Source organism: Nitrosococcus wardiae (genome assembly GCF_004421105.1).
GTDB lineage: Bacteria > Pseudomonadota > Gammaproteobacteria > Nitrosococcales > Nitrosococcaceae > Nitrosococcus > Nitrosococcus wardiae.
Genome location: NZ_CP038033.1, coordinates 342711 through 399126, shown reverse-complemented (window position 1 = coordinate 399126; position 56416 = coordinate 342711). Strand labels below are relative to the sequence as shown.

Below are 56416 nucleotides of genomic sequence, written 5' to 3'. Positions count from 1 at the left end.
TGAGGCCGCAGTGCCTATACTTTTCACAAGTCCTTTAACAGCAATTTAAATTAGAAGCTCTCAAGGATTAGTGCGACGGGACAAGCGCAAAAAAGCCGATTTGAGGTGAGGATCTTTCATTCCGCTGGCTATATTGCGGAGCAAAGCCCCATTGGCGGGGGAGAGGACGGGACGCTGTGCTTGGGAGGAAGTGGTAAGAAGGTGGGGGGGACGCACCTTTACCGTCACCTTGCGAAGGTTGCGCAATTCCTGGTGTTGTTGTAGATGTTTAATAATACTTGGCGTGTAATAGCGCAGGAGGTTGGCTCGAGCTGCGGTATCAGTATGGATAATGAGGCGGTGATCTCGAATATTGGCGACGAGACAGTGAGGGGAGAGGGCTTTTGGGAGGCACTGCCGTACCTCAACAGTGAGTTGTTGTAATGCTTTGGCTCGGGCAAGCAAGCGCTGCAAGTTCCCTTCGGTGGTGTCAAGTAATTTGCCAATTGATTGGGTAACTTGCATAGTGAGGATTCCTAGATTGATACTAAAGGTAAGGTAATGGAGATTATCATTCTTCCCAAAGCCTCGAAAAGCCGCAATTGTATCCATCTGGGAGGGGGTGCCCTCTCTATATATTTATGTTTAATGTTGATATGTATATTGCTGATAGTCTATGGGGCCTACTGCCTAGGCGTAAAGATGCAATTTGTCGCACAGCAACAATCTCTGGCTCAGATGAAGACCTTGGCTGAAGATTGGCAAGCGACATTGGAGCAGCAACAGGTAGTATTATCGACCACCCTGCATCAGGCTGAAGAGGGTCTTGGTACGCTTGCTCAACGGGTTGGACACCTCCAAGCAGATTTGGTCCGCCTAAATGCGCTGGGACAACGTCTCATCGTACATGCGGACCTGGAGGAAGGAGAGTTTGATTTTACTAATCCACCTGCCATGGGGGGGCCAGAATTGCCCCAGATAGAAGAAAGCTTGAAGTTGAACGATTTTCTAGCGACTTTGGGACAATTAGAGCAAGAGATGGCTGATCGTCGGCAGCAATTGAGTCTATTAGAGACGGTCTTGGTGGAACGGGGGATGCGACAAGCGGCGCTGCCAGCGGGTCGCCCCGTGCGCCAGGGGTGGCTTTCTTCTAAATATGGGTATCGTACCGATCCCTTTAATGGTCGGAGGGAATTCCATAATGGCGTTGATTTTGCTAGTAAAGCCGGCACGGAGATTATGGCGGTAGCAGCGGGTATTGTGACCTGGGTGGGGGAACGCTCCGGGTACGGAAAGATGGTCGAAGTCGATCACGGCAATGGCTACGTGACTCGCTATGCCCACAATCAGAAGAATCTAGTGCAGGTGGGGGAAAGTATCGTCAAAGGGCAACCTATCGCCGTCATGGGTTCTAGTGGCCGCTCAACGGGCCCTCATGTCCATCTTGAAGTTTTGCACGAGGGGCGCACTGTTGATCCCCTCCGATTTGTCGGGACAGCCAAGGGGAGTTAGACATTGGCCCCCCGCCCTCTCACTTGTGTCTGTTATAATTAAATATTTTATGATGAGGGTAACAGGGCAGTTTCTCGGCCAATCTTCTGCCCGGTGTTGGTGTTAAGCCCCATTGCCGCTTAATATCGAAATTCAATACCCATCTTCAATCCTAGGACCAACTCCACTCAACAGCTATGGTAACGAATTTACTCAGCAAGGTATTTGGCAGCCGCAATGATCGCTTGTTGCGGAGCATGAACAAAGTTGTGGCGCAGATTAATGCCTTAGAGCAGGATATCGCGGCCCTAAGCGATGGACAGTTGCAGGCTAAAACCGACGAGTTCCGGAACCGGCTTGCTGCAGGTGAAGATTTGGATGACCTCCTTCCTGAGGCTTTTGCTGTAGTCCGAGAAGCAGGCAAGCGAGTCCTCAGCATGCGTCACTTTGATGTCCAGCTTTTGGGAGGCATCGTACTCCACGAGGGCAAAATTGCCGAGATGCGTACCGGTGAGGGCAAGACTCTCGTTGCCACCCTGGCTGCCTACCTTAATGCCCTGCCCGGCAAAGGAGTCCATGTGGTGACTGTGAATGACTACCTGGCCCAGCGCGATGCCCAATGGATGGGGCCGTTATATCAGTTTCTGGGGATTTCCACGGGGGCTATTGTTGCCAACATGGATCCCATCGCCCGAAGAGCCGCCTACGCTGCAGATATCACTTATGGGACCAATAACGAATTTGGCTTTGACTACCTACGCGACAATATGGCCTTTAGTTTGGAGGAAAAGGTGCAGCGGGAGATGTACTATGCCATTGTCGATGAGGTGGACTCTATCTTGATTGATGAAGCGCGCACACCGCTGATTATCTCCGGCGCTGCCGAGCAGAGTTCTGAGCTTTATCGGCGAATCGACGCCTTTATCCCCCAACTCAGCAAACAAGAAAGGGAAGAGGGGCCGGGGGATTACACGGTGGATGAAAAGGTGCGCCAAGTCTATCTCACTGAGGCGGGGCATGAGCATGTGGAACAGATCATGTTCGAATCAGGCTTAATGAAAGAAGGAGAAAGCCTCTACGATGCCTCCAATATTGGCTTGATGCATCATCTAAACGCAGCCTTGCGGGCCCATGTGCTCTTTCACAGGGATGTCGATTATATCGTTAAGGATAATCAAGTGGTGATTGTGGATGAGTTTACGGGCCGCACCATGCCTGGTCGGCGGTGGTCGGAAGGACTCCATCAAGCGGTAGAGGCCAAAGAAGAGGTGGCGATCCAAAGCGAGAACCAGACCTTGGCCTCGATTACCTTCCAAAATTATTTCCGCCTCTATGACAAATTGGCCGGGATGACGGGGACGGCGGATACCGAGGCTTACGAATTTCAGCAGATTTATGGCCTAGAAGTGGTGGTCGTCCCCACCCATCTTCCCATGGTGCGGGTTGACCATGGGGATAAGGTTTATTTGACTACAGCAGAAAAATTCCAGGCGATTACTGAAGATATTAAGGACTGCCGCTCCCGGGGCCAGCCGGTACTGGTCGGGACCACCTCCATTGAGGCTTCCGAACATCTTTCAAAATTACTCAAAAAAGAGAATATCGAGCACCAAGTGCTCAATGCTAAATTTCATGAGAAAGAGGCGCAAATTATTGCCCAGGCCGGTCGGCCTGGTACGGTTACCATTGCCACGAACATGGCGGGTCGCGGTACCGATATAGTGCTTGGTGGTAGCTTGGAAGCGGAGTTAGCGGCGCTAGATGAGGGTGCAGATAAAGCAAAGAAAGAAGAGCTGCGGCGGATTTGGCAGGAACGCCACGAGGAGGTCGTAGCGGCTGGGGGACTACATATCATTGGCACTGAACGCCATGAATCCCGCCGTATTGATAATCAGCTTCGAGGGCGTTCCGGGCGCCAAGGGGACCCGGGTTCTAGCCGCTTTTACCTATCACTAGAAGATAATTTGATGCGTATTTTCGCCTCAGAACGGATCTCTGGCTTGATGCAAAAGCTAGGCATGGAAGAAGGCGAGGCTATTGAGCATCCATGGGTCACCCGTGCTATCGAAAATGCGCAACGTAAGGTTGAGGGCCATAACTTCGATATCCGTAAGCAATTGCTAGAGTTCGATGATGTGGCCAATGACCAACGTAAAGTGGTCTATGAGCAACGCAACGAGTTGATGGCGACGGACGATATTTCGGAGATGGTCCAAAGTATTCGCCAGAGCGTGATCGACTCGGTATTCAGCCAGCACATCCCCCCGGGAAGCATTGACGAGCAGTGGGATGTCCATGGATTGCAGGAAGCCTTGGCAAGTGAATTTGGTCTTCAGCTTGATATTGAGGGTTGGCTGGAAGCTGATGAAGACCTCCATGAGGAGACTTTGCGGGAACGCATCCTTGAAGCAATGGAAACCGCCTATAAGGAAAAGGAGAAATTAGTCAGCCCTGAAGTGCTGCGTCACTTTGAAAAGGCCGCCATGCTGCAGGTGCTGGATTCCCAGTGGAAGGAGCACCTTGCCATGATGGACCACCTGCGCCAGGGCATTCATTTGCGCGGTTATGCCCAAAAGAACCCCAAGCAGGAGTTCAAGCGTGAAGCCTTTGAATTGTTTCAAGAAATGTTGGAGCGGATCAAATATGATGTGATTACGCTCCTATCCAAAGTACAGGTGCGTACCGAGTCCGATGTGGAAGCTGTAGAACATCAGCGTCGTGCCACTAGCGCGGTAGAATACCAGCATGCGGCTGCCAGTGCGATGGCAGGTGGCGCTGGCGAAGCGGAGGCCCCAAGGGCGGGATCCGAGACATCCGAGTCCAAAGCTCCCTATGTTAGAGAAGGTCGGAAAGTTGGTCGTAACGAGCCTTGCCCTTGCGGCTCAGGGAAGAAATACAAACATTGCCACGGCAAACTGAATTAATAAAGAAAGCTTATGGTTGTTGGTCTTGAGCATTTGCCGGAACTATTGCCGGTAGCGGGAGTTAAGCTGGGAACGGTGGCTGCTGGCATTCGCTATCGGGATCGTCTCGACTTGGCGGTGATCGAGGCCATTGAGGGCAGTACCTGTGCCGCTGTTTTTACTCGCAATGCTTTTTGCGCTGCACCTGTAGTTGTAGCCCGTCGCCATTTGGCCAAGAACTCTCCACGCCTGCTGCTGATTAATGCGGGTAATGCCAATGCAGGTACCGGTGCTCAAGGTATCATGGATGCTGAAGCTTGCTGCACTACCCTGGCCGAGCTGGCTGGGGTAGCACCAAGGGCTGTCCTACCCTTTTCCACCGGGGTAATTGGTGAACCGCTGCCGGTGCCTCTTGTCCGGGGGGCACTACCCCAAGCTTGGGAGGCGCGCTCGTCGACCGGGTGGGAGGAGGCGGCTCGGGCCATAATGACCACGGATACCGTGCCTAAAGGCCTCTCTGTGAGCTTTACGTGCCAGGGGCACCCAGTGACGGTCACGGGAATTGCCAAGGGGTCGGGTATGATCCGGCCAGATATGGCCACCATGCTAGTTTTCCTGGCGACCGATGCCCAGGTTCCCCAGGAGGTCTTGCAGCTTTGCTTGACTAAGGCGGTGGCGGAGAGTTTTAACCGCATTACGGTTGATGGTGATACCTCTACCAATGATGCTTGCGTCCTGCTGGCTACCGGGAAAAGTGGGGTTTCCATAAGAGCAGCCGAGGACTCAGATTTTGCTGCCTTGCAGCAGGCGGTCAGTGAGGTTTGCTTGCACTTGGCCCAGGCCATTATTCGCGATGGGGAAGGCGCTACCAAGTTTATTGCCGTTAAGGTGGCCGGTGGGGGTAATATCCAAGAATGTGAGCAGGTGGCGTATGCCATTGCCCAGTCTCCCTTGGTCAAGACGGCCTGCTTTGCCAGTGATCCCAATTGGGGTCGGATTCTAGCCGCCATCGGGCGTAGTGGGGTGCCTGATCTTGAAATAACGGGAGTGTCTCTTTATTTAAGCGAAGTTGGTGTGGTGGATAAGGGAATTCCTCATCCTGATTACACCGAGGAACAAGGCCGAGCCGTCATGGAGCGGGATGAAATCACCATAGGGGTGGAATTGGGCCGGGGAGATTCCTGCGCGCAAATATGGACCTGCGATCTGTCCTTTGATTATGTGAAGATTAACGCCGAATATCGCAGTTGATGGGAAAAATATACCTAGGACCGTATTTTTCCGGGATTGGTAAGATAGATTTTATTGTCTATTAGGTTAAGGGGCACCGGTTCTAAATGAGTTCCAGGGCAGGGACCGGCAAGACAAAGGCCATCCTCAAATCGGAATAAAGCTCCATGGGTGGCACATTGGACGTATCGGCCTTCCCAATCGAGGAATTGATCGGGCACCCAATTGAGGGTCACTCCAGTATGGGGGCAGCGGTTCATGTAGGCCCAGATTTGGGTGGCTTGGCGGATGACGAATATTTCCTGCTGGCCGATAGTAAAGCCGCGGGTGCCGTATTCTGGCAGTTCTTCCAGATGGCATAAAAACATAGCGGAAGCCCCGGTCATGGTCCCGATTCCCGTGAGCCTAGGCCATCGAACCCCTGCTGGCCACATTTGCGGCCGGCCAGTTGACAACCGAAGGTCAGGCTTTCAGAGAGGGAGCGGTGGCGAAGACGGGCGTCAAGGAAGCCAGCGTTAAAAGTATCTCCCGCCCCCAGAGTATCTACCACTTGTGGGGGAAAAAAAGCCGGTGCGTGATGTATTTTCCCCCCCTCGTCGATGGCATAGGCTCCTGCTTCCCCCCAAACACAAATTTTTTCGGTGTCAGGTAAAGTGGTGTGCCATTTCTGAAGGAAAGCTTGGGCCTTTGAGTAGCCATGATAGGTCACATAATGGCGGGAAAACAATAAAACAGCGGCTTCCTCAAAAAGGCTTTCAATCCCGGGTCTTGGCTTTTCAATCTCTACCGACCAGGGGAGGGAGGGAAATCGTTCCCGGACAAGAGCGAGCATCCGGGCGGTTTCTGCCACATTACGGCCCTCCAAGTGGAGCCAGTCGAAGGGAGAGAGATCTATGTTGGCAAAATCAGCAAAGCTAAATTCTGGGAGATCCCGATAGTGGACGATAGTTCGACTGCCGGTGGCACGGCTCAAGATGACATAGGAAGTGGGGGTTTTTCCTGTCACGGTACGGCAATAATCCATATTAATGCCCTGTTGTTTTAACTCTTGAGTAATGAATTGCCCAGCGGGTTCCTCTGCCAAGATCCCCGCAAACGTACACTCATGGCCTAGTTGTTGGAGGACGGTGAGGGTATTGGCACAATTTCCACCGCGGCAGCGGCGTTGTGAGAAAGCCCTGATTTCATCATTTTCCGCTGGATAATCCTCCACGGTATTAATGATGTCCACAGTGGCGATCCCAATGCCCAGTATTTTGGCCATAGGGCAATAATTACATCGCAGTTTCTAGGATTTGGCCAATGTGCTTGGCGACTTCTGTGACCTCGTCTGTTCCATTGACCTTATGGAGTTTGCCTTGAGCCTCATAATAATCCACCAACGGCGCGGTCTGGGACTGGTAAACTTGTAAGCGATTGGCAATAGTCTCTTCGTTATCATCGGAGCGTTGAATAAGTTGGTCGCTGCCGCATTTATCGCAACGCTGGTCCTCCTGGGGTGGTGAAAAATAAATATTATAGATGGCCCCACAAACCTGGCAGGTGCGACGTCCCGTCAGCCGTTTTATGAGTACCTCGAAGTCCACATCAAGCAGGATCACTGCTTCTAAGGGCTGTCCAAGCGCAGCGAGCATCTCATCAAGGGCCTGGGCCTGGGCCAAATTCCGAGGGAACCCGTCGAGGATATAGCCCTTGGCAGCGTCAGGCTGGGTGAGCCGTTCACGGATAATGCCGATAACGATTTCATCAGAGACTAATTTTCCCGCATCCATAGCCGCTTTGGCTTTTTTTCCTAACTCGCTACCGGCAGCCACAGCAGCACGCAATAAATCTCCGGTAGAGATTTGAGGAATCCCATATTTCTGGGATAGAAGTTCACCTTGGGTGCCTTTTCCAGAACCTGGGGCGCCAAGTAACACTGTTCTCATAATGATTTTGCCTCAAAATGACCTATATCGAGTGTATACCGAAGTGATCCGTTGCTATTCTATCCCGACGATGCTGTACTCGGGCTAGGACTCAAAAGGCTGTTACGCTACCTTGCTAGGCTAAGGGAGTCAATTAGCCCTGGCGTTACGGCAGCCCGATGGGGGTCAAGGGCTCATTGGGTCTAATAGGGGTGTCCTTGGTGGTGAATGTTTGCCACTCCCTTAATCTTGTAAAAAATTTTCTTTAGTTAAGCAATAATGGAGAATAGTATGGCCAAAAAAAATGCATTTTATGCCCAATCTGGTGGGGTTACCGCTGTTATCAACGCTTCTGCCTGCGGTGTCATTGAGACCGCGCGACAGCATTCAGAGGTTATTGGGAAAGTCTATGCAGGGCGTAACGGCATTATTGGCGCTTTAACCGAAGATCTTATCGACACCAGCCAGGAGAGTGATAGCGCTATTGCTGCTTTACGGCATACTCCAGGGGGCGCTTTTGGCTCTTGTCGCTATAAGCTCAAAGGGCTTGAAGAGAACAAAGCCGAATATGAACGTTTGATTGAAGTGTTCAAGGCCCACGATATCGGTTATTTCTTCTATAATGGCGGCGGCGACTCTCAGGATACAGCCCATAAGGTATCGCAACTTGGCGATCAGCTGGGATATCACATCACTTGTATTGGGGTTCCCAAGACAGTAGATAATGACTTGCCTATCACTGATAACTGTCCGGGGTTTGGGTCCGTGGCAAAATACGTGGCAGTCTCGGTGCGGGAAGCGGCTCTGGATGTGGTGTCCATGGCGCGGACTTCGACCAAAGTTTTCATCCTTGAAGTGATGGGACGCCATGCGGGTTGGATCGCCGCTGCGGGAGGCTTGGCGGCGGAGCAGGAAGGGGATGCGCCCCATATCATTCTGTTTCCTGAGATCCCCTTTGAGCAGGAGCGATTCCTTCAAAAGGTGGATGCCAGCGTCAAAGACTACGGTTACTGTGTGATTGTCGCCTCGGAAGGAGTACGCAATAAGGAAGGTCAATTTCTGTCTGAAACAGGGACTCGGGATGCCTTTGGTCATGCCCAACTTGGCGGTTTAGCTCCTTTGATTGCGCAAATAGTGCGAGAAAAATTGGGTTACAAGTATCATTGGGCTGTTGCCGACTATCTCCAGCGGGCAGCGCGACATATTGCTTCCCAGGTGGATGTAGAGCAAGCCTATGCAGTGGGTAAGGCGGCGGTAGAATTTGCTGTCAGGGGTGAAAATGCGGTGATGCCGACTATTATCCGAAAGTCCTCTGATCCCTATCGGTGGGAGATTGGCTCAGCGCCCCTTAAGGATGTGGCCAATGTGGAGAAAGATCTCCCTCGAAACTTTATTACCCAGGAGGGGTTTGGGATTACAGAAGAGGCTCGAAGCTATCTTACCCCCTTGATCCAGGGTGAAGATTATCCCCCCTATAAGAATGGGTTACCCGTCTACGTCCAGCTTAAAAATGCTCCCGTTGAGAAGAAACTCAAGGAGTCCTTTACCTTGCGCTGAGGAGCTAAGGTGACCCCCAGTCTACATCGGGGCTTAGGAGTCGCTTCCGGGTAGACTGGGATAGCCTGCATATCACTATTCTTCTTTCTTCTCCCTGGGGGCTATCTCATATTAGCAGCGAGGTTGAAGCCGGAGAGCATCTCAGTTAAGGTGGCTCCAAGCTGGGCAGAAAAGCGCTCTAGGAATCCAGGCGTGGGGGTGTAATTAACGATTTTTTCCGCGCCTACAATCTCTCTAGCCACATAATCGCTACTTCCCAAGCCATCGATCAGACCAAGGTCAAGGGCCTGTTCACCCGTCCATACCAGACCGCTGAACAGGGAGGGATCGTCCTTGAGGCGGTCTCCGCGGCCGTCTTTTACAATTTGAATGAATTGCTTATGGATGCTTTCTAGCATTTTTTGGATATGCTGGGCTTCGGACTCCTTGATAGGTGAAAAGGGATCAAGGAAGCCTTTATAGTCACCTGCTGTGAATAGGCGCCGCTCTATCCCCAGTTTTTCCATAGCGTCAACAAAGCCGAAGCCATTGATCAAGGCGCCGATAGAACCCACGATACTTGCTTTGTCCGCGTAAATTTGATTGGCCGCTACGGCAATGTAATATCCTCCGGAGGCACAAACGTCGGTGATAACAGCGTAGATAGGAATATTGGGGTGTTCCTGACGCAACCGGTGAATTTCATCATTGATGTAGCCTGCTTGGACCGGGCTGCCGCCAGGGCTATTGATGCGCAGAATTAATCCAGTGATATGTTCGTTCTCAAAGGCGGCTTGTAGTCCCTTTTTAATGTTTTCGGCGCTAGCGAAAGAATCGGCACTAATGAGTCCATCCACCTCTACTAAGGCCGTATGTGCTGTGGTCATTCCTGGCGCACTGAGGCCATTGGGTAAATAGAGTAATAGGAAAATCAGTAAATAACCGGCAAACAGTATCTTAAAAAAGATATTCCAACGACGCGCCCGCCGCTGCTCTTTGAGAGCGCTAAAAGCCAGACGTTCTAGAACCTCTCGTTCCCAGCCGAGCTGCGTTTCCTGTTTTTTGTCGAGATCGGTAGTAGAAGGATCTTGTTCTGACATTGGGCCTCCATAAGCAAAGTCTGGCTAATAATAACGGATTAACGCTACCAAAGGGCAGGTTATGCGAGCTGCTACCTTTTAGTTTAAAATTTTGTGGGCACATGCTGTGAGTACAGTGCTTAATTCCTCGGGCAGTGGCGCGGCTATCTTGAGTAATTTTTCTCCTTTGGGTAACGTAAAGCTTAGCTGGTCAGCGTGGAGAAACAATCGGCGCAGTCCTAAGTTTCGTAGCCACTTGTTGAATGCAGGATCACCATATTTTTCATCGCCCCCAAGGGGATGACCGAGATGGGCGGCATGTACCCGGATCTGATGGGTGCGGCCGGTTTCCAAGGTGATCTCCATGAGCGTCGCTTCCTTATGGGGCTGTTTGGGGTGGAAATGGCTGGAAGCCGGTTTTCCGGTGGCGCTCACCTTAACAACTCGTTCTCCAGACTGTAAGATATTCTTTAACAGGGGCAAGTTTACTTGGCGGATATTCTTTGGCCAGCTCCCTTTGACAAGGGCAAGGTAGTGCTTATGGATAAGCTGTTCCCGTTGCATCGACTGTAGTGCCAACAGGGTGCTTCGGGTTTTGGCGACCATGAGGCAACCTGAGGTTTCCCGGTCTAAACGATGGACTAGCTCCAGAAAAGGGGCCTCTGGGCGCAAGCGCCGCAATACCTCAATGACCCCATAGCTTACACTGCTACCACTGTGGACCGCGATTCCAGCCGGTTTGTTGAGAATGAGCAAATGTCTATCCTCATATAACAAGCTATTCCCAATGAGATGCAAGAGGGAAGGGGCCACGGGTTCCTTAACGGCGGGATGAGACACCCGTAGTGGAGGAATTCTGACTTGGTCCCCCTGCTTTAGGCGGTAACTGCTAGCGACGCGGGATTTATTGACTCGAACTTCTCCTCGGCGCAGGCAACGATAGATCCGACTCTTGGGAACGCCCTTGAGTTGGGAAAGTAAAAAGTTGTCGATCCGTTGACCCGCCTGCTCCAGTTGTATTTCCACTAGGCGGACGCGGGGCGCCAATGATTGTTCCTTGCTGTTCATATCCCAGTTTATCGCAGATTTGCTAAGTTGCCCCTAAATGCTGATAGGTGAGGGGAGAACCTAATTCAGCTATTCGCATTCGCGTTAGGAAAGAAAAGTTGCTTGCCGCCGATCTGGTACGCGCCGATGGCCTTCTGGCCCTGGGGCGATACCAGCCAGTCGATGAACGCCTGCCCCAGGTCCTTTTTCACGTTGGGGCATTTCGTTGGGTTCACCAGGATGACGCTGTAGGGATTGAATAGGCGCTCATCGCCCTCGACCAGAATGGTCAAATCCGCAGGGTTTTTGAACGAAAGCCAAGTTCCCCGATCGGTGAGGACATAGGCATTCATCTGTGCTGCGGTGTTGAGTGTCGCGCCCATTCCGGAGCCCATCTCCCGGTACCAGGGACCCTGGGCGTTTTCTAGGTCCACTTTGGCCGCCTGCCACAGGCGCCGCTCCGCTTTGTGGGTGCCGCTGTTGTCACCGCGGGAGGCAAACGGTGCCTTAGCCTTGGCGATCTTTTTCAATGCTGCGGTGATGTTCTTGCCGTCGGCAACACCGGCCGGATCGGATTTCGGCCCCACCAAGACGAAATCATTGTACATTACCCTGTGGCGTTTGACGCCATGGTCTTCGGTAACGAATTTCTCTTCCGAAGCCGGATCGTGGACAAATACCACGTCGGCGTCACAGCGCCGGCCGGTGTCCAGTGCTGTCCCGTCCCTTGGGCCACCACCCGCACAGTGATGCCGGTCTTCTGCTTGAACTTGGGAAGGATTTCCTTGAACAGTCCCGAATTCTCGGTGGAGGTGGTCGAGGCCACCGTGATGAACTTGCCCGCAGCTATTGCATGGGTCGTTAGAAAGAGGGTCAGCGCCGCCGCAAAGAGAAGTTTTCCAGTCAGTGCCATAGCAGTTCTCCGCAAAGGAAGGCCTGGGCCTTGGCCGAAGCTGGTTGGGTGAAAAAGCGCTCGGCCGACGCCTGCTCTAGCAGCTGGCCTTCGTTCAAGAACAATATCTCGTCGGCGAAATATTTCGCCAGACTCAGATTGTGGGTTGTCATGACGATTTTGGTGCCGGCGTCGTGAATCGCCTGGATGATCCGATGCACTTCGCCGGTCGCCGTCGGATCGAGGCCCGCCGTCGGTTCGTCTAGAAACAGCACTTCCGGTTGCATTGCCCATGCCCGCGCTAGCGCCAGCCGCTGCTGCTCGCCGACGGAAAGCACCCGCGCCTGACTTTGGGCCAGACGGCTCAGCCCGACCCGCTCCAGCGCTGCCTGGGCACGCCGCTTCCGGTCTTTTCTTGCTACCCCCGCAAGCTTTAGTGCATAGATGATATTTCCCCAGGCGGAGCGCCGTAGCATCACTGGACGCTGGAATACCATCGCCTGACGGCGCCTGCCCGGTCGGTCGGGAGCGTTCCATTTTACCGCCCCTGCCGTCGGCGCCAGGAGCCCGTGGCACACTCGCATGAGCACGCTTTTTCCCGCGCCATTAGGGCCTAAGATGACCGTTCGCGGCCCAGCTTCAATGCGTGCGGTGATGCCTTCGAGGATGGTTCGGCCACCGGCAGTGAAGGCCACGCCGTCGAGCTGCAAGGGCAGTAGCGTTCCGGGGTACCTCATGACTATCCGTACCGCTGCTGGGCGATTCGCTTCACGCCATAGGCGGCGGCGTTGAGCAGCACCACCAGGGACATCAGCACGATGCCTAAACCCAGTGCCAGAGGCAAATTGCCCTTGTTGGTTTCCAGAGCGATGGCCGTGGTCATGACCCGGGTCACACCGGCGATATTTCCGCCGACAATCATCACTGCCCCCACTTCAGCCGCTGCCCGCCCAAAGCCCGCCAGCACGACGGTCACCAGTGAGAAGCGGGTGTCCCACAGCAGCGTGAGTGCAGATCGGGCAAGGCCCACGCCGAGGGAACGTAGTTGCTCCGAGTATTCGCTCCAGGCATCCTCAATCATTTGGCGCGACAGGGCCGCGACAATGGGCACGATAAGCATGGTCTGGGCAATGATCATCGCCGTAGGCGTGAACAACAGGCCGTAGTTGCCGAGCGGCCCGGCGCGTGACAGCAGCAAGTAGACTAATAATCCGATCACCACCGGCGGTAATCCCATCAGCGCATTAAATATCACAATCAGCACCTGTCGACCGGGAAATTTGGCCACTGCAGTCGCTGCACCGATGGGAAGCGCGATCATGCTAGCGATCAAGGTGGCTGTTAGGCTTACCCGCAGGCTCAGTAAGACGATTTTCACCAGTTCCGGGTCGCCGCGGCTAATCATGTCGATCGCCTGCTGGAAGGCGAGACCAAGGGTGTTCATCACTGAATGGGCGAGCGCGGTTATACCCAAAGATCCGCTAAGTAAACGACCGACCTGCTAAAGCAGGTGGCTTTTTCAGACCTAACCCCAAAAGAAGCGGTCATTTATGGTAATCAAGAGACCCCACATACGGACGGCTTATCCCACAGGGGCGCCCATTGCCAAGCTGATAAGCAAAGAATCCCTCGTTATTTATTTACGCCTGTCTGGCAGGCTGGACATCGACGTGGGATACGCGCGCCAAGCCCCAAGTATACACCGCTTATTCTCGTAGTTAAAACTGGCCGTCTAAAGAGGTTGCGTACGCAGTCATATGATAATTGTACCATAGAGCATCAAATATCATATCCTACGCCCAGGTAATCCAGGAGCTGATTGCCTTGGCGAAGGCTATTCGCGCCGCCCGCCAACAAGGGGACAAGGGCTATCACCGGAAGAAATCGCTTTCTACGATGCCCTGGCGGAGAACGAGAGTGCCGTTACAGTAATGGGAGACAAGCAGCTTCGCCTCATTGCCCATGAGCTTCTGAAGCAGGTCAAAAGCAACGTCAGTATTGACTGGATGCACCGCGAAATGGCCCGTGCCCGCATACGGGTCTTGGTAAAAGTATCCTGCGTGAATATGGTTATCCCCCGGACCTAGAAGCTGCTGCTGTGCAGACGGTATTGCAGCAGGCGGAGGTGCTCTCGGAAAAGTGGGCGGCATAATTACAATGACCCTTTATTAACCGCAGGATTATTTTCATGGCGCTTAATCTGGCAAAAACGGTCGTTAATTTTCTGGCTCAGAAGCCAGAAGAAAAATTTACTGCGCGCCAAATTGCGGAATGGGTAATAGAAACCTATCCGACAGAATGCCGCGAGAAGCAGAAACGATCGAGAGCCACTGCTATCCCCCTGGATACTCAGGCAGCCCTTCTTAACCAAATTGTTGCCGAAATCGGCTCCCAACGTCCCCGCCTGCAAAAGAAATACCCGCAAATCAAAACCACTGAAGGGCGTCCCCGGAAATATTATTTCACGGAGAAAAGTGATTCGGACGAAATCGAGAACGCTGAAATACCCGAGCGGATTGATACCGTTGCTTCAGAAAAAAACACACCGATTAAAGAGCAAGATCTCTACCCCCTGCTGTCTGAATTTTTGTGGTCAGAGCTGGAGATATACAGTAAGCGCATTGATGAAAAACGGTCGTCGAATGCCCGTGGACCCGGGGGTAACAAGTGGCTTTATCCCGATCTGGTGGGGATGGAGGATTTAAGCGCCGACTGGAATCGTGAAATCAGGGACTGCGTGCAGCAATATGCCGATAAGAAGACCAAGCTTTGGTCTTTCGAGGTCAAAATCTTGATTAACCGCTCCAATGTCCGCGAGGTTTTCTTTCAAACGGTCAGTAATTCTTCCTGGGCGAATTTAGGGTATCTCGTAGCCAGCGAAATTGAGGGGGCCGAGACCCTAAAAGAACTGCGCATGCTCTCCAGTTTGCATGGAATCGGTTTTATTCGACTGGATGCCGATAATCCCGCCGAAAGCCAAGTCATGATCCCGGCCAACGAAAGATCAGAAGTGGACTGGCATACCGCCAATAGATTGGCGGCAGAGAACAAGGACTTTATGGCGTACATCAAACTGATCCGCCAATTTTATCAAACGGGGGATGTGCGCGTTTCTGACTGGGATGTGCCGTAGAATTAACTGTAGAAATATGTGATCTAAAGTTTTACATCTAAAGGCATACGCTCATCGCCTTCTCGACGCGGACTCGCATGCCGGATGGTGTGGGAACTGGAGAGTTATGTAAAACTTAGACTTAATCTGACAGACACTCGTCTGTGGATGCCGTGCCTTGGTTTTGCTGTGGTCGATGTTTTCCACTGCCAGATAAAGCGGGTAGGCGTGGCTTTCCACCTTCCCGCAATATTCCGTTCCCCGGTCAGTGAGTACCCGCAACAGAGGAATATCCTGTTCGTCTTTGGTTTCGGTCAGCACCAGCCCCTCCTGGACCGAGGCACGTCGCTGGCCCAGCGCCGGGTTTTCGATGGCCAAATTCACCACTGCTTGTTTCACATACTCCAGCACACGGTTTAAGTGGCCGAGCGTCAGCGAGATCCACTTGAACGCTGGGTTATGCGCTCTACGCATAGATAAGCCGACGGCCTTTGGGTTCTGGAATCGAATCTCCGAATTCCCGAGCCGTATCAAGCCAAAGTTGCATAGCTTCCTGTGCATTTGCCAACGCCTGGTCGGGCGAGTCTCCATGCGCCTTGCAACCAGGCAACTCTGGCACTTCCGCAAGAAATGCCTGATCTTCGTCGCTCCAATAAATAATTATCTCATATTTATACATTACTATTTACCTGCCAAGTGATATTTTAGGATGACCTCACGAACCTGCTTTACCTGATAGGATTTCGCCTTATTGCCCGCTCGCTGAAGGTTTATTTTTTCTTCAATTCCTTTTCTCCGATAGAGATGATGGCTCCCACGAATTCGCTCCTCAAATCCAAGATAAAGTAGCATGCTCCGAATATCATCGAATCCGATATTCGAATCCGACGCACCTTGGAGGATTTTCTCCATCACCTTTTCATGTTTGCCCATGCCGTGTCTTTAATTTCTTACAGGCGCATAACGTTGCGCTTCACCGGACCAATAAAGTATAGCGACGAAGAAGCGGTGCTTTATTGGGTCTGAGTGCAAGCGCCTTGTTAGGCTCAAGATCGTATTCCTTTGCACATGAAGCATTGATTTGTGAACTGCGCCGGGGAAAACCTTACCAAGATCAATGCGGTCGCGGCCACGAATTTGTGGCTTCGACCGCAAATACGCGGAAAGGGTTTCCCATGAGCGATCATACGGTTGGGTTCGCTGATTGTTACACCGAGCGCAAAGGAGAGCACCGGACTTCAATATGTCCACGTTATACCAATTTAATCAAAGAGTGCAATCTATTAAGGCTTCAAGTGATTGTTTAGACTGAACTTATACAATGCAAAATTACATGAAATTGGTATTAATTCCTTTGACCGGGACGTTCCGCCGGGATACCGAATGCCTATAAACTGGCTGGCTTTGGCGAACATGGCCTTGAGCGCATGTCAGACGCCTTAATCAGGTGCTCACCGGTTTGAGCGTTGTCACCACAGATCCAGCACTTCATCTTTGACCTTAAACATAATATGAAATAGACTGACTAAGCTGTGTCTTGTTACACGCAATCGGCTACTGGCCAACACCTATTTCTACCCTTACATCAAATAATTACCCATTCTGATAGTCCATATTATTTTGGGCAAATATGCACATCAGTTCATTTTTTCAACAGCTTTCTTTGTGGTTTTTTAGAACCGTACTAATATCCAACTTTAGGGGGCATTCTTGCCGTGCTGAACCGGCAGGTTGGCAACGATGTTCGCCTCACGCTCCAGCATGCCGAATGATGTGGCAAGGGGCCGGGTTTAACCGGGCAGTGAAGGGTCATGAGTATCGTTCGGACTAAGCGCAGTAGATATATCCACCAAGAGACGCCGGCCAAAAAACAGACCTTCCCCCCAGATAGAAATCGTGTAAAAGCCCAATCAATGGATTCCGTCTGATACCAATTTAATTAAAGAATGCAATTTATTAAGGCCTCAAATGGTTGTTTAAGTTGAATCTATACAATGCAAAATCACATAAAATTGGTATGACCGAAAAGCTCTTGGCTTGGGGAGAGGAAAAGGACCCGAACATCGATCTGGCGCAGGAGTGCGAGAAATTCCGCGATTACCACCAGGCCAAGGAGTCGCTGTTCAGCGATTGGGAGGCGGCGTTCAGGAACTGGATTCGGAAGGCGGCTGAGTTCAAGGCAGACAAAAACCCGCCAGCAGGCGCGCCACGATCTGGTCACGCTGTTGGTGAAAGAGAAGTTTCAGAAGGAGGGAGAGTATGTAAGTTATTGATTTCACGGATTAAAATTGGCGCCCCGGATACGATTCGAACGTATGACCTTCCCCTTAGGAGGGGGTAGTCCATAAAAATACCCAACATTAATAAACCTTAATCAAGGTTTACATAACAAACACTTATAGGCATGCTTATCTTATCCAAACTTAATGGAAATTATTAAAACCGTATCCATAAGGTAGCCCTGGGGTAGCCCCGGAAAGAGTAAGAATATGCCTAATAAGATTAGCTTCACTAAACGTAAGCTTGAAACGCTCCCTTTGCCACCGCTTGGAAAGAGAACCACCTATTTCGACGTTAAGGCACCAGGGCTTGCGGTGCGCATTACGGCTACAGGCACCAAGACTTTTGTCGTTTACCGCAAGGTGAATGGCAGACCCGAGCGTATTGCTCTAGGTAGATTCCCGGCGGTGACTGTGGAGCAGGCCCGGAAGATGGCGGCTGAGGTGAATGCTGTTATCGCCAAGGGTGGCAATCCCAATGATAAGCGGCGAACCCAACGAGCAGAGATAACCTTAGGTGATTTGTATCAAGAATACCTAGAGCACCATATCAAAGCTCGTGGTAAGCGAATCAAGAATCCTGAATCGTATTTCAAGCTATATCTATCTCAATGGCAACATCGTAAGTTGTCGGCTCTCAAGAGGTCAGATGTACGAACTCTTCATAACCGTTTGGGCAGGGAGAAAGGCCATACTACGGCGAATAAGACGCTAGTGCTTCTAAAGGCCATGTATAACAAAGCCATCGAGTGGGAGCTATTCAAAGGGGAAACCCCTTGTGATGGTATCCAGAAGCTGCCGGAGAAATCCCGTGACCGCTTCTTACAGGCGGACGAACTGCCTCGCTTCTTCCAAGCCTTGGCCGAGGAGCCTAATGAAACCGCGCGAGATTTTTTCTTGATGTGTTTGCTGACTGGTGCCCGGCGCGCCAATGTACTGGCCATGCGCTGGGAAGAGATCAATTTCGAGCGGGCCACCTGGACCATACCAACGACCAAAAACGGTGAAGCCCATACGGTACCGTTGATGCCTGAAGCGCTGACCCTTCTGGAGTCCCGTCGATACGCCAACGGTGAGAGCGACTGGGTTTTTCCAGGCACTGGCGCCTCCGGTCATCTGGTGGAGCCTAAAAAAGCATGGGCACGTATCCTGAAGCGGGCAGGCATCCAGGACCTCCGTATTCATGATCTACGCCGCTCCTTAGGGAGCTGGCAGGCTGCTACGGGGGCCAATCTCTCTATTATTGGCAAAACCCTGGCCCACAAGAATGTGAGTACGACCGCGATCTATGCTCGCTTGAACTTGGACCCGGTACGGGACTCGATGCAACTCGCTACCCGGGCTATGTTGGAGGCGGCGGGTGTGTTGCCTAAGGCAGAAATAGCGGAGATCAGCAAAAAGAAGCTCGGTTGATGTGTAACTGCCTTTTTTATAAGGAATATCCGGATGGAAACAGAGTGTGAGGCTGCTTAGTGGATAAAGATTGGAGGAGGATAAGCAGCATTTTTACTGTTGCTGAAATTGCGGCCTTTCTGATTGGAGAGGAATTTTTAAGGATAAGAGAAACTTACCACATCGAAGACGAAAAGCTGAAACAAGGCGAACAGATTGACAAGTACTGGCAAGAACAACATGACAAATTTAACAGAGCAGTAGATGTCATTATTCGGGCAATAGAAGCTGGAGATTTAAAGGCGGTTAACGTTAAAAATGAGGCTATCCGTGAATATGCGGATCCGCAGACTGCCTTAGAGTTGCCTATTCATCGCCAGTCCTATGAACAGTGGGCTATCGAACATGACCTTCTAATTCCCTATCTATCTCCAGAAGAGAGAGCAGCGCTAGCAGAAGGGAAAGGTAACGGGAACTCTCATCAGATTCATGGCAATACCCAGCATAATGCACGTAAAAATTTTGAGATATTGCAGGCTGCCCTATGGTGTTTGGCTAAGTTTCCTGAGCAGTGTCGGGGAAAAAATGAACAAGTCTCTGCTGCCAAATTAGCAAAGCTAGTCGAGCAAAAATCAGGGCTTTTTTGGAAGGATGGTGAACCTCCCCGAGCGGAAAAAACGATAGAACGATTGATAAGCAGAGCTCTCAAAATAGTTAAGTAATTTTTACTATCCCCTAACTAATTTTTACTGTTCCCAAAATCCTTTTTTAATAGTGCATGATGCTCTTTGTTTCGGACTATAACGGAGAGCATATGAAGCACCCCCCAGCTGCGCACATTCTTCCCCACCTCGTTGGCCCCGAGGAGGCCGCTCGTATTCTGGGCGTGAAGCCGGGCACCCTTCAAGTGTGGCGATCTACGGGCCGGGTCAATCTCCCTTACGTCAAGATTGGTGGCAAGGTGAAGTATCGTCTCTCGGATTTAGAGCGCTTCATCGAGAATCGTCTCTGCCAACATACAAGCTAAGGGCAGCGATGAGAGGTAAAGCACTACAGATTGGCGCTGGGTCGAAGCCTGTACATAGCTCCAGGAGGCGGACCATGAGTAAGCAACCTCTCTTCGCGAAGGTTCCTATCGAGGTGGTAAGGGCCCCTCACCTTACCTTCAGAGAGTTCCGCGTCCTGGTGGCTTTGTACGCCTTTGCCGATCAAAAGGGGCGGTGTTGGCCTTCCCGGCAGCGACTGACTGAACTGACCGGAATCAGCCCGGAGCATATTTCCCACATCACCACCGCCCTTGAAAAAAAGGGATGGCTGAAAAAGATAGGCAACGGGGGACGATCTAAATCCAGCCGCTATCAATTGTTTATCCCGCAGGATCTAGTGGTTTCTATGAAGCCCGAAAACGGTGCCCCCAGGGGCAGGGTTTCCCAAGCTTTAAACCGTGCATCTGAGGGCAGGGTTTCCCAACCAAAACGGTGCCAGGAGCGGCAGTTAAACGGTGCCGCCCAAGGCACGGGCATAGAACAGACCAAGGAACAGACCAATTTATATACGGCATCGGCCGATGCCGCAGACACGAAAAGGGGGCTTAAACACACCACCTCTCAGGCAGGAGATTCCTTTCCCCGGGGAGAATCAGATCCGAGGGAGGTCGAGGGCTATTTGACGAAGCAGGGCAAGCGGCTACAAGGACAGGCTCTGCGGCGCTTCGAGCGGTTCTGGCAGGTCTTCGACTACCGCCGGGGCAAAGCCGAAGCGGCCGATGCCTGGTGGAAGCTGGAACCCATGAGCCCTGAGCTTTTCAAGGCGATTATTGCTGGGGCTGAGCGGGAAGCTTCCGAGCGCCCCGGCAAGCAAGCTAAGGGGCTGACCCCGAAGATGGCCCCAGGCTGGCTTTCTGGGCGGCGGTGGGAAGATGCGCCGCCTCGACGTACTCCCGCCAAACCCAAGCTGGTGGTTTAGGAGGTGACTATGGACAAAACTTTTTCCGATTTTGGGATCGAATTGCCTCCCGGCGCCTCAGGGGAAGTGAGCCTCACCTGCCCCCAGTGCTCCGCTCAACGCAAGAAAAAACGTGCCCAATGTTTAAGTGTCCATGTCGAGAAAGGAGTGTGGGTTTGCCACCATTGTGGCTGGCGAGGGGGGCTTTCCCAGGGCGTGCAGCCCAATCACACTCTGCACTGGCGACGCCCAGCGTACCGGCGGCCTGAGCCCCTTCCAGCGACGGGCCTTCCTGAAAAAATGAACCAATGGTTGGCTAGTCGCGGGATTACTCAGGAAGTCCTCGAGCGCAATAAAATCACGGCCCAAAAAGTCTATATGCCCCAGGTAGAAGCCGAGGTATGGGCCCTTGCATTTCCCTACTACCGGGGCGAAACGCTCATCAATACGAAATATCGAGATAAAGATAAGCACTTCCGCCTGGAAGTGGGGGCCGAACGCATCCTCTACGGGCTCAACGATTTGGAGGAGACCACCCTTGTGGTGGAAGGAGAAATGGACAAACTAGCTGTCGAGGTGGCAGGCTTTCAGAATGGGGTCAGTGTTCCCGATGGTGCGCCCCCACCCCAGACCAAGGATTATTCCAGTAAGTTTGAGTTTCTAAAGGCGGATGAAGCCGCCCTCAGGAGGGTCAAGACCTGGATAATCGCGGTCGACAATGACGCACCCGGGCAGTATTTGGCCGAAGAACTCTCCCGTCGCCTCGGGCGAGAAAAATGTAAGCGGGTCGTGTGGCCCGAGGGGTGCAAGGATGCCAATGAGGTGTTGCTTAAAGGGGGCCCTGAAGCGCTTGCTGACTGCATCAAAAACGCCCAACCTTATCCTATCGCCGGGGTATTGACTGTCAGCCATTTCAGCGAAGACATCGATTTCCTTTACGCCCATGGGCTCGAGGGTGGGGTGTCGACCGGCTGGCCCTCCCTCGATGAATATTACACCGTGAGGCCTGGTGAGCTGACAGTAGTGACCGGTATCCCCAACAGTGGGAAGTCCAATTGGCTGGACTGTTTAGCCCTGAACCTCGCTCAGCAGCAGGGCTGGCGCTTTGGTGTTTTTAGCCCCGAGAACCAGCCGGTAAGCCACCATATGGCACGGATGATAGAGAAGTGGGCCGGTAAGCCCTTCAACGCAGAGCCCCCTTCCCGGCTGAGCCCCTCCACGCTGGAAATGGGGAAAGAATGGGTTCATGAGCATTTTTATTGGATTCTCCCGGACAATGACCAGGACTGGACCGTCGACCTCGTCCTGGACTGTGCCAGGGCATTGGTGCTGCGGTATGGGATTAAGGGGCTCCTACTTGACCCCTGGAATGAATTCGAGCATCTACGTGCGTCCAATATGACCGAGACGGAGTACATCTCGTCGGTTTTGAAGCGGATCGGGCAATTTGCCCGCCATCATCAGGTCCACGTGTGGATAGTGGCCCATCCGGCAAAGCTTTTCCGGGGCAAAAACGACCAATATCCGGTGCCGACTCTCTATGACATCTCCGGCTCCGCTAACTGGCGTAACAAAGCCGATAATGGCCTGGTAATTTATCGCAATTTTACCGACTTGGATAGCAACTTAGTGGATATTTATATCCAGAAGATTCGCTTTCGGGAAGTGGGAAAACTGGGTGTGGCGCGGTTGCGTTTTGACCCGGTTCTCGCCCTTTATAAAGAAGTCGAGCTGGAACAGGAGCCACCTCCCTATGAGGAAGAGGATAGGGCCAGTATGGGGGGCCTATCTACAAGCTAAATATGGAGAATAGCCTTGTTAAGTCAGTTTCTGCTTAGCCCGACCAGGCGGCGTACCAGAGAGCTGTCCTTGGACCATCCAACGCCTTTGGTTTAACCAAGTCTTCCAGCCCTCTTTCGGCCTCTGCTTCGATACGGAGCGGGTTATTCGCCAAGCTCAGCGTAGTAGTCGGGGAGCATGCCCTCTTGGGCGGCTTTAATCCGGCCCATAGGCGTGCTGAGCGGGCTGCCTGAGATTTCTTCTAATAGGTGCGTGAGCCCGCCCTTCACATTCATGTCCTTTTGCTCTTTAAACATCCCAAGCTGCTTACCGAGCTTCTCCAAGGCATCAAGCTTATTCCAAAGCTTGATTTTGTAAACGTAAAGCGGCTCCTCCCCTTGTTCGCCTTTCATCACGACCACCTCCACAGCGGCCACAGCCGCCGCTATCTCGTCTGGCAGGTCGTGGATGGGTTTGAGCCGTCCCTCCCTATCGAACAGGGCGCGTATATCCGAAAACCCTACCTTGGCCAATTCTTTCAGTACTTGTGACTCATTCACGTCCGCTTCAGCCTCGGCCGCTTGGCGCTTCGATTGCAGGTAGGTCGCTACTACTGGATTCCGAAGGAGGCGCGAGCTCTGGACTTTCGCCGTGCTCAATGCCGCCTGTGGGAAGGCCTGCCGGTAGCAGGCTAAGGCATTGCCCCGCACCTTCTCGGGGCCGGCCCGGTACAAGTCCGCGAAGGTTTGCTGGCCTGGGGTTAAGCCATCTTCATTACGGGGGTATCTGGCTTGGCGCATTTTCTTCATGTTCATCTTTTTACTCAATACAATAGGGTAATCGGGAGACTAGCCGTTACTTTACTGCCCGGGGTGGTTCGCTCATCACAGGCCCCTTAAGTTCGGCAGGGTCTTGCCGAAAGCATTTGAAATGCCGGTCGAGGGAATCCCCGAGGCGGGAGAACGTCTTTCATCGCTCTGAGGGTGCCCCGGACCCTGTCCATGATGGAAGCAAGTAAACCTTGCCACCCAGCAATCCCCACCGCAACCTGGGTTCCAGCGACGCGCTTGCGAAAGCATACATAAATTTTATTCATATATTATCTTTTATGCATGAACAATTTTCATTGCTCTGCTGAGACAAGGCCAACCGTTTTGCAAGCGCTCATTTTCTAGGTCTTTCTAGGCAATTGGGGTGGGTGTCCTGTGGACGCCGCACGAGGCGAAGCAATGGTAAGCGAAGATGAAGTAGCTGGTACCGGGTAGATCAAAGAAGGGGGAGAATGAGCCGGTTGCCTGGGATAGCGGGGTCTGTATTAACGCACGGAACAAGCGGCTCGCAGGTTTAGACACTCCAAGCGCAATAACCATACAAAATTAATGGTTACTGAGGTAATTATAGGCAGTTTTTTTACAAATACCTATCATAGGGAGGTGCCTAAAAGTACTAAAGCCCCTTTAGGTGCCCCTGCCTAGTAGTTGCATCTCAGCATCGGCTTCACCCCATTATTCCTTAACAGCAGCCCTGCCCGTCTTTTTTCCGCTATACCCTAATGTGGGTTGTGAATGGGGGTGTCAACCGCCTTGTAGGGTTAAGGATAGTGGTGAGTTGCCGATAGGTTACTGATAGCTTACTAGGGGCGAAATAGCTCTTATCTTTGGTGTAATATCTAAGACATCTACTTCATGTTAGCGTGACGAAATGGACGCAGTGCTAGAGCAAAAGCTCTCAAACGCGGTTGCTTTCGCAACTTGGCTACATGAGAGAACCAACGAAATAGAGATCTCTATTGACCGAAGGGCGCAAATCGCATTATCGATCCTCCAACACTCGCTGGACATTGGTGACGCAATAGTCTGCCTGTTGCACAACGGGTTACCAGGACCAGCCCTGACACTTGCTCGGCCACTCTTCGAGTCCTATGTGCGAGGTTATTGGCTCTTGTCGAAGAAGGTATCTGACAAAGCAGTCGATAACTTTATTGAAGGAAGGCATCCTAAAAAACTTCGGAAAATAATCAATGAGCTTGAAAATAATGTGGACTCAGGCGCGGCTTGGATCAAGAATAATAGCAAGGTAAATCTCAAGTCGTTTGACGAGCTTACACACGGGGGCGAGCCCCATTATCTTCGGCATATATCTGAAGGACGCATCGAGCCTACCTATCCGGATGCAGAGCTTGAAAGCTACCTCGATCTAGCATTAGAGATTCAAATGCGTATCGGCCATATCCTGCTATCAATGGCTAATGATTTAGACGGTTTAGGGCAACTGGGACAGTTCGCTTCAACCGTTCGTGGCGTGTCACGCTAATATGCATAAAGGGGTCTACCCTTGGATTTTGCCGCTTGTAAGCCTGCCTCAGGCTAACTATCAAGCGCCGGCAGGCCAAAAAAAAGACGGCGAGGGAACCATCCCCTGACCGCCAGAGGACATCGGCGCACACTTTACGCCGGAAGAAGGGAACCCATCACTCTCCCTAAGAGGCATGGTCTTTTATCGGGGGGAACTCTTGAAGCCTTTCTTCCTGGAAGAGGATGAGGTTAATCAGCTCGGCACGGTTTCTGACCTGGAGTTTTTTCATCACCCGAGTCCGGTGGACTTCTACGGTTTTGGTGCTAATGTTCCCCTCAAAGGCCATCTGCTTGTTCTGCTTACCTTTGACCACGCCTTCCATGATTTGCCATTCACGCGGGGTGAGCCGGGCCAGCCGAGCGGCGATTTCCGCCTCTTTCTTTTGTTCGATTTGGTTTTGGCGGGCTTGGGCGAGACAAGTCTTGAGGCGCGTTTTGACCAATCCCGCACACTTCAAGGGCTGGACAATAAAGTCCATGGCCCCTGCCTGTAGGGCCTGAACGGCTTCAGGCACCGTCGCCTCTGCCGAGACGAAGAGCAGCGGAAGCCGACTACCCTGGTGCTGCAGCTGTTGCTGCAGCCTTAAGCCGCCCATGTGGGGGACGTGGATATCGAGCAGCAGGCAACCCGGGAGGGTGGGGTCAAAGTCCGCTAAAAACGCTTCAGCGGTGGCATAGGAAGCATAGGAGGCGCCTGTGGATTCACTGATTCGGCGTAGCGCCTGGTGCATCCCCCTATCGCCACTGACAATAGCAATCGTGGCCGGTGGGTCGACAGTTTCCGGGGCATCGGCAAAGCCTTGTCGGTACTGGGTAAGGCTGGTGACGGGTTTTAAATAGGACTCGCTCATGAAACACCTCCGGGCTCATCGTTAAATTTTACTCAAGAGAGTTAAAGCCGCCTCTGGAGCCGGAGCGGGGGTGAGCGTGCGTGGTAGTGAACGGGGTGATGACGTCCCGCTCCGACCGCAGAGCGCGTGGGAGAGGCCACTCAAGGGCCTTCCCTCGATAGAGTTATAAGCGCTTAAAGTGGGATGCAAAGCCGCGTAACTGGAGCATTCTCTTGAGGTGGGAATGGCCCCCCATCAGCAGGAGGTCGGCCGGTGCTTTATTGAGGCTGTCCTTCAACATCCAGAGCAGCGTATAACCGGAATCGTGAATTGCGCGGGTCCTGCTCAGGTCAATGATAATTTTCATCTCGGAATCGCGGACTTGTTGTGCCGCCTCCCAAAATTCCCGGCACAGGGAAAAATCCAGGACCTCAGGCGAAGTTAAAAAGACGGCGTGGTCTTCAACCCCAGCCCCGAAGCTATGGGCTACCGCTGGGTGTGTGGCTAAGGACATGAGAACCTCCCTTCATTGCAAAAGTACTCGTTGTCATAGGGCCGCCTGTACTGAACAGGGGTTTGGCCCCTTGTTATGAATTATGAATTGAGAACGAGTAGCTAAATAAAGACTAAACCCCCTGTCATGAAAATGGGTATTTCTACCTACTCATTCGGGTCGGGGAGGGCTCTCTCTTTTCTGGCCACACTTCCGATAGCCCCCCCTGTGAGCCCTATTGCCGTTCCGCCATAGGGGTCATTGGCTCTATCCTTTTCCCTTGTGATGTGTGAAGAAGTCTCTACCCTTTGATTAGAAGGAAAGCATGCTTGGCATGACTTCTGTCGATGAAAAACTGAAAGGAGGAACTTCAGGATGGTTGCGAAATACAAGATACTGTGTCATTCCCTCTGGCTTGGCGGGGTCTTATCGCTGGTTTTAGCCCCCGCCTTTGCGGGAACCTATGGCAGTGAAGAAGGAGGAAAGCAAAAGCAGGAGAAGGAAATGCATATGCCGTGGTTTCAAAAGCTGGATGAAGATGGTGATGGGAAAGTCAGCGAGGATGAGTTTGAAGAGGTCATGGAGGAGAAGTTTGAGCGTATGGATGAGGATGATGACGATCACATAACCCAGGAGGAGTGGCAGTCCGCTATTAAGGAACATGAAAAAAAGCACCACCGCGGAGCACGTGAAGGTAGCGAGGGGCATCAGAGGGAAGGCATGTAGCCGGTGAGAGAGAAAGGGGTGCCTGTGAAAAAAGCTTCCTTGCTGAGTCCCCATTTTTCACTAGGAAGGGCTGATCCTATCAATCAGCATCAATAAGGAGGTAGAGAAATGTTTGGTAATCGGGCTAATTTTGAAGCCGGCTTGTTCGATGATTTCAGACGTTTGGAACAGGAAATGGATCAACTGTTTGGGGCGACCCCTTGGCCGAGCGGCATCCGGGCAGTGGAGAGGGGAGCCTATCCGCCTGTCAATGTGGGAAGCACGCCCGATCAGGTGGATGTCTACTTATTTGCCGCGGGCTTGGATCCTAAAAGTCTGGATATTTCCATTCAGCAGAATCTCCTGACCGTGGCCGGTGAGCGCCAGCTAAGCACCGAGGAGGGAGTCAATTATTACCGCAAAGAGCGTTTTGACGGCGCGTTTTGCCGTGTCGTGACCCTACCCGAAGAGGTGGATCCCGATCAGGTGAGTGCCCGCTATCGGGACGGGGTCCTGCATGTCACTATCCAGCGGCGCGAGTCGGCTAAGCCGCGGCAGATCGAAGTGAAATAATCAGCAGGAGGGGACAAAATGGCTGAGACAAAAGAAGTGGCCAGAGAGGGCGCTAAGGCGGCTCAGGAAGTAAAGGAAATGGAACGTGCGATCCGGCCGGCGGTCGATATCTTTGAGGATGCGACGGGCATTACATTGCGGGCGGATATGCCGGGGGTATCCCGAGAGCGGCTCCAGGTGCATATCGACAGTGATACCTTATCCATTGAGGGCAGAGTAGATATTCCGGTGCCCGAAGGCACGCGGCCCCTCTATGCCGATGTTCGCTCTACCTGCTACCAACGCAGCTTCTCCCTCAGCAGAGAATTGGATGGGGACAACGCCGAGGCCACTCTGAAAGAAGGGGTGTTGACCTTGCGTATCCCCAAGCGAGAGGAGCATAAGCCTCGCAAGATCCAGGTGCATACCGAGTAGTCAGACTACTTGGCTTGCTGTCATTATAGTAGAGATAAAGAAATTGCTCCGGTCCCAGGGGACCGGAGCGACTGGAACGACAATAGCCGCTGAGGGGGCTATTGAGGGAAAGCCTGAAGGATCTAGAGGCCAAGCAATGTTTTTTTTCTATTCTCACACCCTAGTCACCCTACTAAAAAGATAGAGCGATAGTGATACAACGCTTTTTCATTCTGAGTTCTTCCTCTTTTAACCCGCTTTAGTTGTCCCCGTAATTAGCCGATGTCCCTGTCGATGAGAGTATAATCACTTTGTTAAAATCGCCGAGGACAAGGCTCATGACCCCCAACCAGCGCTTAATCGAAATGATGGAAGAACGTGGGCTGGATACTCGCCCGGATTCCCGCTTGAACCACGATGTCGACCACATCGCCGAGATTCTCGGGGTCTTTCGACGCACCATCTTAAATTGGATCTCACCGCCGCACTGGAAGACCTACCGGGGGATGCGGTGGATTTATTTAGACAAACTGGAAGCGCTCTCCTGAGCTCACCAGGAGAGCCAAGAGGCATCTTGGAGGATCGACAGGCTCCTGACCTTCTCAGTCGGTTGCCCGACTCCCTTAATCCCCTCCCCTAAGAAATCCCAAGACCCGCAGTCCATCGGGACTTTCAACCCTAACCCCGACTGCACCTAGGGAGCCCCTAAAGCTCACAGCATATCGCCCCTCCCGAGGGGCCGTAGGGTTTCTCTCAGGTTGGATTCGGGACTGGGTAGGTAAGGAGAAAACCTTATACGCATTCTTTGACTTGTGAATGCTTGCTGCCACTTTCCAGGTTAGAATCTTAAAAGTGTGCTTTAACTTCTATTTTCTGCTCGATAAGCTCCCTCACCCGACTGGCCTGTCCTCGTCGAGCGCCGGAGAAACTAAAATGAACCGAACATGAATTAATTTCACTCTCCTAAAAACCTTCATTGTAAGGATAGAATCCTTGAGGTGGCCTGAATGAGTTTCTCTTTTGTGATTTAACAGGGATAGGCATTATTAGCCATGCTTCTCAGCTTTCTTGTGTCGTAGGAAAATGCGGGAAAAAAAGATTGAAGCCTTGTACTGCGACGGACGCATCCCGCCGGGAAAGACGGGCAGCATGTTACCCGGAGGGCTCACTATCGCCAATTACCTCAAGGGAAAGAGTGATGGGTCGTCGCTTCCTATACCCCCTCCGAGGGTACTCGCAAGGCTTCTAAGAACAACATAGGTCAAGGTAAAGGTAAACACCTATAGTCTGGCCCTGTAAATCTTCTGTTGTTTCAGCTCAAGCCGCGCCTGCATTTTTTTTCTAAATACTTACTGTGAAGAAGTGTCTAAAGTGTCTAAACCTTCTTTATAGAGGGGATCCAAGAACTATTTTTTTAAATACCTACTAGACAGAGGTGCCTAAAGTATCTAAAGCTTCTTTATAGGGGGGGTCCGAAAATTCCCACCGAGGAGTAAGGCCTTGGCATTTAACCCCCACGCCCACGGGCTAACCTTGACCTGTGGGGTCCGCCAGCACATTTAACCCCCTCGCTCACGGGCTAACCCCCATGAAGCTACCGACACAGCGCCTCATACGGCCCTCGTCGCCATCGCCATCAAGCCTACGCAGCCCGCAAGCCAAACACCTCAAAGCCTCCGTACAGCTATCCATATGACCACAATACCTCTTAGGTCCACATTCAGAAGCCGCCTGCTTGGCCCTGGTCCGCTTATTCCGCCTCCGCTCCCATAATACCTCTGAAAGCGCCTACAAGCTCCTGTAGGCCACTCTCGCTTCTTGGCTCGGTCGCACCTTCACAACAGGGGGATTCATTGCCTGTAGGCCCAGGCGACTTCTGAGCCGCCCGGTGCGGACCCGCATGCTAGGTGGTATGGAGAGGGCAGGCTAAACCCTCGCCCTTACCCGATTAGGCCACCCTTCGCAGACAGTGATCATTTAACGAATTACCACATGCAATTAAATCGTTCTTAACGCTTACAATGCCCTCTAATAGCTCACGAGCCCAATAAGATTGGTGAGCCACATTCTCGTAAGTAAATCCAGCTATTTTCGCTCCAACCTTGTTCTCCTGGAAGCAAACGGTAAAGGAGTGACTGACGAGATTTCGATGCTTCGTAGTATTTACAAACCCATCAACATACTTAAACCAGCTGGAATCAAGAAGAAAATCCAGCTTTGATTGCAACGTTGAGTGAGATAGATTTTTAACAACCTTTTTAAGGTTGCACTCGCGCTCTGTGAATTTTCCAGCCAGAACCAATCCGTTTACAAGATGCGAAAACATGTCATAGATTGCCCGTATCGTATAAATGGACGAAATGATGCTGGCTTCGCTAACTAAATCCGCCTTGGTTTTTTCTTCTTGTTTCTCATGTATGCAGAATACATACTTCATCATTTCTATATCTGTTGAATCGCTATCGCCAACTATAGAATCCAAAGCATTCAAAGCAGTAAATACATGATAATTGAAAATTGCATTGGACCTATCAATCGATCTAATAACGTTCAACATCCTCGCTGAATCTTTGCTATTTCTTACGTACTCTCTAAGTTCTTCAAGATTCCATCGCTTATTCATCTGTATCTGATTTCCCCAATAGCCTAACGCTTAAATAAGCCACCGTTTGGAGCGGCAGCGGAAAACGGTCCGCTTGATTTGCTGGTTATATTAAGAACCAAACACACATTGTGCGTTCTTATCAATGTGCTGATACTGGCTAGCCAAAAATTCACAACCCCGCTTATTCAACCAGCTCTTGTCGATTCCATACATGATCGTGACGCAAGGCCAGATAACATTTTCATAAGAGACGTACATTACGTCTTCAATTGATTCACCACGAAATGCCTTTTGATAATCACCTGAGACACTGCCAGTGCATGTAGATTTTCTTATCTTCAATTGCTGTCCAGAGTTGCTGAAACCCTTGACGGCCCCCTTCAAAAGGTTATCGCAATCTCTTCGTTTTGACGTTTTAGCAATAGTAACGGAAAGTACACCAGTTAACTCATTATAAGCCTTAGTGATCGCATAATAATTTTCTGCTGAAGCCAACGAAGGGAGGAAAAGCATCGCCGCAATCAGCAGGCTAGTTGGTTTCATTTTTCCCCCTTCATAAAAAGTCCGAAAACAGCGCCCCAGAATGCTGCCCCAATCACCGAATTTACGACAGTGTCTGGGTGTGCTGAAAACAGAGAAGCACCTATTCCTGCGCCAACAGCCAAGGTTGCACTCAGCAGCAATGCGTTTTCATCCTTGTCATAGAGTTTTCTCCAAGATATAACGGTTCAAATCATCCGGCGGCGTAGCCGATCGGCTGCATTTGATTGTTGGATGGCTTTATTCCATTATCCATTCAACTCCTTCTAAACTAAGCCCCGTTGTCATCAGCTCGCATCTTTCCCAGTTGATAAATGAGTAATTTCTCCGAATCCTCCAATCCGATTCACCACTCGGAACATAATCAAGGATTCTTATCGGGCTCTTTCTTAATCCACCAAGCTCTAGATTGGGCTCAAATTCTGTGTAATTACGTATAAGGTGGTATAGGGCCTGCTTTGCATACTCGTCGTATGGAGGCAGAGAGTAACCAATAACACCCAAACCAAAATTCAAACCGCCGGCTTTTTGAATACCACGCCAGAGTCCCTTTATTGGATCGGCGTACAGAATTTTAGATGAAGAAGGTGACAATATTAACGGGCAGCATTGCCAAAATTTTGCCCCTATAATTTGGTTTAAATCATTTACTCTATAGATGTACTGGAGCGGATCGTCCGCTTCACGTGGCCCCTGCGTTAGCTGATGGTGTTCTATAGTTGATCCTTGCTTGAATATAGGATGCTTTGACTCCCATGGAATCTCATGCTGTGCTGCTAATTTTCTATCTTTAATATAAGGGACCTTATTGAACCAGTCTATGGAGCCATGCAGCTTTAAGATGACAATCTCGCCTTCTTCAGCCTTACTGTCGATCGTGGACGACATTAACCCGACTTTTTTTAACCTATTAGGAAATAACCTATAGCGGATGCCAAGATGGTCGAGAGTGTCTTCGATTAGTGTGTCATAATTAAATGTCAAAATTGTGTCTGAGGGAGATAGGCTCTGGCAAAACCTTATACATTCGTCTGTTGGGATATCAGGCTGTCGCGAATGAATTACCTCCATAATCCCATTTCTGATCATTAGCTGAGATTCATTTCCTTCTTCGCTCCATGTATCGCCACCCTTCAAACCTAGATAGTGCTCCATGTCTAAAAATGACATGAATTTTTCGTAATCTACAGGGACATCTGCTGTGATGAATTCACATCTTCTTCTGTAAGAAAGGTACCATGACAGGTCCGATTCTAGTTTGTTCTCATTTCCTAATCTGTAACGGATCCGTTCACGTACCAACTCCAATAGGTCCGTTCCTAAAGGCAACCCTGCGTGGACTGAAAAGCCCGCTCCAATGATGAATATTCGATATCGGTTGTCGTTAACCACTAAGCCATCTAACATGAAACAGCCTAACTAAGCTGTGCCTTATTACACGCAACCAGCTACTGGCTTCGGTGAGGTCGAAACCAACCCTATCTGCACCTATTCGGCTGGAGACGCTACGAAAGCCACTAAAATTCGCCCCCGTTCGCCTGGCATTCGCCCTGCGGAAAGCCTCGTGCCCCAAGGATTTTCGCCTAATTCGCCCCTTTCGCCCCCATACAAGCAGAGAATGTAGGCGGGTCTAGGCTGGAGGTTCTGCCCAAGTCTGAGATACTGATACTTTTATCCCTTCTGTAAATTCTCTGCTGATTCAGGCCACCGAGCCAAAAGCGAGCTCAACTGGTGATGCTCCGCTCGGGCTGGTAGTGTGGTTATAAGCCAGATGCCTCATCGCCTCGGCGCAGCTCACCATCTGCTTGCAATACGCTTAGGCCCACACTCTCTGTGGATAGGTGCCCAACGCCGCCCCTAAGCTGCGAAACGGGGCGCAGTATAGCGAACACCAGCTAATCGACTTGTTAGCGCTCAATTTCATACGCGATGTCAGACCCAGACTCCCGAATGACCTTTGCGCTTACGAGTTCTTTGCAAACGGACTCTGGAGACGTCCTATTCGACAAGCCCTGGCATTGCGACTTGATCCAGTTGAGAAAGCTCGCTTTCTTGCGAGGGCGCTTCCTTCCGTCAAGCTGCTTAAGACGGGCGACCACCAACGATGCCTCGCCACTTAGCGACAATGGCGCCGGCTGCTTGGGCGTCGCCTCTTTCGTTCCCACCTTCTTGCAATTTCTCCCGAGCTTCTTGAGATGGCTGACTAATCCATTGAAGCCCGAATCGTTGCTGATGACGTGGAACGCGACGCCTTTTTCCGCGACCTCATGGAATCGGCCGAGGTGAAACGCCAAATGGAAATCTAAGTTGTTAGCCCCCATCGTAGTTACGCCAATCAGCTCTATTCGGCAGAATCCGTCTGATGGAAGGGCGCCTACTTTGATTTTCGTGTTCTTTGGGCCACAGAACACGAAGACCCGTTCGTAGGCTGAAATATTCAGAGCCTCTAAAGAGCCCACGTTTTCGTAGTCCACAAACGCCCAATTCATGCAGTGGTCCTTTATGGCGCTAACAGAAAGTTCTTCTCCGTATAATACGGTTTATTTAACTCCAAGTTAATAATTTTTAATTTATAAACAATACATTGTGAATTGGTTCACAATTGATAGAAATGTGCTATTTTTGCATACGTCAAAGTTGCGCCTTTTAGCTGCTCCAGAGCTCCCAAGGTCTCCAGGGGTTTACATCCCGACTCCCCGACCCAGCCGTAGCTATTATAGCAATTGAACATGTAGTTAGGACATAGCTTTGAAGGCATTATCAACGGCATCCCAGAAGTTCTCAAAGTCATGGAGAGTCTGACGAAGATAACGCTTCAGCCGTGCCCAAAACTTTTCAATCTTGTTCAGGTCGGGCGAATACGGCGGTAAGAATAAGAGCCGGCATCCGGCGGCCTCAATACGCTCGCGAATGGTCGCAGACTGGTGGAAGCGGGCATTATCCATGACCACCACCTGCCCTGGTGTGAGTGTAGGCACGAGAAAGCGCTCGACCCAGGTCTCGACTAACCCGGTATCGCAGTGACCCTGAAACGTCATCGGTGCGAGCACCTGACGGTCACACCACCCGGCCATCCTACTGATACGACAGGTTCGATGGCCGCGTCTCTCGGCGTAGAACCGCTCTGCCCGGGCACACCAGCCATAGGGTGAGTCCTCGGTGTCATCGGCACCTGATTCATCCACATACACCCCCTCCTCAGGCGTATAACGCGCTAATTGCTTGAGGAACGCTTGGCGTTGAACTTCGTCGCGTTCACGGTAGCAGTCAGTCTTTTTTTGCGCGTGAACCCAATGCGCTTCAACGCCTTGCCAATAGTACGGCCGCTGACCGTCTCACCCCCCTGTTGCCCCCACTGCGTGGCCATTTGTTGTTGGGTAAGATGGCCATGGGCCTTGGCAAAAACACGAAATGCCTCCAGATCGGCAATCTTCGGTTGCGGACCCCGTGGAGACACTCGCGTGGCGCTCACAGACCCCGTCTGCGCCCGGCGCTTGAGCCACAAGTCCAGCGTATTGCGACTGAGGTTGAACAAGCGGCTTACCTGGCTTTTAGGCACGCCGCGGTCAACGCAAGCAAGGGCTTTTAGGCGTAGATCATCACTGTAGGGACCGGGCATCGCGTGCTCCTCCGGATTATTACAACCTCCCTATTATGTCCTAAGTGCCTCTTCAAATTCTATACGTTCCCCCTTTTCATGGCGGCAAAAATGCCCCCCTCCAATTCGCCCTACTGCGCCCTATCGAGCAGCTTCTGTGGACAACCCACGATCGCGAAAAAACATTAGTAAGCCAAAAAAAGAACATGAATCAATTTCATTATGGATTACCATACCGCTGATTCCTTACCGAGGATCATGTGGTTTCCTGCCGGGGCAAATATTGTTCGCAATAGCGCCGGGTCGGTGTCCCATAATCTTGCGATGCCCCCCTGTTCACCTTGGGCACGAGAGGCAATCCACGGCAGGCCTCGGCTGAGGCCTTCTGGGTCCCTGGGAACCGAGTGGTGGTATCCATGATATTTGCGCGGTTCATCATATGGGTGGGGGCCATGGGGGCCACTAGGCTTAACCCTGCGGACTTGCGGGTGGACCCCATGGGGCCCCGTGCCCCCCGGTGAGGGCCACTGACCCTCGGTGCAACCCAATCTAGCTATATACCGCTATTCCCACGTCCAAGGGGCAACCTCTACCGGCACAACACCTCACACAGCATCCCCTCTCCATCGCCGTCCAGCCGGGTGAGGCCACATTAACCCCGCCAGAATATTCGAGAAAGCAGCACAAAAGCAGTGAAGACCTCCAGTCGACCTACTATCATGGTGAAACTCAGCAGCCATTTGGTCCCATCGCTGACTCCCGTAAAGCTAGCGGCAACTTCCCCAAGACCTGGGCCCAAATTGTTCAAGCAGGTGGCCGCGGCGCCAAAGGCGGTGACCTGGTCCAGGCCATTGGCCATGAGTAGAAGCACGAGGGTTACAAATAGCAGGATATAAAGAGAAAAAAATCCCCATATAGCGCTGGTGACCTCCTCGGGAATTACCCGCCGATCAAATTTGAGCGAGCGAACTATATGGGGGGGAACCAGCCGATAAATCTCCCGTCGGGCTTGCTTGATGAGCAATAAGAAACGGATAACCTTTATTCCCCCGGCGGTTGAGCCTGCACACCCTCCCACAAAGCTAAAAGAAATGAGCAACAGGGGCAAGAACAAAGCCCAGTTTGCAAAAGTGGCTGTTCCAAAGCCGGTATTCGTAACCACCGAGATTGCCTGAAACGCGGCATATCGAAGGGCCGTAATAGGATCCGCATAGGTCGTTGAAAAGAACAAGGTGGTGGAGGTAATGGTGATCAATATCACTACCATTATAAGAAAAGTTCGCACCTCTTCATTGCGCCAATACTGATCAAAACTGCCGCGGTAAATGGCCAGATAATGAACGCTAAAATTCATTCCGCCCAGTAGCATGAAAAGACAGGCTATGAATTCAATCAAGGGACTATTGAAATAAGCAAAATTATCATCATGGGTGGAAAATCCACCCGTTGAGACAGTGGAAAAGCTATGGGCAACCGCATCAAATAGGGACATTCCCGCCAGCCAGTAGGCTAATGCACATACCACAGTCATTCCTCCATAAATAATCCAGAACGCCCGGGCGGTTTGGGCAATACGGGGAGTCAGTTTTTCTCCCTTAAAAGGGCCTGGCATTTCCGCTTGATACAGCTGCATCCCCCCAATACCAAGCGTGGGCAAGATGGCCACGGCGGTGACAATCATCCCGATGCCACCTAGCCATTGCAATTCCTGGCGCCAAAATAAAATCGAAGGAGGTAACAGGTCCAAGCCCACTATCACCGTCGCACCCGTCGTCGTGAAGGCGGAGATGGCCTCAAACACGGCATCGGAAAAATCGAGTTGGGGCATAAAAAGAAAAGGCACCGCGCTGATTAAACCTAATACAAACCAAAACAGGGTGACGATGACAAAACCATCTCTGCGGCGAAGATCGAGTGCTTTACGGCGCAGGGGCCACCACATCACCCACCCGAGCAACACAGACTCCATCCAGATTATCAGCCAATAGGGCCATTCACCGTCTTGATATCCTACTGAGATGAGTAAAGGCGGGATGATCGCGATGCTGTAGAGGAGCAGGAGAACCCCAAGGGTGCGAGTAACTACGACTAAATTAAGCATCTTGTATTTCATGCTCCCTCTCTCCGCTGAACTCCCTCACCACTCACCCTCGGCGTTTTGTGATGCCGGACTCTACCCGTCTTAGAATTGGGCCTGGACTCCGCTAATTTACCATCCACTTTTGGCATCTTTATGGATTGAAAATATCACCTTGGATAAAATCCCAGCTGCTAATGTAGGCTGCTCTACTGCTGCGCCTGTATATCCATGAGCTATTTTACCCCCCCGCAAAATAGCCCCGAAAGCAATACTAACGCAGTCGCCTGACTGGGTGATCTCTTCAAGGCGTTGGAGTGTAGATAAAGTGTCGTAGGAAGCGGTTTTCTCGACCAAGCACAGAGGGACTACTTTGCCCTGGGTGGGTTGGGCTTTAGTAGACATGCCGGCACCTCCCACAAGCAGGCCAAACTGCCATTGGCCAAGAATAACTCCCAGGCCTGTAGGGTGCCTAAGAAAAACATTCCCGCGCAGAAACCCATGATAAGGGCGGGTAGTACGTAGTCAGCGACAAAGGGTAGAATTCTGTCAGCCATAATTGACTCCTTCACAGTCGGTTATGGTTAGGCTCGCCTTGGTGCCCCCCACCTTGGCGGGCCGCTATTTCAGAAGTCCTCGGACTGCCACCTCTGCGATCTTGGGAATAGGGTAATCCCCCTTTTCCCAGCGGATAATCAGTAGGCAAAAAACACGAATAAATTTCATAATGGATTACCACACCGCTGATTCCTTACCCAGGGTCATGTGGCTTCCGGCCGGGGTAGATACCGCTGGCAATGACGCCGGTCGGTGTCCCACAAGCCTGAGATATCCTCCTGTTCACCTTGGGCACGAGAGGCAATCCACGGCAGGCCTCGGCTGGGGCCTTCTGGGTCCCTGAGAGCCGAGTGGTGGTATCCATGATATTTGCGCGGTTCATCATATTGGTGGGGGCCATGGGGACCACCAGAGCCACTGGGCTTAACCCTGCGGGCTTGCGGCGGGACACCTGGGGGATATGGGGCCCTGGGGCGTGTCCCATGGCCCTCGGGGTACCCCAACCTAGTTATAACGAATCGCTAGGGCTAAGCCCGCTATCACCATGTCCAAGGGGCAACCTCTACCGGCACAGCGCCTCACACGGCACCCTGTTGCTATCGCCATCAAGCCTAGACAGCCCGCAAACCAAATACCTCAAAGCCTCCCCCAATACCGCTTAGGTCCACATTCAGAAGCCGCCTGCTTGGCCCTGGTCCGCTTATTCCGCCTCCGCTCCCATATTGGCGTGGGTGGGGGAAATGGCTTCTAAGGCGATGGAGCACGCCTCATAGAAGGCATTCTTGATTTGAGCTTTCTCAATGTATGTTTGATCACTACCATTAACGCTACACTCTCTAAATAACCCTCTGAACAAGCGCATCCTATACTCGGTTCAGCCCAACGGGAATAATCCTTCGCTTATAAAGCGCAGTAAGCTGACAATTTTCAAGAAGTATAGTGATTTTTCATCTGGTGGTAGCCCCACGGTAGCCCCAATAAAAATTGGCTGGTGCTTTTAACTATAAGTACTTGAATTTATGGCGCCCCGGATACGATTCGAACGTATGACCTTCCCCTTAGGAGGGGGATGCTCTATCCAGCTGAGCTACCGGGGCAGTGATGGTATGTTTAGATGCTTAGGGTAAATGGGAGCCTGATTTCTCCTCTTCGCAAACCAATCTTAGCCCAATATGCTCCATTTCAAAGAGGTCGCTTTCATATTACCCCATGCGGCTTGGGGAGTGAAGGGGTAATCAGCGAGCAGATTTTATTTTAGAGACCGAATTAATCCTGGATTTTATCAATCCTGAAATGTTGATTTAGACCTAGCTCGCGTAATTCCTCATAAAGGCGAGGGTTGCAGTGGATGATATAGGTATCGGCCTGTTCTTTGTCGGCGCACTCCTTGAGCATCCATAACAAGTCATAGCCGGAGTCTTTGAGTGATTCCACGTTTGCTAAATCAACCACAAAGTTTATTTTCTGGTAGCAGCTCTGAGTAGAGGATTTCCAGGAAACTTGGCTCATAGTAAAGTCCAGTGTATCTCGGATGGTGAGAACGATGGTGTGAGTTTTTGTGGGGGCTTCGATAGCTCCTGGCATTTCAACTCCTCCCATTCTGAAGGCAATTCCTTTAATCTATTTTTATGATTCAGTCGCTGGAGTGTTTGTACCTTTCCGCTAGCTGAATCTTTCTTAAAGTCAATAAACATAAATTGTGCCAATATTTGTCTGGGAAGGTTTTTTTGCAGAGTAAGTGTATGATTCAAAAATCACTTATTTGGTGTGGTTCTCCTAGGAGTGGGCCTAGGCCAACCTCATCCAGGTTTTCTCTGTCGGAGTAGCGAGACACCTCTAGAGGCGGCAATGGGCAGTGGCTACTATGGTCTAGGCTTGAAACAGGAAGGTGAGGGTTTGGAGGTAAACTGGTAGGGGTAAGGAAAAATATCCCTCAAAGAGAGCCAAGAAAAGGCTTGTCAAAAGGACGGAAGCGGGAGGTGTTGCCAATTAAAGTTAAGCTAATCCGAGGCGGAATATGCGGCTTAGACTTTCAAGTAATGGGGCTAAAAGCGGTACGGAGGATATGGGCGTGCCAATCAATCCAGCCGGCGTTGCAAATGAAGATGGCCACTGGCAATATTAATGGGCTAAATCCCTTGACATTCAGGGGTATTTAGGTGCTTACTATAACCCCTAGGCGCTCACGACGGCGCAGAAAAAAACGGAAAGCCACATTACTAGATTGTGGAACTGTGGCTTCCCGCGTCTGCGTCGCAAAAAAATAATATAACAAAAACAATAAAGAAAAGGCACCGCTTGCGGGGGTTTTTGAGTGCCTCATTACCCTGTGGGTAGGCAAAACCGGCAGGCGAGGGCCTTTGTGCTCCGATATCATAGACCACGCTCTAAGAGCGTGGTTCCTTTTTTTATGGGGTAAATAAAAAAATTTTTATGAGGAATTCTCTTCAGACTTCGACTTTATCGGTTGCAAGCTGCAATAGGCCTGCGAGAGTCATTCTGGAGGGGAAGACGAAAGTCTAAGCTTAGATGATATCAGTTTTTTCGGGTATCTTGGAATAATAAGGTGGTGGAGCCGAGGAGGATCGAACTCCCGACCTTCGCATTGCGAATGCATATCCCGCCTCTTTTTCAGTATTAATCCATAACACGCCACAACACCCTATCTATAAAACAACCCTTCCTTTTTCAGTAGCTTATTGCTAATATTTTTAGCATTGTTTGCTACTGGCGTTTATTCATTACTATTCAAGTTGGACTTGAGACGGACTTGGATTGTGCAAGCCAAGATCACTAAGACGCTGTTTAAGAGTCTGCATGTGCACCCCAGACCCTACGAAGTTCGAGACACTGAGTTCAAGGGCTTCATCCTGCGAGTAGAACCTGGTGGCACGATGACCTACTTCTACACCTACCGATTCCAAGGCAAACGCAACCGCTACAAGATTGGCCGGCACCCTGAGATCACGCCTGTTCAGGCTCGCGATGTGGCCCATCTCCTGGCCGCTAAGATAGCGCAAGGGATCAATCCACAAGAAGAAAAAAAACAGGCGTGTATTGAAAGGAACCGGGAATCCGTGCGTACCCTTCGAGGGTTCTTAAAAAAGCGGTACGAACCCTGGGTATTGAGCGAGCGTAAACGAGGTCATGAGACTGTAGCTAGAATCCGCTGCCAGTTTGCGGATCTACTCGATAGACCGATAAGCGAGATCAGCGCCTGGAGTATAGAGAAGTGGCGTGCTGAGCAGCTCAAGCGGGGCAAAAAGCCCATTACCGCTAATCGCGATATTGCCGCATTAAAAGCCGCCCTTTCTAAAGCGATGGAATGGGATCTCATCAAAGTGAATCCTATCGCCCGGGTAAAACCGTCTCGCATCGATAACAAAACCACGGTGCGGTACCTCACCCAGGACGAGGAAGCACGTCTTAGGGAAGCGCTGATCGAGCGGGAAAGCCGTCTTAGAGCCGAGCGGATTAGCGCGAATGCATGGCGGCGCCAGCGGGGCTATAAAGAATACCCGGACTTAAGCGGATGCGCCTTTGCCGATTACCTGCGGCCTATGGTGCTGCTGGCCATCAATACAGGGATGCGACGGGGGGAGTTATTCCACCTTAGCTGGAGCAACGTTAACTTTCATACCCGCATGCTTACCGTGGACGGCGAAAAAGCTAAAAGCGGCCATACCCGCCATATTCCCATGAACCAAGAGGCCCTAGAGGTGCTTCAAAGCTGGCAGGCACAAACCACAGACAATGGACTTGTGTTCCCCGCCAAGAACGGGAGCCCCTTTAATAACATCCGGAAATCCTGGGCAGCCGTACTCCAGTCAGCAGGGATTAATCATTTCCGTTTTCACGATTTGCGCCATCATTTCGCTTCAAAGCTGGTGATGGCAGGTGTGGATTTAAATACCGTCCGTGAGCTTCTCGGGCATGCAGACTTAACCATGACCCTTCGCTACGCTCACCTGGCGCCTGAGCATAAAGCGGAGGCAGTCTCACGGTTAGTACAGCGATAGTTACGCCCAGCCTAGGCTGATCACCGAAAAGCCGGAGACCTTCACCGGCCTGGCTGGGCCTCCTTTATGAAGGTGGCATGAGAAGGAGTGCACTATGAGAAAAACTACCCGACTTAAAAAAAAAGAGGATTTGCCAGAGTGGTTCGAGCTCGCCAAGTATGAGGGGGTTAGTGAACTTGACACGGCAGGATGGTATTACCAGCTTTCTATACGGAGGAATATTTACGATAACCCTATATCCGTCCATGCCAGCGATGAGGAAAAGCGTGATAGTCGCTACCAGTCTTTTTTGTATGCGCTGGAAGCCATTACCCAATACGGTCTTTTCCCCTCCCCCGACTTTTCTGATTCAGAACGTTTAGCGCTTTTTCTGCTGTTACAGGGATGCGGAAGCCCCTCCGTTAGGCCGCTAACCTGTGCAGGAATATCGATGGCGTCTTGGACAATAGAGCAGCGCCCTAAAATGGGCCTCATCAAAGCTGCGCAGACTGCCTACGACTCTCCCTCGCAGCTATCACTAGGTGGCCCTGCTCATATTACGGTGGATTTACGCGCCACTGATAAACAGCTCAAAGATGACTTTGAAAAATGGCTACGTGATTGCCGCAGAGAGGTAGAGCGCCAGGCGAGGAAAAGAAAGTTCTCTGAGACGAACTTTAGGGACTGGGCGTGCTATCAAGTCCTTCCCTGTATCGATCTCCTCCTTTGGGAAAGATATCAGGGCGTGCAGTACACAAATAGCCTCCTGGCAGATTCTCTCTTTCCCGATGAAGTAGCCAGTGATGAAAAAATCAGAAAAACCGTTAAGCCTACCGTTAATGAGCTACTTGATCTCTCCACAATTGCGGCATTAGGACTCCAGGCACAAAGATCTATAGATAAACCCGTCAAAAACCGGAACGAAAAAAGTTAAAAAATTTTCCGGAATAATTTTTTGAAAATTTCATCCCTCGAAAATTTATTCCTGATAGCTGAACATAGCCCCGTAGCAAACAAAAACACTATGGGGTAACCAATGAGTCAGCCTGAAATTATTAAACGAGCACTGAGCGACCGTGAAGCCGCTGTTTATATTGGGATGTCCGTGGCTTTTCTTCGGCAAGACCGGCTTAACGGGCATCGTGAAGGCCGTACACCTGGTCCAAGATGGATCAAAATTGGACGTTCCGTGCGATATCTGAGAGAGGATCTAGACGCATGGTTAGAACAACTTAAGAAAAGAGCGGTCCCGGTGGGCGCTGATAACACCCACCTGGACCTCACCATTAACTCTAACGCACTACCGGAGAAGAAAATGGCTAAACGTAAGTCTAGCAAATCACTGGATTCAAGTAACCCCCGCTTCCTTGGCAAAACGAAGGACTAGGGGGTGATACATGGAAAGCTTTTATTCTATCCTCATCGGGGGAGAGGGTTCTTACGCCCGTCATAAGAGCGCACTGGGCTTAGCCAAAGCCTCAAGCAATAAAAACAGCAAGGGAAAATATACCTCTCGTGTTCATTGCCGACCATCCCACTACCCCGCCGACCTAAGGCCCAAGGGCCGATTAAGCTCGGGGGACCCCTGCACCATTCAAGCGTGGTTTGCCCTAAGCGCCCGCCTTGATCCAATCACGACCAATATGGCGTATTGGCTGATTGCCAAATTTGGTTTGCGGGAGGTGTGAGCATGAACACGGTTACTGAGTTCCTGGACGCTATCCGCGCCCACGGCCTGAAGCCCCCGGATGATATCGAACCGGGGCGAATTTACCGCTTCCCCGGCGCTGGAAAAGGGCGCAGTAACAAGGCCGGACGCTGCAAACTTTTCGAGGACGGCCGGGGCGGCTGGTTCAAGGACTTGTCGACCGGACTGTATAAGACCTGGCAGGCGAAACGGGACACACCTTTTACCGAAGCTGAGAAAGCCGAATGGCAACGCCAGCGGGAGGCACGGCGAAAGAAGGAAGCCGCCGATTCCGCTAAGGCGAGGGCACGCCTTCAGAAGCAATGGGCAGCGGCTCGTTCTGAAGGCGGGGAACACGGTTATCTCAAAGCCAAAGGCGTGGGCGCTTACGGGCTTCGCACCCAGGGAGATCAACTGCTTATTCCGGCGCGGGATGGACAGGGAACTCTGCAAGGGATCCAAGCGATTTCACCTTCTGGCGACAAAAAGTTTGAGACCGGGAGCAAGAAGAAAGGGTGTTATCACACCATTGGGAGGCCCAAGGGCACCCTGTATATTGTCGAGGGCTACGCCACCGGGGCCAGCATTTACGAGGCCACTCAGGTTGCCGTGGCCGTGGCCTTCGATGCCGATAATCTCCTCCCCGTGGCCAAGGCCTTGCGGAAAAAATGCCCAAATCTGGAGATTATCCTTGCTGCCGACAATGACCAGTGGACCCGGGGCAACCCTGGAGTCACCAAAGCCACCGCAGCCGCCAGGGCAGTAAAAGGGCGTATCGCCATTCCTTCTTTTAAAGAGACCTCAACGCGGCCTACGGATTTCAACGATTTGCACCAATTGGAGGGAGTAGAGGCAGTTCGCCAGCAGCTGGAGGGGAAAACCATGTCAACCACAAAAAAATTAATAGAGAAAAAAAGCAGCATTTCCAGCACTTCCAGCAATAGCGCGGCCGACAAAGCGATTCACCCAGCACTCATCCAGCACCCTCCTGCACCAAAGCTGTCCTTATCCAGCACTCATGAGCTTCCTTCTTCTCCTGGCGTGCTTGTTCACCAGGGTGAGCACGGCCCCAAGCTGAAAATCGCCTCAGCGGCGGCGGCGGAGGCCTTGCAGGTGCTCCGAGGTCGGTTTGCTTACGATGTGGAATCAGGCATCTGGCACGCTTTCACTGGAACCCATTGGAAAGCCGAGATCTCGGCGAAAACATTGCACGCGCAATTAACCCGCTGGATGTACGATGCCACTGACTCGGTGGGATTTACTCCCCGCTATATGGACAGTATGCTGCTCCTTATTCAGCGGTTAAATGCGCTACCGTTACCAGAAGCCCACGGGGTTATCCCCTTCAAGAACGGGCACCTTGATCCGGTCACCCGAACATTAACACCGATCAAGCCGGAGAACGCCCTGACTTGGGCGCTGCCTTTCGAGTATCATCCAGGAGCGAAATGCCCGACGATTCAAGCCTGGTTGCAGGCTGCCACGGGCGGCGATGAGGAGATGGTTCAGTTACTGCATGCCTTTATGGCGGCTTTGCTTCGGGGGCCGTCCAAATATCAGAAATTTCTCCATCTTACTGGCCCGGGCGGGACCGGGAAAAGCACCTTTATTCGGCTGCTCCAGGCCCTGGTCGGCGAGCAGAACGTCACCTCGACTGACTTGAGGCGACTGGAGCAAAACCGCTTTGAAACGGCTCTCCTTTACAGGAAGCGGCTTGCTCTCATTGCTGACACGGATAAATACGGCGGCACCATCAATGTCTTGAAGAGCATCACCGGTGAAGACCCGTTGCCCTTGGAGATCAAGCACAAACAGCAGGCAGGCAATTTCATCTTTGAGGGATTGGTCGTGATAGCCAGCAATGAGGCCTTAAAGACGAGCGATCACACCAGCGGGTTGGAACGCCGGCGGGTGACCGTTCCCTTTAAGCGACGCATTACCCAGGAAGAAAAGGACCATTGGGAAAACCTCGGCGGTGAAGCACAACTCCATGCTGAGATCCCCGGGCTCGTCAATTGGGTGCTTGATCTGCCACTGGAAGCGATAGGACACCTTATCTGTCACCCGCCGCTGGCCGTGATCAGTGCCAATCTCGAGGCCATGCGCGATGAGAATCCGGTCTCGGACTGGGTGATGGAATGCTGCATTCCTTCCGCCGAAGACTGGACCCAGATCGGTATCAAAAGGCCATTCTTCGACCGTGACAGCGGTATCGCTTATTTTGCGCATACAGAGGATTGGCTCTACGCCAACTACTTAGCCTGGTGCCAGGGAAATAACCGTTTGCCGGTCTCAACGCGGAATTTTCGCCACAAACTGATAGACACCCTTAAAAATACCCTTGAGGTCGAAGTTCAGGAATTAAAACGCGGCCCGGGCATGGGGATTAAAGGGATACGCCTGAGGCAACCCGGGGAACCCATGCATGATTGGTTGGCGGGAAAGGGGTCCTTAGGCAAACTTCCTCCTAACGGCCAAACCCTACCCTCTAACGATGAAGAACCATCTGAACTCAAGGAGGCGCCGACACGGGAGATAATCCGGATATGAGCGCTGCAGAACTTCTAAATACCCTAAACCAGCAAGAGGTGATCGTCAGGCTTCGAGGCAGCGATTTGGAATTGGATGCTCCCCAGGGAACGATCACCCCCGAACTGCTGGCGTTAATTCGGCAAAGCAAATCTGCGCTTATCCAGCTCATGGCCTCCGAGGAGGACGTTCTGGAAGCGATGGTCGAGGCAGAAGAGGAGCGTGCTGCCGTTATGGAGTATGACGGGGGCTTCCCCCGTCGAGAGGCTGAAGAACAAGCGAGGATGCAGGCTTATGATTACCTACTTGATGATGGTGGGGGATGGTGCGTGATGATCGCGGGGTATAAGGACTTAACACGGGCAAGAGAAGCCCTGGAGTGGCAATATGGAAAAGACCGGGTGCTGGCCCTGGAGTTCCATAAGCCTCGGATCTAACGCCCAGGTAATACCAATTCTAAATTTTGTAGTTCCAAGGAGGGTGGTGACAAGGTATTGTGGTAGGACAAAGGGAGGAGGAACTGGAGACCTAGAACGATGCCTGCTTTGATAGAGTTGCCTGAGAGATTATATGCGCACGATTTTGCTGAATTGGCTCGAGGGGAGTTGGACGGTCGGGTCCGGGTACGATGGTTGGCCTTGGCGCATCTTCAGGAGGGGCGAAGCCCTCGGGAAGTGGGGATGATGCTCAAGGTCCATGAGAAGACGGTGCTAAAATGGCTCAGGCGTTTTAGGGCCGGGGGTGTAGAAGGAATGGCCGAGCAGCCGGGTGGTGGAGCAAAACGGCGGTTGAAAGCCGAGCAGGAGCCCCAATTGAAGGCGCTTCTTGCCCAAGCGCAGGCGAAGCGCTCAGGCGGACGGCTGAGGGGAGAGGAGATCCGGGCCTTACTTGCTGAACACTTTGGAGTGGAGTACTCGCTTAGCGGGGTGGATGTGGTACTGCATCGGGCCGGGTTGTCCTGGATCAGCGCCCGCTCCAAGCACCCCCAGCGAAATCCCCAGGCACAAGAGAGGTTTAAAAAAACTTCGCTGAGCAGGTAGCCGCGGTGCTGCCCGAGGGTGTGGAACGGACCCAGGTCGATATTGGGTTTCAGGATGAGATGCGGGTAGGCCAGCAAGGCACGCTCACCCGCCTTTGGGCGCCCCGTGGCACCCGCCCGCGGGTGGTCCGTCAACAGCAGTACGCTTACACCTATGTCTTTGGCGCGATGTGCCCGGCCCGTGATGAAGCCGTGGGGCTCGTGTTGCCGGTGGCAAACACCGAGGCGATGGCCCTCCCCTTGCAGGCGATTTCGGAGCGGGTAGCTGAAGGTCGTCATGCGGTCGTTGTGGTCGATGGGGCGGGCTGGCATGGTGAGCGGGCGGCCGAGGGGAGGAACAACCTTTCGCTGCTAAAACTTCCGCCCGCTTCGCCGGAACTCAACCCCGTGGAGTTGCTGTGGCAACCACTTCGCCAGCGTGACCTCGCTAACCGGTGCTTTAAGGATAATGAGGACCTTGTGCAGGCCTGTTGCGAGGCATGGAATGCGTTCACGGCTCTCCCCGGTACGCTCCAACGATTGGGCACGCGCTCGTGGGCGACTTTGGAGCCCTAATTATTAGGAATGGTATAAAGAGTCCATCCATGCGAGTTGAACCAGAACATGATATGAGGCAGATACCCCCTGAGATTCCTCTATCCACGCCGTTTCTGCTGCAACTTGGGATACAACTACTTTGCCACCTACCGGAGACCTCCCCGGGTACTGCTGAGGTAGCAGTTGAGATGGAGGTCCGGATAGGGACCAGTTGGGCTAAGGTGTATTGATGGGGGGCTTTACTGAATTAACAGGCTAAAAACAGTTGTTGGCCAATGGCCTCATCACCGGAGACAGTTAGCAGTAACTGGATGGGTCAGATTCAATCAGTGTTGGCACTTTGTTAAGTGAGGAATTGACTATTATTGAAGGCAGTAAAACCATGACTCACTACTCCAGTAAGGCCTTAAGCAGCCCATCTGGCCCATCCGAGTAGAACTGAATGTTAACCCGCGTTGCCATTTCATCAGAAAGTTCAAATAGTTGTTTCCGCCCGGAAACCGGCATCAAAATAGTATCTGCACCCTTCTCCACGGCGACTTCAACGATGCCGATGGCATTTACCAGCGGTTCCACTGATCCACCCAAGTTCAACGCGCCAACCACGATCAAGCCACCTTTCGTGCTCTTCTCAAGCAGCCCACTGCAAAGCGCTATTAGTGCCGGCAACCCGAGAGCGTTTCCCGTATGATCATTGTCCATAGCACGTAGTTGTACGGAGAATTCGTGTAATCGCGGATCTCTATCTCCAACCAATTCCTTTGCCCGTGTATACAGATTCTGCTCGGCGTATTTAACGCTCTCACGGAAGGCGGGCGGGATGGGGGCGTTCAGTATCTTAACTCCACTCCCCCGGCCGACAGTGACCTCGATGCGATAGAGGCTGGGTCCATTTTCGGGTCCGCCCGGACTGATCCCCCACACCTGCCCTGGCGGCAGCGGATCGAGTTCAATGGTTTCGTTGCTATGCAGTTCCGGCGTCGAAACGAATTGTTCAATGCCGTCTTCCCCCATCGTGTAGCTGAAATGGGTATTGCGGAACTCGCTCTTGAATACCCGCTTCTGCTGCTCCTTAACGCGGCGACGAAGTTCGAGGGCGACACGGACTAGCTCTTCTAGTTCATTATCCGGAATCGGCATCTCGGGATCCGGATATAACAGCTTGAGCAGACCGCTCACGGTCTTGTTAACCGCCGTGATATCTCGCCCGCTGAGCGCGCCACCGTAGTTCACGCGTCCCTGTAGTAGGGGAACTCGACTGCCGATGCGGAGCCGACTCCAACACTCGGACAGGAAATCACTGACTAAACCGAAATGGTCCGTGAAATTTTCATTGGGATTGAGCTTAGGAAAATCCCACCCAGGTGCATAGGCATGGATACGGTCCATAAACGCTGTATCATCGCGCATCTCCAGCGGTAGCGGACTGAGGAGGTGTCCGACCCGCTGCTGATGTTCCACCTCCACATCGAGATTGCCCACCATGACGATTCCACCCTCAGCGCGGATACTTTCTTTGCCGCGAGAAAACTCGCCCGACTCCATATAGCCTTTAAGGATATTCACACCGTCCTTCTGATCGAAAGAGACGCCGGAAATCTCATCGAAGCAGACGACGTCGTACTGACATACCAAACCACGCTGGCCCGTGGCATTGTTGACGAACATCTTCGCCATGGTCGCTTTGCCACCCGAAATCAGATGAGCGTAGGGAGAAATCTGTTGAAATAGATGGCTCTTGCCAGTGCCGCGGGGACCCAGTTCGACCATGTTGTAGTTGCGCTCAACGAACGGCACCATTCGCACCAGGCCGACCAGTTGGGCCCGATCCGAGAGGGCGGCTGGCTCCAGCCCGACACTGCGAAGCAGAAGGTGCTTCCATTCCTCCGTGGTGAAGTCGCGCCGGCCACGTTTTAGGATATCCAGTACATCCGCTTTCGACAGCTGAATGGCTCGGAGACTGTCAATGGCAAATGGACGTCCCCCCTTCTCCTGGGCGATGGCTGCATCATAGCTCAGAGTGACTTCGGCATAGAAACCATCGGTCAGCATGCGCTCGTGCTGCTTGACTAGGCTGTCATCGATCCGGACATCTTTGAGCGTGAGGCTGGGGAGTTCGGCAATGAACGAGTCCGTTTTGGCATCCAGCTTCGCTCTGACAATATCGATGAGCTTGATCGCGCCCAAGTCACGGGCCCGTGCTTTGAAGAGTTCCTCTTCACCCGTTCTCACCGTCCGCTCCGCCAACTGACGTTCAACGATGGTCAGTCCTTCTTCGATCTCCTGCTCGTCGATGCTTGCACAGTATCGCCCGAGAAGGAATTCGACTACATAGGTGGGCACCGGATACTGGCGACTATACTTGCGCACCAGGTCCTTCCGGACCAGGTAGCCGTCAAATGCCGCCGCTACCAGACGATCGAGTGAATCGAGTTCCAGCTTCAATCCTCACCCCCGATGATCGTGGATTGTTTCGTGATCACGTAACCACTGGCGTCAAGCACAACTACAGCCGCTGACATGCCCTCAAGCTCCTCATCAATCACCAAAAGGCTGGCCGTTCCTTTGGAATCCGCGGACCGAACCTTGCTGATGCTCGAACTCGGATCGTTGACCTTCGTTCGTAAATCGACGAATAGCCCGAGCTGAACGGCCTCAATTTGTACGCGGCAGCGTAACCCGGCCCAAGAAACATCCACCACCTTGGCCGCTGTTTTGCCCACCGCTTCGCCAGCGGTAACCCGAATGACGGGGATTAGGCTCTCCTGGAGACTCAACCCCCCGTGTGCGTATTCGTTACCGGCGCCGAAGCACGCAATACCAGGGGCAACCGCCACACGTTCATCGGAATTCCAATGCCACTGTACTGTAGGCACTTCCACCTTGGAGCCGCCCTTGATCGCGGCGCACCGAGCCCAGCGGCTCGCCGTGAGGTACTTGGGCAAATCGACCTTGGGCAGTCCGCCCGGGAGCCACAACCAGCCATGGTCCGTCACAATACGGATTTCACGCCAGCCGGTATCAAGAAGACATTGGATACGTTCGATCAGCAATTCCACCTGCTCTTCGATCCGGCCAACGAGCTTGCCTTGCAGCGCATGCCCCAGCTTGTCCAACTCGCCGTTCTCAGTCCAGGCGCGACCAGAGGGGTCACCCGCTTCATCCGAACCGAGATAGGGGTAGCCGGCCGCAGCCAGCAACTTGCGGAACCGGTCCGTGGTCAAGGGTTGACCTCCATCCGCAGTTGCCGGGAGAAAGTCCTCCCCCAGGTCCAGGCCTTTGATGTCTCTGGTCACCGGTGAGACTGCCGGCTTCGCAGTTGCCGTGACTGTCGGGAGACCAGCCCAGCGCGTCGATAAGGTTACCGACCAGCCTTTCGCTCGCATGCGCTCCGCCAGGCGCTGCGACACATCGAACCGGAGTCCATCGGCAAAGAAGATCAATCCTCCGGAATCGACTAAGATGTCCTCCAGCCCCTGCCCATCGTATCCCGGTAGGGGCTCTTTTTCGACCAACGCTTGCAAATGCTCCGCTGCCGACTCCAACCAGGGGCGGTAAATGGCGTTCAACGCCTTGCATAAAGCCTGAACATCCACAGACGATTTCACCGCGGCCATAGCGGAAAGCGCTGCAGCATCGACCTCCCATGCCTCATCGACATACTGCTTGGCCATATCAGACACTGATCCACCACCAAGTTTGCTGGACGTGCGCTCTGCAAGAAACGCCAAGGGCGCGAGAGCGTTTGCCAGGGGGGCTAGATCAAGCTTCGCCCAGACCCAGTGGCGCCTTTCACCATGAGTCTTCTCCAAGGCGAGGATCTGCTCGCACGCGGCCGCGGGAGTCTCCTTTTCCAGATTAAGAAGAGCCTGTCGGAGAACCACTTCTTGTTCCTCATTCTTTTGCGGCCAGGAGGATAGTTCCACGAACAGATCGTCCGGCATCGCCTTGCCCAGAAGCTCGGGGACACCCGGGTAAAGCGCTGGCGCTTCGGCGAAACGCTCCCAGACCCGGGCCCACGCTCCTTCCTGTTTTCCAAGCAGCTCCGCCGCTACAAGCTCACCGTCCTTGTCCGGGTCGAACTTGAAATCTGTTTTGCAGCGCGATTTGAAAGCGTTCCAGCGTCCTTCTTTCCAACCAGATTTCACCATCTCAGAGTCGCTCAGCCAGAGCAGCAGATCCTTGGCCGGATCGTCGGAGAAGAGCTTGTCGAAATCTTCCGCCTCGAGATACTTGCCCCTCAGACGTTCCAGCGAAGTTGTCGCTAACTCCGCCAGGGCGCCAAGCATGGCCCGCCGGGTGGCCGCATCACGCGCCACATTGAGCCCAAGCCCCCCTTCCTCGGAAACCAGGAACGCCTCGACCGTCCAATCCTTGCCGTTCTTCTGGGTCCAGCAGACACCCCGGTACTGGAGTTCCACCAAGGGCTTGAGGTGGTCTGGACACTCCTGGACGGCTCTGAGTTCCTGCCGGCTGATGCCAGGTAAATAAACAATCGGTGTCGTTTCTTGGGAAATCTCGACGTTTTCTAGTGCACGATCAACCACACTACGCAACCAGATGGCCGGCCCGGTTCGATGTTCAGGTGCATATTCACCCAAAGTCAGTAGTTGTGGCATCAGTCGACGGAGCTGGGGGATAATGGGTTGCCACTGGGAATCATGATCAGTCCAGAGGATGGCGGCAGGCTGTACCACGTCGTTCGGATTATATTTGGCCGCGCTTTCCAACGCGCGCACCAGGGCCTCGATGACGGTTGTGGTAGGCAGGGCTATATAGGTACTATATTGCATTTTAGTACTCATATATTAGGTACATTACCCAATTCTCCGCCAGCGGGCATTAGGCCCCCGGCCCAGGCATTCCAGCCGGTCGGATGCAGCCTCTTCGCGCGACGCGCGCTTTTCGGCTAGAGTGAGATGCACGTCGTTGACTCGTTCCCCGGTGAATTTGCCATCCTTCCAAAACCAGGGGAATTGCGCCTGGTCGCGGGTCGGTTCCTTACCGCGGTCCTTTTTCCAATGGATGTTTGGCTTGGCGCGCAGGATGCCGGCGCCTTTCTTGCCACCGGGCAAGTCCTGGGCCATGAAGGGGCGGATATTGAGGCGCACCCCGTCATTAATGTCCGGCTCCCAGCCCATGGGCTGTTCCTCGAGGGGCTTCCAGCGCACGAAAAGGTCGAAAGGCGGTTCGCCTTCGAGAATCGCAACGAGGCGCTTTTGCAACTCCAGCGCCGCGGCGAGGCGATCCTCGGCACCGCCGTTTCCGCGCTTCACGCCATCTTGCTGGCGAGCGATCCAGTCCCCGAGGTAGCTGTAGGTGAGCGACTCCAGCAGGCGCCGGCCCTTGCCATCGCCTTCGGCCAGCTTGTGGTAGTTGACTAGCGCATGGAAGCCGTCGCGCTTGCGCCCGTCCCAAATGTGCCAGATGAAGGGACGGTGCTGAAACAGCTTGCAATGCTCTTCGAAGAATTTATTGCGCAGCCAGTCATCGAGGGAGGCGCTGTTTGATTCGGCGAGCAGCTTGGTCAGGATACCGTCATGCCAGTCATCGCCATAGGCAGCGTGCAGAACTTGCAGAAGCCGCTCAGATGCCGGACGCTCTCCGCGCACCGAGGGGATGCAGACGATGCCGTCTTCGTCTTCATAGGGGTAGAGATCTTTTGCCTTCTCGACCCAGGTGCGCGATTCATCGCCTAAATCCATGTTATGATCGCTTTCTGCTGGCCAATGGTACCCAACGATTCGAGCTACAGCCGTAAGCAGTGGCGAGTCAGCCATCCGGGGATGACCGTGAAAGATCCACTGAGTGGCATCTCCTGACCACACAGCAGGCAGCTTTGAAGCGTCATAGTCGTCCTGTGGATCAAAGGGAACCCTAAGCAATGCACCTCTTACCTTATTGGACTGATCGACTTCCCTGACAAGATCGTTGTAATTTGGATGCGCACAGAATCGCCATAGCGCCGCCAGTTCAGATTCTCGATTTGGAATCAGAACAACCGTGTTGTCGTCGAAGAGTTCTCCCGTATACAGTGTCGCCTTCAATACTCCCATGGCGCTAATCGCAACACCTTTCTTGCCTCGACAGGACAGGCCCCTCAACCAAGACCCCGTGTTGCCTTCACCTACCTTTTCCTCCACAAATTTGAAAAGAGTCTCGCCACCCCAAAGGACAACATGTTCTCGGCCCCCGTACGCTATTGTGGCGTTTACCGTAGATAGCTGATATTGCCAATCACCCTTGGTATCTCGGATCTCCCAGAACAGGCGCCCAAAGCGTGGATAGTCACCTGTTTGTACTCCATTTGAGAATGTTGCGAAATCTTCAAGAAGCTTTCGAGCACTTGAGTTGTTGGCGAGAGGCAAGATGTTCCTCTTGCTTACTAAACTTCCCTGCTGTTTCATGCTGAGCATTTTTCCTAGCCGAAGATGCCGTTCCTTATAGTCTGGCTCTCCACACGTCGCGTCGATCTGGTTGACAACTGAACGGTTTGTTGGCCTTATGTTTATAAAAACGGATAGTATGACCTTAACTTCCTCGCCGGTAATTTCTTGAAACGCTGCGGGTCCCAGCCGGGCAATTAGTGAGACAGTCCAGGAACTGAACACACTTTTGCGATATTGCGAGTAATAATCTTTATACAAAAATCCTTGCGGCATCACGAGCACCAGCGAGCCGCCCGTATTCAGTAAAGAAAGTAAGCGCTGGTGAAATACCGTTGCGAGGTCAGATTTGGACTTAGGAAAGTGACTTTTGGTGAACGTATTTAGTCTTCTATCGAGATCGTCTGACTGACGAAATGGAACATTAGTTATAATTAAATCGTACTTCGATCTAAGTTGACTCGCCGAAAATGCAAGTCCCCGAGCAGCAATTGCTGTCTCCTCCCACTCTTCCTCCCCCGCGTGTTCTCGTAGTACTTTCTCGAGCAAAGGCTGAACTTCCGAGAAACCGGCCGTCCACATATCCTCGCTCACCGAGCGGGTCGGGTCGATTAAACTGCCCAATGTAGGCGCGTCGCGGAAGGTTTCGTAAAGCGCCGTCATGCCGGCTTCGAGCCGGGAGTCACCTTCAGCCAGTGCAAGCCACTGCTCTTTCTTCCCGGCAACCGGTTGTCCACACCAAGCGAGATTGAGTTTCGGCAACGTCCGGAAGCCGCCAGCATCGGGGAACCGCCACGCCTCTAGCGCCAGCGCGAACGCCGCAATGGCCACGCAGCGCTGGTCAAGCTCCAGGCCATGGATGTTCTCCCGTAAGACGGCATCCACCGCTTCGGCGGCATCCAGGCCCTCCAGCGCCATGCGCATGGGAACCAGCATCAGGAACGCCGCGACCAGGAAATGCGCCGAGCCGCAGCACGGGTCGAGCAGGCGGAACTCCGAAAGGTCGTTTGGCCAACCCTCGAACGCGCCAGCCGCCGCCCCTCCATCTTCCGTTCGGCGCAGATAAGTCAGATCGACCGGGCACGCCTTGTCCGGGTGACGGCTGACCCACCAGGCCCCCAGCGAGTTGTGTAGCAGAAACTGCACCATGTAAGGCTCCGTGAAGAGCTGGGTCACCGCCGGTAACTCATCGGCCCCGATCTTGACCTCGGAGCGGTTGATCTCGTCCTTTCTTTTGGTCTGCCAGAATTGATAAACCCAACCCAGAGAATCCATCGCCGTGAACACCTCTGCCGGCAAGCTTTCGACTACCCCTTCCAGCTTCAGGCGGTATTCTCGCGCGAATTGGACTTCGAACACCGGATGATCCGGTCGGAACACCTGGGGCAACATCCGGTGAGCAAAGCGTGCCGCGAGGGCCCATTTATCGACACCTTCTTCCTTGGCCAGCTCCTCGCACTCGTCCAGGGAAATGGCCACACCCATCTCGTGCTCGATTAGGAGATGGTTTTCGGCGAGAAAGCGCGCGAATAGCATGCCGTGCCAGTGCTCGTAGGCGCATTCGTGCACTAGGTGGTCGATACCATGGCTCCCTGAGCGGGCATCTGGCCGATCACCGAGTTGGCGGGCGTGGGCGCGTAGGCGCCGGCGCAGGGTGCGCTGCTCCGAACCCATGTGCCTGTAGGGCTCATGGTAGTGCACAGCCAAGGCCTCAAGTGCGGCGCGGGCACCGGCCCCCGCCACATCCCGGGCCTCGATGACCGTTCGCTCGAGCTGGCGGCGCAGGTTTGGCACGAGTGTCTGCATGGTTGGGGTTACTCAAAAATGGAACGCGGCAAACCGGACTGCCGGATAATCGACATCAGTGTGCCGGTGCGCAGTTCCTTGTGGTCCGGCACGGGAACCGTCACGCTGCCCTCGCCCTCCACCTTCTGCATCACCATATGACTGCCGCGCCGCCGCGCTTCCACGAAACCGTGGTCGGCGAGAATGCGACAAACTTCGACGCCCGATAAAACGCGAAGCTTAGCCAACGGCAACCTCGATATTGGTCACATAGACTTCGCTGTGCAGCCGTTGCTGAATCTCAGTGGTCGAAGCCGTCTCGAAGAACAGCTCCAGAGCCTCCTTGAGGTTGTTGCGCGCTTCATCCACCGTATCGCCTTGGCTGGCCACATCCACCTCCGGACATAAGGCCACGTAGCCGTCGCCCTCACGTTCGATAATCGCCGTCAATTGTCTGTTCATGGTACAGGTCTCCTATTCCGCTCAGGTGTCGATCAACTTATGACAACAGGCCCCAGTTTTAGCTTTTCCAATAACTCCTGCTCGGTCTTTTCAACCCAGGTTTTTACCTCTTCAGGGGTACGTAACGTGGCGCTGCCCAGCTTGACGTGATGCGTCTTCGGCTCGACCCGCTTGTCGGCTTGGATGCGTGCCTCCGCGAAGAGCTGGGGCAGCGCGGCCGTGCGGGTTCGCCAAGTGTTAAGGGAAGTACGCTCAAGCGACTCCAGCACCTCCTGTTCCGTCCCCGTGGCCCCTTTGGTGGCCTTGACGATGTTCAAACCTTTCAGAATCCGGTCGCGATCGGATGGCTCGATCTTCTGCCAGCTCTCGGCGGACTCGAGCCGTGCGGACTCCTCATCGAAGACTTGGGCGTAGTGCTTCTCCGCTTCCGTCAGCGCCGCGCGCAGCGCATCGGCGAGCGCCTTGGCGAGATCCGGCACCGGGTCCGTGGCGTCCAGCAGGCTGCGGTTGGCGGCGATCGCCTCGATCTGCGGCTGGACTTCCTTGGCGGCAGCTAATCCGTCGGCGTGGCGTGCCAGGGACTGCAGGCGCTGGTAGGCCGGCAGACGCTTCTCTGCTAAGTCGCGCGCCTTGGTCCAGTCCTCAATATTCTGCAGGAGCTCGTCGTGTCGATTGAGGATACCGACTAACTGCTCGT

At 52.7% G+C, this 56416-nt stretch carries 58 protein-coding genes, 1 tRNA gene and 3 pseudogenes (2 of these 62 only partly in view); 27 read left to right on the top strand and 35 right to left on the bottom strand.

Features of this window, described 5'->3' with window-relative positions; all coding sequences use genetic code 11:
- Positions 1–49, top strand: the 3' end of a protein-coding gene (gene lpxC, locus E3U44_RS01990) for a UDP-3-O-acyl-N-acetylglucosamine deacetylase (protein WP_134356427.1). It extends 863 nt beyond the left edge of the window; 49 of the gene's 912 nt are visible here — the last part of the coding sequence; its start codon lies off the left edge, out of view; its stop codon occupies positions 47–49.
- A gap of 11 nt (positions 50–60) precedes the next feature.
- On the opposite strand, the gene E3U44_RS01985 is transcribed toward lpxC, so the two are convergent.
- Positions 61–591: a DUF721 domain-containing protein gene (locus E3U44_RS01985; protein WP_240761692.1), complete on the bottom strand. Its 531-nt coding sequence runs from the start codon at positions 589–591 to the stop codon at positions 61–63.
- 90 nt (positions 592–681) lie between these two features.
- Between E3U44_RS01985 and E3U44_RS01980 the strand changes: the two genes are divergently transcribed.
- From E3U44_RS01980 to argJ, 3 genes are all read left to right on the top strand, one after another.
- Positions 682–1491, top strand: coding sequence for a M23 family metallopeptidase (locus E3U44_RS01980; RefSeq protein WP_240761691.1), 810 nt, complete (start codon positions 682–684; stop codon positions 1489–1491).
- Between the two features lie 176 nt (positions 1492–1667).
- Positions 1668–4394, top strand: a complete 2727-nt coding sequence (gene secA, locus E3U44_RS01975) for a preprotein translocase subunit SecA (protein WP_134356424.1) — start codon at positions 1668–1670, stop codon at positions 4392–4394.
- 12 nt (positions 4395–4406) lie between these two features.
- Positions 4407–5624, top strand: a complete 1218-nt coding sequence (gene argJ, locus E3U44_RS01970; protein WP_134356423.1) for a bifunctional glutamate N-acetyltransferase/amino-acid acetyltransferase ArgJ — start codon at positions 4407–4409, stop codon at positions 5622–5624.
- A 14-nt stretch (positions 5625–5638) separates the two neighbouring features.
- Here argJ and E3U44_RS01965 read toward each other — a convergent pair whose 3' ends face one another.
- The 3 genes from E3U44_RS01965 to E3U44_RS01955 are packed head-to-tail and all read right to left on the bottom strand — an operon-like array spanning position 5639 to position 7531.
- A complete protein-coding gene (locus tag E3U44_RS01965; protein ID WP_134356422.1) occupies positions 5639–5989 on the bottom strand; it encodes a Rieske (2Fe-2S) protein in 351 nt (116 codons plus the stop codon).
- A complete protein-coding gene (locus E3U44_RS01960) occupies positions 5986–6867 on the bottom strand; it encodes a PfkB family carbohydrate kinase (protein ID WP_134356421.1) in 882 nt (293 codons plus the stop codon). The genes E3U44_RS01965 and E3U44_RS01960 overlap by 4 nt, the downstream gene beginning before the upstream one ends.
- A 10-nt stretch (positions 6868–6877) precedes the next feature.
- Entirely contained in the window at positions 6878–7531 is a 654-nt protein-coding gene (locus E3U44_RS01955; protein ID WP_134356420.1) for an adenylate kinase, read from the bottom strand.
- A 270-nt stretch (positions 7532–7801) separates the two neighbouring features.
- On the opposite strand from E3U44_RS01955, the gene E3U44_RS01950 reads away from it, so the two are divergent.
- On the top strand, positions 7802–9067 hold the full coding sequence (locus tag E3U44_RS01950) for a 6-phosphofructokinase (protein WP_134356419.1): 1266 nt from the start codon (positions 7802–7804) through the stop codon (positions 9065–9067).
- Between the two features lie 101 nt (positions 9068–9168).
- On the opposite strand, the gene sppA is transcribed toward E3U44_RS01950, so the two are convergent.
- The 6 genes from sppA to E3U44_RS01925 all read right to left on the bottom strand — a co-directional run bounded on the left by sppA (position 9169) and on the right by E3U44_RS01925 (position 13508).
- Positions 9169–10146 carry a signal peptide peptidase SppA gene (gene sppA, locus E3U44_RS01945; protein ID WP_134356418.1) on the bottom strand — a complete coding sequence of 326 codons (978 nt, stop codon included), beginning with the start codon at positions 10144–10146 and terminating at the stop codon, positions 9169–9171.
- A gap of 78 nt (positions 10147–10224) precedes the next feature.
- On the bottom strand, positions 10225–11193 hold the full coding sequence (rluC, locus tag E3U44_RS01940) for a 23S rRNA pseudouridine(955/2504/2580) synthase RluC (protein WP_134356417.1): 969 nt from the start codon (positions 11191–11193) through the stop codon (positions 10225–10227).
- 65 nt (positions 11194–11258) lie between these two features.
- On the bottom strand, positions 11259–11855 hold the full coding sequence (locus E3U44_RS01935; protein ID WP_240761690.1) for an ABC transporter substrate-binding protein: 597 nt from the start codon (positions 11853–11855) through the stop codon (positions 11259–11261).
- Entirely contained in the window at positions 11780–12100 is a 321-nt protein-coding gene (locus E3U44_RS19800) for a substrate-binding domain-containing protein (RefSeq protein ID WP_240761689.1), read from the bottom strand. Before E3U44_RS19800 ends, E3U44_RS01935 begins: the two co-directional genes overlap by 76 nt.
- The gene (locus E3U44_RS01930; protein WP_240761688.1) at positions 12076–12759 is read right to left on the bottom strand and encodes an ATP-binding cassette domain-containing protein; all 684 of its coding nucleotides are present in this window, start codon (positions 12757–12759) and stop codon (positions 12076–12078) included. The genes E3U44_RS19800 and E3U44_RS01930 overlap by 25 nt, the downstream gene beginning before the upstream one ends.
- A 44-nt stretch (positions 12760–12803) precedes the next feature.
- Positions 12804–13508 carry an ABC transporter permease gene (locus E3U44_RS01925; RefSeq protein ID WP_134356415.1) on the bottom strand — a complete coding sequence of 235 codons (705 nt, stop codon included), beginning with the start codon at positions 13506–13508 and terminating at the stop codon, positions 12804–12806.
- Positions 13509–13831: 323 nt separating this feature from the next.
- On the opposite strand from E3U44_RS01925, the pseudogene E3U44_RS20490 reads away from it, so the two are divergent.
- Both E3U44_RS20490 and E3U44_RS01915 read left to right on the top strand, forming a co-directional pair.
- Positions 13832–14216: pseudogene (locus E3U44_RS20490) on the top strand (type I restriction enzyme endonuclease domain-containing protein); the annotation flags it as partial.
- A gap of 36 nt (positions 14217–14252) precedes the next feature.
- Positions 14253–15197 carry a COG2958 family protein gene (locus E3U44_RS01915; RefSeq protein WP_134356414.1) on the top strand — a complete coding sequence of 315 codons (945 nt, stop codon included), beginning with the start codon at positions 14253–14255 and terminating at the stop codon, positions 15195–15197.
- 108 nt (positions 15198–15305) lie between these two features.
- Here E3U44_RS01915 and E3U44_RS01910 read toward each other — a convergent pair.
- The 3 genes and pseudogenes from E3U44_RS01910 to E3U44_RS01900 all read right to left on the bottom strand — a co-directional run.
- Positions 15306–15473 (bottom strand): annotated as a pseudogene (locus tag E3U44_RS01910) (IS481 family transposase); the annotation flags it as partial.
- Positions 15474–15642: 169 nt separating this feature from the next.
- On the bottom strand, positions 15643–15855 hold the full coding sequence (locus E3U44_RS01905) for a type II toxin-antitoxin system HicB family antitoxin (RefSeq protein ID WP_134356413.1): 213 nt from the start codon (positions 15853–15855) through the stop codon (positions 15643–15645).
- A gap of 2 nt (positions 15856–15857) precedes the next feature.
- A complete protein-coding gene (locus E3U44_RS01900; protein WP_134356412.1) occupies positions 15858–16109 on the bottom strand; it encodes a type II toxin-antitoxin system HicA family toxin in 252 nt (83 codons plus the stop codon).
- Between the two features lie 1084 nt (positions 16110–17193).
- Here E3U44_RS01900 and E3U44_RS01895 point away from each other — a divergent pair.
- From E3U44_RS01895 to E3U44_RS01870, 6 genes are all read left to right on the top strand, one after another.
- Complete coding sequence (locus E3U44_RS01895; RefSeq protein ID WP_134356411.1) at positions 17194–17517, top strand: hypothetical protein; 324 nt, start codon at positions 17194–17196, stop codon at positions 17515–17517.
- Between the two features lie 148 nt (positions 17518–17665).
- Positions 17666–18868: a tyrosine-type recombinase/integrase gene (locus tag E3U44_RS01890; protein WP_134356410.1), complete on the top strand. Its 1203-nt coding sequence runs from the start codon at positions 17666–17668 to the stop codon at positions 18866–18868.
- A 59-nt stretch (positions 18869–18927) separates the two neighbouring features.
- Positions 18928–19569, top strand: coding sequence for a hypothetical protein (locus E3U44_RS01885; RefSeq protein WP_134356409.1), 642 nt, complete (start codon positions 18928–18930; stop codon positions 19567–19569).
- A 92-nt stretch (positions 19570–19661) separates the two neighbouring features.
- Positions 19662–19874: a helix-turn-helix domain-containing protein gene (locus tag E3U44_RS01880; RefSeq protein ID WP_134356408.1), complete on the top strand. Its 213-nt coding sequence runs from the start codon at positions 19662–19664 to the stop codon at positions 19872–19874.
- 74 nt (positions 19875–19948) lie between these two features.
- Positions 19949–20812, top strand: coding sequence for a helix-turn-helix domain-containing protein (locus tag E3U44_RS01875; protein WP_134356407.1), 864 nt, complete (start codon positions 19949–19951; stop codon positions 20810–20812).
- Between the two features lie 9 nt (positions 20813–20821).
- Positions 20822–22591, top strand: coding sequence for a bifunctional DNA primase/helicase (locus E3U44_RS01870; RefSeq protein ID WP_134356406.1), 1770 nt, complete (start codon positions 20822–20824; stop codon positions 22589–22591).
- Positions 22592–22734: 143 nt separating this feature from the next.
- On the opposite strand, the gene E3U44_RS01865 is transcribed toward E3U44_RS01870, so the two are convergent.
- On the bottom strand, positions 22735–23385 hold the full coding sequence (locus tag E3U44_RS01865) for a terminase small subunit (protein ID WP_240761687.1): 651 nt from the start codon (positions 23383–23385) through the stop codon (positions 22735–22737).
- Positions 23386–24271: 886 nt separating this feature from the next.
- On the opposite strand from E3U44_RS01865, the gene E3U44_RS01860 reads away from it, so the two are divergent.
- Positions 24272–24883, top strand: coding sequence for a DUF6988 family protein (locus tag E3U44_RS01860; RefSeq protein ID WP_134356405.1), 612 nt, complete (start codon positions 24272–24274; stop codon positions 24881–24883).
- Positions 24884–25049: 166 nt separating this feature from the next.
- Here the strand turns inward: E3U44_RS01860 and E3U44_RS01855 are convergent, their stop codons facing one another.
- Positions 25050–25775 carry a response regulator transcription factor gene (locus E3U44_RS01855; protein WP_134356404.1) on the bottom strand — a complete coding sequence of 242 codons (726 nt, stop codon included), beginning with the start codon at positions 25773–25775 and terminating at the stop codon, positions 25050–25052.
- 163 nt (positions 25776–25938) lie between these two features.
- Complete coding sequence (locus E3U44_RS01850) at positions 25939–26268, bottom strand: hypothetical protein (protein ID WP_134356403.1); 330 nt, start codon at positions 26266–26268, stop codon at positions 25939–25941.
- A gap of 354 nt (positions 26269–26622) precedes the next feature.
- On the opposite strand from E3U44_RS01850, the gene E3U44_RS01845 reads away from it, so the two are divergent.
- From E3U44_RS01845 to E3U44_RS01830, 4 genes are all read left to right on the top strand, one after another.
- Positions 26623–26973 (top strand): EF-hand domain-containing protein, encoded by a 351-nt coding sequence (locus E3U44_RS01845; protein ID WP_134356402.1) that lies wholly within the window; start codon positions 26623–26625, stop codon positions 26971–26973.
- Between the two features lie 108 nt (positions 26974–27081).
- The gene (locus E3U44_RS01840) at positions 27082–27525 is read left to right on the top strand and encodes an Hsp20/alpha crystallin family protein (protein WP_134356401.1); all 444 of its coding nucleotides are present in this window, start codon (positions 27082–27084) and stop codon (positions 27523–27525) included.
- Positions 27526–27543: 18 nt separating this feature from the next.
- The gene (locus E3U44_RS01835) at positions 27544–27939 is read left to right on the top strand and encodes an Hsp20/alpha crystallin family protein (protein ID WP_134356400.1); all 396 of its coding nucleotides are present in this window, start codon (positions 27544–27546) and stop codon (positions 27937–27939) included.
- A 317-nt stretch (positions 27940–28256) separates the two neighbouring features.
- Positions 28257–28466, top strand: coding sequence for a hypothetical protein (locus E3U44_RS01830; protein WP_134356399.1), 210 nt, complete (start codon positions 28257–28259; stop codon positions 28464–28466).
- Positions 28467–29866: 1400 nt separating this feature from the next.
- On the opposite strand, the gene E3U44_RS01825 is transcribed toward E3U44_RS01830, so the two are convergent.
- The 13 genes and pseudogenes from E3U44_RS01825 to E3U44_RS01770 all read right to left on the bottom strand — a co-directional run bounded on the left by E3U44_RS01825 (position 29867) and on the right by E3U44_RS01770 (position 38880).
- A complete protein-coding gene (locus E3U44_RS01825; RefSeq protein WP_134356398.1) occupies positions 29867–30541 on the bottom strand; it encodes a hypothetical protein in 675 nt (224 codons plus the stop codon).
- Between the two features lie 90 nt (positions 30542–30631).
- Positions 30632–31066 (bottom strand): hypothetical protein, encoded by a 435-nt coding sequence (locus E3U44_RS01820; RefSeq protein WP_134356397.1) that lies wholly within the window; start codon positions 31064–31066, stop codon positions 30632–30634.
- A gap of 237 nt (positions 31067–31303) precedes the next feature.
- Positions 31304–32470, bottom strand: a complete 1167-nt coding sequence (locus E3U44_RS01815; protein ID WP_134356396.1) for an SIR2 family protein — start codon at positions 32468–32470, stop codon at positions 31304–31306.
- Positions 32471–32970: 500 nt separating this feature from the next.
- A complete protein-coding gene (locus E3U44_RS01810; protein WP_134356395.1) occupies positions 32971–33552 on the bottom strand; it encodes a PIN domain-containing protein in 582 nt (193 codons plus the stop codon).
- Positions 33553–33798: 246 nt separating this feature from the next.
- A pseudogene (locus tag E3U44_RS19510) lies at positions 33799–34284 on the bottom strand (IS630 family transposase); the annotation flags it as partial.
- Entirely contained in the window at positions 34278–34682 is a 405-nt protein-coding gene (locus E3U44_RS19505; protein WP_206054869.1) for an IS630 transposase-related protein, read from the bottom strand. The pseudogene E3U44_RS19510 and the gene E3U44_RS19505, both read right to left, overlap by 7 nt.
- Before the next feature lie 235 nt (positions 34683–34917).
- Entirely contained in the window at positions 34918–35160 is a 243-nt protein-coding gene (locus tag E3U44_RS01800; RefSeq protein WP_134356394.1) for a hypothetical protein, read from the bottom strand.
- Between the two features lie 153 nt (positions 35161–35313).
- Positions 35314–36762: a TrkH family potassium uptake protein gene (locus E3U44_RS01795; RefSeq protein WP_206054944.1), complete on the bottom strand. Its 1449-nt coding sequence runs from the start codon at positions 36760–36762 to the stop codon at positions 35314–35316.
- A gap of 108 nt (positions 36763–36870) precedes the next feature.
- On the bottom strand, positions 36871–37143 hold the full coding sequence (locus E3U44_RS01790; RefSeq protein WP_134356392.1) for a hypothetical protein: 273 nt from the start codon (positions 37141–37143) through the stop codon (positions 36871–36873).
- Positions 37107–37295 carry a hypothetical protein gene (locus E3U44_RS01785; protein ID WP_134356391.1) on the bottom strand — a complete coding sequence of 63 codons (189 nt, stop codon included), beginning with the start codon at positions 37293–37295 and terminating at the stop codon, positions 37107–37109. Before E3U44_RS01785 ends, E3U44_RS01790 begins: the two co-directional genes overlap by 37 nt.
- A 194-nt stretch (positions 37296–37489) precedes the next feature.
- Positions 37490–37780, bottom strand: coding sequence for a hypothetical protein (locus E3U44_RS01780; protein ID WP_134356390.1), 291 nt, complete (start codon positions 37778–37780; stop codon positions 37490–37492).
- A 536-nt stretch (positions 37781–38316) separates the two neighbouring features.
- A tRNA-Arg gene (locus E3U44_RS01775) sits at positions 38317–38393 on the bottom strand.
- A 169-nt stretch (positions 38394–38562) separates the two neighbouring features.
- Positions 38563–38880, bottom strand: coding sequence for an STAS domain-containing protein (locus tag E3U44_RS01770; protein WP_134356389.1), 318 nt, complete (start codon positions 38878–38880; stop codon positions 38563–38565).
- A gap of 1235 nt (positions 38881–40115) precedes the next feature.
- Between E3U44_RS01770 and E3U44_RS01765 the strand changes: the two genes are divergently transcribed.
- The 9 genes from E3U44_RS01765 (at position 40116) to E3U44_RS01725 (ending at position 47316) form a co-directional block, all read left to right on the top strand.
- Positions 40116–41315 carry a site-specific integrase gene (locus E3U44_RS01765; RefSeq protein ID WP_166804981.1) on the top strand — a complete coding sequence of 400 codons (1200 nt, stop codon included), beginning with the start codon at positions 40116–40118 and terminating at the stop codon, positions 41313–41315.
- Positions 41316–41409: 94 nt separating this feature from the next.
- Positions 41410–42228 carry a DUF6387 family protein gene (locus E3U44_RS01760; protein ID WP_134356387.1) on the top strand — a complete coding sequence of 273 codons (819 nt, stop codon included), beginning with the start codon at positions 41410–41412 and terminating at the stop codon, positions 42226–42228.
- Between the two features lie 102 nt (positions 42229–42330).
- Positions 42331–42681, top strand: a complete 351-nt coding sequence (locus tag E3U44_RS19500; protein ID WP_206054868.1) for a helix-turn-helix transcriptional regulator — start codon at positions 42331–42333, stop codon at positions 42679–42681.
- A 10-nt stretch (positions 42682–42691) separates the two neighbouring features.
- Entirely contained in the window at positions 42692–42982 is a 291-nt protein-coding gene (locus tag E3U44_RS01750; RefSeq protein ID WP_134356386.1) for a hypothetical protein, read from the top strand.
- A 2-nt stretch (positions 42983–42984) separates the two neighbouring features.
- Positions 42985–45531: a phage/plasmid primase, P4 family gene (locus E3U44_RS01745; RefSeq protein WP_134356385.1), complete on the top strand. Its 2547-nt coding sequence runs from the start codon at positions 42985–42987 to the stop codon at positions 45529–45531.
- Positions 45528–45947, top strand: a complete 420-nt coding sequence (locus E3U44_RS01740; protein WP_134356384.1) for a TubC N-terminal docking domain-related protein — start codon at positions 45528–45530, stop codon at positions 45945–45947. Before E3U44_RS01745 ends, E3U44_RS01740 begins: the two co-directional genes overlap by 4 nt.
- A 99-nt stretch (positions 45948–46046) precedes the next feature.
- The gene (locus E3U44_RS01735) at positions 46047–46550 is read left to right on the top strand and encodes an IS630 family transposase (RefSeq protein ID WP_134356383.1); all 504 of its coding nucleotides are present in this window, start codon (positions 46047–46049) and stop codon (positions 46548–46550) included.
- 5 nt (positions 46551–46555) lie between these two features.
- A complete protein-coding gene (locus E3U44_RS01730) occupies positions 46556–47104 on the top strand; it encodes an IS630 family transposase (protein ID WP_134356382.1) in 549 nt (182 codons plus the stop codon).
- A 29-nt stretch (positions 47105–47133) separates the two neighbouring features.
- Positions 47134–47316: a hypothetical protein gene (locus tag E3U44_RS01725; protein WP_134356381.1), complete on the top strand. Its 183-nt coding sequence runs from the start codon at positions 47134–47136 to the stop codon at positions 47314–47316.
- Positions 47317–47476: 160 nt separating this feature from the next.
- Here the strand turns inward: E3U44_RS01725 and brxL are convergent, their stop codons facing one another.
- The 6 genes in view from brxL to brxC are tightly spaced (at most 32 nt apart) and all read right to left on the bottom strand, a layout consistent with a single transcriptional unit that may run on beyond the window.
- Positions 47477–49531, bottom strand: a complete 2055-nt coding sequence (gene brxL, locus E3U44_RS01720) for a BREX system Lon protease-like protein BrxL (RefSeq protein ID WP_206054867.1) — start codon at positions 49529–49531, stop codon at positions 47477–47479.
- Positions 49528–51879, bottom strand: a complete 2352-nt coding sequence (pglZ, locus tag E3U44_RS01715; RefSeq protein WP_134356380.1) for a BREX-1 system phosphatase PglZ type B — start codon at positions 51877–51879, stop codon at positions 49528–49530. Before pglZ ends, brxL begins: the two co-directional genes overlap by 4 nt.
- 24 nt (positions 51880–51903) lie before the next feature.
- Positions 51904–55278, bottom strand: a complete 3375-nt coding sequence (locus tag E3U44_RS01710) for an Eco57I restriction-modification methylase domain-containing protein (protein ID WP_134356379.1) — start codon at positions 55276–55278, stop codon at positions 51904–51906.
- Positions 55279–55286: 8 nt separating this feature from the next.
- Positions 55287–55505, bottom strand: coding sequence for a type II toxin-antitoxin system HicA family toxin (locus E3U44_RS01705; protein ID WP_134356378.1), 219 nt, complete (start codon positions 55503–55505; stop codon positions 55287–55289).
- Positions 55498–55719 carry a type II toxin-antitoxin system HicB family antitoxin gene (locus E3U44_RS01700; protein WP_134356377.1) on the bottom strand — a complete coding sequence of 74 codons (222 nt, stop codon included), beginning with the start codon at positions 55717–55719 and terminating at the stop codon, positions 55498–55500. The genes E3U44_RS01705 and E3U44_RS01700 overlap by 8 nt, the downstream gene beginning before the upstream one ends.
- 32 nt (positions 55720–55751) lie before the next feature.
- Positions 55752–56416, bottom strand: partial view of a BREX system P-loop protein BrxC gene (gene brxC / locus E3U44_RS01695; RefSeq protein ID WP_134356376.1) — the end only. 2779 nt of this gene lie beyond the right edge of the window; only the last 665 of its 3444 coding nucleotides appear in the window; its start codon lies off the right edge, out of view — the gene reads right to left on this strand; the stop codon is at positions 55752–55754.

Excerpts from the sequence above, each read along its gene's own strand:
- E3U44_RS01985 (WP_240761692.1), bottom strand. The coding sequence starts at position 591 with ATGGATACAATTGCGGCTTTTCGAGGCTTTGGGAAGAATGATAATCTC.
- E3U44_RS01980 (WP_240761691.1), top strand. The coding sequence starts at position 682 with ATGCAATTTGTCGCACAGCAACAATCTCTGGCTCAGATGAAGACCTTG.
- secA (WP_134356424.1), top strand. The coding sequence starts at position 1,668 with ATGGTAACGAATTTACTCAGCAAGGTATTTGGCAGCCGCAATGATCGC.
- argJ (WP_134356423.1), top strand. The coding sequence starts at position 4,407 with ATGGTTGTTGGTCTTGAGCATTTGCCGGAACTATTGCCGGTAGCGGGA.
- E3U44_RS01965 (WP_134356422.1), bottom strand. The coding sequence starts at position 5,989 with ATGACCGGGGCTTCCGCTATGTTTTTATGCCATCTGGAAGAACTGCCA.
- E3U44_RS01960 (WP_134356421.1), bottom strand. The coding sequence starts at position 6,867 with ATGGCCAAAATACTGGGCATTGGGATCGCCACTGTGGACATCATTAAT.
- E3U44_RS01955 (WP_134356420.1), bottom strand. The coding sequence starts at position 7,531 with ATGAGAACAGTGTTACTTGGCGCCCCAGGTTCTGGAAAAGGCACCCAA.
- E3U44_RS01950 (WP_134356419.1), top strand. The coding sequence starts at position 7,802 with ATGGCCAAAAAAAATGCATTTTATGCCCAATCTGGTGGGGTTACCGCT.
- sppA (WP_134356418.1), bottom strand. The coding sequence starts at position 10,146 with ATGTCAGAACAAGATCCTTCTACTACCGATCTCGACAAAAAACAGGAA.
- rluC (WP_134356417.1), bottom strand. The coding sequence starts at position 11,193 with ATGAACAGCAAGGAACAATCATTGGCGCCCCGCGTCCGCCTAGTGGAA.
- E3U44_RS01925 (WP_134356415.1), bottom strand. The coding sequence starts at position 13,508 with ATGAACACCCTTGGTCTCGCCTTCCAGCAGGCGATCGACATGATTAGC.
- E3U44_RS01915 (WP_134356414.1), top strand. The coding sequence starts at position 14,253 with ATGGCGCTTAATCTGGCAAAAACGGTCGTTAATTTTCTGGCTCAGAAG.
- E3U44_RS01905 (WP_134356413.1), bottom strand. The coding sequence starts at position 15,855 with ATGTATAAATATGAGATAATTATTTATTGGAGCGACGAAGATCAGGCA.
- E3U44_RS01900 (WP_134356412.1), bottom strand. The coding sequence starts at position 16,109 with ATGGGCAAACATGAAAAGGTGATGGAGAAAATCCTCCAAGGTGCGTCG.
- E3U44_RS01895 (WP_134356411.1), top strand. The coding sequence starts at position 17,194 with ATGACCGAAAAGCTCTTGGCTTGGGGAGAGGAAAAGGACCCGAACATC.
- E3U44_RS01890 (WP_134356410.1), top strand. The coding sequence starts at position 17,666 with ATGCCTAATAAGATTAGCTTCACTAAACGTAAGCTTGAAACGCTCCCT.
- E3U44_RS01880 (WP_134356408.1), top strand. The coding sequence starts at position 19,662 with ATGAAGCACCCCCCAGCTGCGCACATTCTTCCCCACCTCGTTGGCCCC.
- E3U44_RS01875 (WP_134356407.1), top strand. The coding sequence starts at position 19,949 with ATGAGTAAGCAACCTCTCTTCGCGAAGGTTCCTATCGAGGTGGTAAGG.
- E3U44_RS01870 (WP_134356406.1), top strand. The coding sequence starts at position 20,822 with ATGGACAAAACTTTTTCCGATTTTGGGATCGAATTGCCTCCCGGCGCC.
- E3U44_RS01865 (WP_240761687.1), bottom strand. The coding sequence starts at position 23,385 with ATGAACATGAAGAAAATGCGCCAAGCCAGATACCCCCGTAATGAAGAT.
- E3U44_RS01860 (WP_134356405.1), top strand. The coding sequence starts at position 24,272 with ATGGACGCAGTGCTAGAGCAAAAGCTCTCAAACGCGGTTGCTTTCGCA.
- E3U44_RS01855 (WP_134356404.1), bottom strand. The coding sequence starts at position 25,775 with ATGAGCGAGTCCTATTTAAAACCCGTCACCAGCCTTACCCAGTACCGA.
- E3U44_RS01850 (WP_134356403.1), bottom strand. The coding sequence starts at position 26,268 with ATGTCCTTAGCCACACACCCAGCGGTAGCCCATAGCTTCGGGGCTGGG.
- E3U44_RS01845 (WP_134356402.1), top strand. The coding sequence starts at position 26,623 with ATGGTTGCGAAATACAAGATACTGTGTCATTCCCTCTGGCTTGGCGGG.
- E3U44_RS01840 (WP_134356401.1), top strand. The coding sequence starts at position 27,082 with ATGTTTGGTAATCGGGCTAATTTTGAAGCCGGCTTGTTCGATGATTTC.
- E3U44_RS01835 (WP_134356400.1), top strand. The coding sequence starts at position 27,544 with ATGGCTGAGACAAAAGAAGTGGCCAGAGAGGGCGCTAAGGCGGCTCAG.
- E3U44_RS01830 (WP_134356399.1), top strand. The coding sequence starts at position 28,257 with ATGACCCCCAACCAGCGCTTAATCGAAATGATGGAAGAACGTGGGCTG.
- E3U44_RS01825 (WP_134356398.1), bottom strand. The coding sequence starts at position 30,541 with ATGAATAAGCGATGGAATCTTGAAGAACTTAGAGAGTACGTAAGAAAT.
- E3U44_RS01820 (WP_134356397.1), bottom strand. The coding sequence starts at position 31,066 with ATGAAACCAACTAGCCTGCTGATTGCGGCGATGCTTTTCCTCCCTTCG.
- E3U44_RS01815 (WP_134356396.1), bottom strand. The coding sequence starts at position 32,470 with ATGTTAGATGGCTTAGTGGTTAACGACAACCGATATCGAATATTCATC.
- E3U44_RS01810 (WP_134356395.1), bottom strand. The coding sequence starts at position 33,552 with ATGAATTGGGCGTTTGTGGACTACGAAAACGTGGGCTCTTTAGAGGCT.
- E3U44_RS19505 (WP_206054869.1), bottom strand. The coding sequence starts at position 34,682 with ATGCCCGGTCCCTACAGTGATGATCTACGCCTAAAAGCCCTTGCTTGC.
- E3U44_RS01800 (WP_134356394.1), bottom strand. The coding sequence starts at position 35,160 with ATGGGGTCCACCCGCAAGTCCGCAGGGTTAAGCCTAGTGGCCCCCATG.
- E3U44_RS01795 (WP_206054944.1), bottom strand. The coding sequence starts at position 36,762 with ATGCTTAATTTAGTCGTAGTTACTCGCACCCTTGGGGTTCTCCTGCTC.
- E3U44_RS01790 (WP_134356392.1), bottom strand. The coding sequence starts at position 37,143 with ATGTCTACTAAAGCCCAACCCACCCAGGGCAAAGTAGTCCCTCTGTGC.
- E3U44_RS01785 (WP_134356391.1), bottom strand. The coding sequence starts at position 37,295 with ATGGCTGACAGAATTCTACCCTTTGTCGCTGACTACGTACTACCCGCC.
- E3U44_RS01780 (WP_134356390.1), bottom strand. The coding sequence starts at position 37,780 with ATGGGACACGCCCCAGGGCCCCATATCCCCCAGGTGTCCCGCCGCAAG.
- E3U44_RS01770 (WP_134356389.1), bottom strand. The coding sequence starts at position 38,880 with ATGCCAGGAGCTATCGAAGCCCCCACAAAAACTCACACCATCGTTCTC.
- E3U44_RS01760 (WP_134356387.1), top strand. The coding sequence starts at position 41,410 with ATGAGAAAAACTACCCGACTTAAAAAAAAAGAGGATTTGCCAGAGTGG.
- E3U44_RS19500 (WP_206054868.1), top strand. The coding sequence starts at position 42,331 with ATGAGTCAGCCTGAAATTATTAAACGAGCACTGAGCGACCGTGAAGCC.
- E3U44_RS01750 (WP_134356386.1), top strand. The coding sequence starts at position 42,692 with ATGGAAAGCTTTTATTCTATCCTCATCGGGGGAGAGGGTTCTTACGCC.
- E3U44_RS01745 (WP_134356385.1), top strand. The coding sequence starts at position 42,985 with ATGAACACGGTTACTGAGTTCCTGGACGCTATCCGCGCCCACGGCCTG.
- E3U44_RS01740 (WP_134356384.1), top strand. The coding sequence starts at position 45,528 with ATGAGCGCTGCAGAACTTCTAAATACCCTAAACCAGCAAGAGGTGATC.
- E3U44_RS01735 (WP_134356383.1), top strand. The coding sequence starts at position 46,047 with ATGCCTGCTTTGATAGAGTTGCCTGAGAGATTATATGCGCACGATTTT.
- E3U44_RS01725 (WP_134356381.1), top strand. The coding sequence starts at position 47,134 with ATGCGAGTTGAACCAGAACATGATATGAGGCAGATACCCCCTGAGATT.
- pglZ (WP_134356380.1), bottom strand. The coding sequence starts at position 51,879 with ATGCAATATAGTACCTATATAGCCCTGCCTACCACAACCGTCATCGAG.
- E3U44_RS01710 (WP_134356379.1), bottom strand. The coding sequence starts at position 55,278 with ATGCAGACACTCGTGCCAAACCTGCGCCGCCAGCTCGAGCGAACGGTC.
- E3U44_RS01700 (WP_134356377.1), bottom strand. The coding sequence starts at position 55,719 with ATGAACAGACAATTGACGGCGATTATCGAACGTGAGGGCGACGGCTAC.